We start from the raw sequence: 57,671 nt of genomic DNA, 5'->3' as shown, positions 1-57,671 counted from the left end.
AACTTCCATAGGCATAAAACTTGCGCCATGTCCTTGAGCTTTTACATTATATTTTCCAGCTTTTAAATCCATAAATGTGCCTCACTATTAATTTAATATTTCTAAAATCAAAATAATTAAGCTTTTTATAGCTATCCTGTAAATTCATAATAGTATAAGCTTATTCTTTAAAGCAAATTGTCAAAGCAAACAAAAGAGCTATGGATACCTCAAATTTACCATAGCTCTTTTGCCTTACACTTCTAAATTGAATACATCTTAAATATAATATTTTTAATAATTTTTTACAAGCAAAAAGTTTATTTTATTAACATTTTTTAAACCTTCATTTATTCTACTTAAACCGATGATGATAATGATAGATCACTAACGGTAAAATCGTAACGATAACGCACAAGCCAATCATAGTCCAAACATAGACTCCTTTTAATGAAGATGGTGTTCCTTGGGCTGGAATAAATGAAATAAAGAATGCAACTACTGTTATTACCAGGGCAATAATTGCAATTATAATTCCTAACCCTTTACTCTTTGTCATGTAATAGCTACGCTTTAAGTCTCCATGTTTTACTTTTAAAACTATATAAGAAACTAGCATTAAAATGTAAACCATTAGATATTGCGCCGTAGTAGCAGCTAAAGAAACGTTAAAAGCAAAATCTGAATTTTTTCCACTAGTAAAAGTAATTAAGACTGCTGAAGCAGTTACGATCAAAGTCTGTAAAACAATCAAGCGCATTGGTACATCACGATTAGTAGATTTTGCAAAGAACTTAGGCATATATCCTTCTTTAGCAGCCTCAAACATACCCTGACTAGGACCAGCTAACCAATTACCTAATTCCCCAATAATTCCCGCTGCTAACAAAATGCCAATAAATTTCTTAATTATGTCTCCTGGTAATCCAATTGAATCTAGAATTTTTCCAAAGGTATAAACAAAACCAGTTGAATTTTGAATTTGATCTTTAGGAACTGACATTCCAATAGCCATACTACCAAGTAAATCAAAAGAAATAGCAGTAATTGCTAAAGCGAGCATAACAGTCGAATATTTTTTGGGATTCTCTAAGTATTTTGCATGGGGAGCTGAGGCTTCACCACCACAAAAAGCCAATACAAACGGAACAAATGCTACTAATGTAGTGCCATTCAAATTATGCGGAATAATATTATTCCACGTTAAATGCATATACAAGGGTCTTCCTTGAAACAAATAAACAAAAAACGCAATAATCAATAAAATTACTGGTAAGGCTATTCCAAGAGCAAAAAGCCACTCTGCAATGTGACCGATCCTTTTAACTCCAACCATTTCAACAATCGTAATCGACCAGATAATTATCATCATCAATATAAATCTGACACTGGGCGTGGTATTAAACCAAGGGGTGTTAAAGGTGATGGACAGTGCACCAATAATTACGTACATCATTGTATTCATACCCACAGTAATATGAATCCATTGATAAAACATTGCTGTCCATCCAGTTCGATCTCCTAATGAACCTTTAACCCAGGTAAAAATTCCACCCTTATCCCAGCCATCAATTGAGGCCATCTCTCCAGCCATTTGTGTAATTGGTACAAACCATATTAAGCCTGCTAATAACAAATAAAATACTGCGGTAGGACCTGTCTTTCCAAATGGAGCTAGTTCATTTACAGAAATAACCATCGATGAAGTCATTGCAAACAACTTCAATGCTGTTAACCGATTGTACTTCTCATCTTCTTCTAATTTCGTCAAAGTCTCGCTTTTATCAGACACAATTTTTCCTCCGAAAAAGTTTTTTCGAAATTTAATTATACACTTATTCAAAAAAATTGGTCTATTTTTTTATAGAGTAGAGAAAGATTAACTATTGCTCCTCTCATTGCACCGTACGTACGGTTCCGTATACAGCATTACATTTGTAATTCTTTACGAGTTAGATAGTATTTTAGCGGATCAACCAAACCTGGCCGGTCCACCTCCTTTGTCCCTAATACTTTTGGACTAAGTAAAAAGTTAATGACATGCCCTCTACTTCTTTTGTACAAGCCTAATCGGCTATTGGCTACCTTATGAATATCTTCATCACTGAAATCACATCTTAGTGCCTTGTTAATTCGCATTAAATTGGTATATATTCTTTTAGGTAGTTTCCATTGTTTAATGATTACTACGCGTACTTTGTGGCGTAGCCATTGACTGAACTGCTTAATGAATTTATTCATACTACCTATTTTGAAATAGTTGATCCAACCTCTAACAACTTAGTTTACTTTAGTAAATACTGCTGATAAAGATAGAGCAGCTGCTTTCTTTCGACGTAGTAGGAATCTAATTTTGTCATACAGCTTGACTTTACGATCATTAGCTGCCTTTGCTTGCCAGTGACTGCTTGTTTTCCATGCCTTTCTGGTTTACCGTCTTGGTTTTACGTTTGTCTTTTGGACTTCGACTTGTTATGCAATCTTATCCACCATTTGGACTGACCAGATTTCTGTACGTAAGCTTGGAAAACTCGCTAGTCACTTCCTTCGCCCATAGCGTCACCGCTAACGGCTTGTAGTTCACTACACTTGGCGACAAATACCCGTAGTCTGAACTTTCATCAGACTAGATGAATGTCATGCCCGACACACATAAAAAAGCATCATTTCTATATGTATACAGAAACAATGCTTCAAATTATATTTATATAACAAAAAAATATATGCTTATTTTGGTATATAACTATTTAAGCCAAGAGAATACAGATTTTAAGTTAGTGTCTTTTTTATTTAATTTTTTCTCTTTTGCTTGTAAATTTACTGTTTTTTCTTCCTTTTGCTCATTTTTTTCTTTGATACTTTTATTATCCTTAGGTTGTTTTGTTTTTAAATCCTCCTTCTTTTCACTTTTATCCTGTACTTTCGCACTTAATTCACTCCATTCATTAAATGTATAGTAGGTAATCTCAGTATTCCTATCTGCATCCCTAACTACAATTGCCTCTTGCTCAGGTACATAATTTAGGATTCTCGGTACCCCTTGCTTTTTCATTACCTTTGTTGCATCACTGGGATCAGTTACATAAAATGGTCGCTCAACATTCTCTAAAGCCTTTCCCTTAGAATCTACAGGAATAATTTGTCCATTTCGCTTGTAAGTCACACTCACATCGTAATTAGCCTTTTTAACTTCCATTTCCTCGACTAAATTTTTATCAGCATGATAACCATCAATGACTGGTGTCCTTACCTCTGTATAGTAATCTTTATCTACAGCCCAAGGCGTAGTATATTTCCCATTTTCAATTAATTCACTGTTGTTTTCATTAACCGTCAAGGTTCTTGTCCACTTTGCAGCTTGCACTCTTATATGCGGTGTCTTATCACCAGCACCTTGATACTTAATTACTTCTTTTACTGGCACACTGTATAAAGTAGGATTAATTGGACGATACGGATGTTCACTATCAACAGGGATATAGCGTGGTTTTAAAACATAAGGAACTCGAATATCTTTAAATGGATCATTAACTGTAATAGTTTGCTTAACTGGTGCATAGCCCTCTACTTCTGGTACTTCTTCCGTTATTAAGACGCGAACTGGATCATACGGATCATTAATATATGGGAAATGATGTGCGCCTTGAATTTCATTGTTATGTTCATCTACAGGAATCATCGTTCCAATTGGATAATAAGTAACTGTTGCCAATAAATCAGTTTCAGTTATTGGATGTTCTCCAATTAATCCAATATCTGCACAATATCCTTTAATTACTGGAGTTGGGGTTGCTTCAAATATATCTTTATCAGCTGTCCACTTTGTTGTATACATTCCATCTTCAAGAACCTCCCGACTAACTTCATCATAGGTAACTGTTCTCGTCCAATGAACAATTTGCTTTGCATCCTCAGGAGTCTTATCATCAGCACCTTGATAATGAACCCTGGCAGTAACAATTCGTTTATAGTATGCCGGACTAACCTCGGCTCTAGGATGATCTTCGTCTACTGCGATATATCTATGAACAACAAGGAATGGTACATAATAATCTCGACCTGGATCTGCAATTTTTACATCGTTTACTTGCTTAAATTTTATATTTTTAACTTCTAATTTAGGAAAAATTGCTTCTGTTGGATCAAGTGAATTTGTGATCAACTGTTCTTTTGAGATACCAGCAAGTACATTATTATTCATATCTACAGGAATTAAATAGCCATTTTTGTAGTATTTAATTTCTTCACTTACATCTTGATTATTAACCGGACATGCAACTACTTCTTTAACCTTGGTATGATAAGCAGCAACTACCGGTACAGATATTGGAGGAAAAGTTTCTTCACTTCTCCATTCAGTTGTATATTCACCTGCTGAAATAAGTTTTTTTGTTACTAAATCAAGAGTTAAATTACGTTTTAATTTAGCAGTTTGTACTACATCTTTAGGATTTTTATCAGACGCATCTATAAAACTAATTGTACGATGAACTTCTTTTTCATATAAATTCTGATTAACTTCTGAAGAAGGATGATCAGAATTAACCAGTTGTTTTTTATGCTTCATTAGTATAAAGAAGGTCTGTACAGAATCTCTACTATTTCCAAATACTGGCTTTTTGTCGTTAGAATCAAAATTATTATTTACAAGTTCATAGCCCCTTTGAGTTAGATCTTTCAAGGTATCAGCTATATCATAGTTTATTTCTTTTCCTGGTTTTCCTTTTAATTCGCCAGAAGTAGCTAATTCAGAATTATTATCCTCAACGTCAATAAACTTTATTTCTGCCTTTTGTCGTCTAGCATTTCTTTTATTTGTATTTGGAAGATAAGTAACTACATATTCATGTGTTAAATTTTGGGGAGTTACTGCTTCGCCGCCCATTACTACTTTATCTGGGGTGTAATTTAAAACAAATGGTGTAGCAATTAAGGGCATATTAATTTTTTCAGGTTGCCATGCACCCATTGAAATTTTTTGTTTAGTTACTTTATCATATGTGATTCTTCTATTAAAAGTAACTTCGACTACATTATCAGACGTCGCTTCTTCAATTCCAGTGTAATGAACAACTTGCTTGCCTTTTATTTGAACTTCGTTTTTTTGACAACCATATTTTAAATTATTTGCAGTTATCTCTTCTTGTGCATGCTTAAAAGTAATTTGATATTCTTTAGAACTTTGATCAAAAAAGTGTACGTCATTATTTGGATCAAAAGTATTATTAATTAGTACATAATTCTGATTAGTTAATTTTTCAATTTCATCAGCCGTACTATATTCTATTCTTTCCCCTACTTTTCCAGTTAGTTCACCTGAACTTGCGAGTTCAGCCAAATTATTATCTAAGTCTACATATTGAACAACAACTGACATTGCTTATTTCCTCGTTTATTTTGTATTTTTAATCATTTTTATAACATTTTGCAGTTTTATTTACTATATTTTTCCCTAATCATTATCATAAGGCACCCTATATTGATAAGCAAAAGAAAATATATTTTTTATAACATTAACAGTTTCACATGAAACATTTTTAAAATAAGTTACAAAAAAATCAGATTTTGTGTTTTTATTAACAAAGTCAAGTGTATAATAAGAAACGGTCATACTATTAATTTTGACGGAGGTTTAATTTATGACAAAGATTTTTGCTTACGCTATTCGTAAAGATGAAGAACCTTTCTTAAACGAATGGAAAGATGCACACAAGGATATTGAAGTTGAATACACTGACAAGCTTTTAACCCCTGAAACTGCTAAATTAGCTAAGGGTGCTGACGGTGTTGTTGTTTACCAACAATTAGACTACACTCCTGAAACTCTTCAAGCTTTAGCTGATGCTGGCGTAACTAAGATGTCATTACGTAACGTTGGTGTTGACAACATCGACATGGACAAGGCTAAAGAATTAGGCTTTGAAATCACTAACGTTCCTGTATACTCTCCTGACGCAATTGCTGAACATGCTGCAATCCAAGCTGCTCGTGTACTACGTCAAGATAAGCGTATGGATGAAAAGATGGCTAAGCGCGACTTACGCTGGGCACCTACTATTGGTCGTGAAGTTCGTGACCAAGTTGTTGGTGTTGTAGGTACTGGTCACATTGGTCAAGTATTTATGAAGATTATGGAAGGCTTTGGCGCAAAAGTTATTGCTTACGATATCTTCAAGAACCCAGAACTTGAAAAGAAGGGTTACTACGTTGACTCACTTGATGACTTATACAAGCAAGCCGATGTAATTTCACTTCACGTTCCAGATGTTCCTGCAAATGTTCACATGATCAATGATGATTCAATCGCTAAGATGAAAGATGGCGTCGTAATCGTAAACTGCTCACGTGGTCCACTTGTTGACACTGATGCTGTTATCCGTGGTTTAGACTCAGGTAAGATCTTTGGCTTCGTAATGGACACTTACGAAGACGAAGTCGGCGTATTTAATAAGGATTGGGAAGGTAAAGAATTCCCAGATGCTCGTTTAGCTGACTTAATCGATCGTCCAAATGTTTTAGTAACTCCACATACTGCTTTCTACACTACTCACGCAGTACGTAACATGGTTGTTAAGGCATTTGACAACAACTTGAAGTTAATCAACGGTGAAAAGCCTGACTCACCAGTTGCTTTAGACAAGAACAAGTTCTAAAGATTATATTATTGATAATTAAAAAGATCTTGAGATTTTTCTCAAGGTCTTTTTTCTACCCAAAGGATTCTTATTATGAAACTACTTCTTACTGGCGACAGTATTATTGCTCGCTCCGAGAATCATACAATTCCGGAACTGAATTTTCAACTGCAAAAAATGCTTGCCTGCGACATTCAAAATACTGCAATTTCAGGAATTAACTCTGGCGGACTTGCCCTTTCTCTCCCTAATTTAGTCTTTAATCAGCCTAAATGTGACTACTTAATTATTCTAGTCGGCACTAACGACTTGGCCACGCATAAACAAGTAAGCCTTCATCAATTTGAAAACAACTTAGAATTGATTGCTTCAAGCATTATTTGGCTTTATTATCCAGAGAAAGTTATCTTTATCACGCCACCGACAGTTGATGAAAATAAACAAAGAGTTAGAAACAATAACCTAGTCATGGAATACGGTAATATTGTTAAAAAAGTAGCTAGAGAATACAGGTTTTCAGTTATTGATCTAGCAAATAAAATGCTGGCAGAAGAAAACTTTCCTCAAATTTTTGATGGCAAAAAGAATGATGGACTTCACTTCGGAGTCAACGGCTATAAATTACTAGCTAATCTAATTGTTAAAAAATTAAACCAAATTTCTAATTGACTTTTGGATGAGATTCGAGTAAAGTCTAGCTAATTTAATATTAAACGTTGCTTCATAGAAAGGACTTTACAATGAGTTTGTGGGAAACAAAATTTGCCAAAAAAGGATTAACTTTTGATGATGTACTTTTAATTCCAGCTGAAAGTCACGTGCTGCCTAATGAAGTTAAACTTGACACACAATTAGCGCCTAACCTTCAGCTTCACATTCCACTTATTTCTGCTGGAATGGACACTGTTACCGAAGGAAAGATGGCAATCGCCATCGCAGAAAATGGTGGTCTAGGGGTTATTCATAAGAACCTTTCAATCGATGCCCAGGTTGAAGAGGTTAAAAAGGCTAAAACTAAAGCGGTTGATCCTAAATTACCTCACCCTGCACTTGATGATCAAGGCCGCCTTTTAGTTGCCGCTGCTGTTGGCGTTACAAGTGATACTTTTGAACGTGCTGAAGCTTTGCTTGAGGCAGGTTCTGACGCAATTGTTATTGATACTGCACACGGTCACTCGGCGGGTGTTTTACGTAAAATTAAAGAAATTCGGGAACATTTTCCTAATTCTACATTAATCGCTGGAAATGTTGCTACGGGTGAAGGAACAGCTGCCCTATTTAATGCCGGAGTAGATGTTGTTAAAGTTGGAATTGGACCTGGTTCAATTTGTACTACACGTATTGTTGCTGGTGTCGGAGTTCCACAAATTACAGCTATTTATGACGCTGCTAGTGTCGCACAAAAATATGGCAAAAAGATAATTGCTGATGGTGGTATTAAATATTCTGGAGATGTAGTTAAGGCTTTAGCTGCAGGTGGAAATGCCGTAATGCTTGGTTCAATGTTCTCGGGAACTACTGAAGCTCCAGGAACAATCTTTACTAATGAAGGTAAGCAATTCAAATCCTATCGCGGTATGGGTTCAGTTGGCGCTATGTCTCAGCAACATGGATCATCTGACCGTTACTTCCAAGGTGGAGTTAATGAGGCAAATAAATTAGTTCCTGAAGGTGTTGAGGCCTTAGTTCCTTATAAGGGCGATGTTTCAAATATCATCTATCAAATTGACGGTGGTCTCCGTGCAGGAATGGGATATGTCGGTGCAGGCACAATTGAAGAATTGATTGAAAACAGTCAATTTGTTCAAATTACTAATGCTGGTTTACGTGAATCTCATCCACACGATGTTCAAATGGCAAAGGAAGCTCCAAACTATGGCGGTAGCGACTTATAAAATTTATATTTGTAATGAAAAAGCACCTCATGGTGCTTTTTTTCATCTCAAAATTCCTTCAATTTTATCGGCTAATGCAGGATAAATTGGCAAGACATTTCGATGCCATTCATTTTTATTAATTCTTAGACCAATAATTGGAATAAAGTAATTTATATCATTAATCGCGCTAGTACTTATCTCACTAACTCCAACAATATAATTAGCCTTATCGTACACTACAGTTAATAAACCTTTTTCTTTTTGACCAGCATATAAACTGCTTTGGCTTAATTCATATTCTTTAATTTCAAAATTATCTCCATCTTCAAGAACACTATCAGGATTGATTCCAGCTTGAGCTAGTTGCGGAAAAGCAAATACTCCCGTTCCGATAGCCGGATAGTTAATTGGCTGAGTAAGCCCCTTTTCAAGAGAATTAAAGAGATATTGTGCTTGAAATTCTGCTATAGGAGTTAAGTTTGGTATATCTTGGCTCGTAACATCTCCAATAGCATAAATATTATTAACATTTGTTTGAAGATGACGGTCTACGTCAATGCCTCTAGTTGAATAGTCAATTTGAGCGGCTGATAGATCTAGCTTTTCAATATTTGGGGTACGCCCACTAGCATTTACTACATAGTCCGTTACCATTGGCCCATCTTGATTTAATTCAACAACATACTTATCACTTAATTGAGTAATACGAGTTGGTTCCGTTTCAAATTTAAATTGGATTCCTCGCTCTTTCATTTTTACAACCAATTCACGACTATATTTTTGATAAAAATGCCGTAATACTCGATCTCCTCGCACTAAAATAGTTACTTGACTACCCGCAGCAGCTAAAAAGGTAGCTAATTCCATTGCTACATATCCACCGCCAATAAACGTAACATGCTCTGGAAGCTTATTTAAAGAGAGAACATCGGAACTATCATGTAAGAACTTCGCCCCTGGAATCGAGAGTTCATGGGGTCTCCTTCCAGTTGCAATTATAATTCTATTTCCCTGGAAATATTGTCTATTTACTTCAATTGTTTGTCGATCGATGAAATGCGCACTTCCACTTATGACATCACAAACTTTACTAATGTTCTTTCGTGTTTCATTTGCCCAGCTGGCAAATCTTTCTTTCTTTTCTTTCATTAATTGTGACCAGTTCATCGTCGCAGCCTGTTCAATGCCATGCCCTTCTAATTGCTTGCTAAGAAGCGCAGCTTGAACAGCACCATCCAAGTAGATTTTAGGTTCACAACCAACATTAGGACAAGTTCCACCGAATAAGCCACTTTCAATAGCCAAAATTGATTTATGTTGTGTAGCTAATAGCTTAATTAATTGATATGCTGCAGGACCTGTTCCTAAAATTATATAATCATATTTTTTCATAACATTGCCTCATATCTTTCTTTCATTTCCAGTTTATCAAAAGAATATATGAAGCCGCTATTATTAGCGCTTGAATTTTTATAAAAAATAACAAAAAAACTAACTTTTTTGCGTAATTAATATTGTATTGTGAATAGTAAGATTAAAAACTCCATTCATATCTCGTATTTTTCATATATTCTCATTTGGAACCTACTATCCTATTTACAATACGCAAAAAGCAGCTTTACAGCTGCTTTTATTTTTTGCTTTCAATTTTTAAAATTTGAGGTTTTTTCCTTTTAACTGACTTTACTCCTAAAATATCTAACAAGAAGGTAAAGATCGGTACTCCTACGATTAATCCCCATGTTCCAAGGAAATGTTCCCCTGCAAGTAAAACAACAAACGTATAAAAGATTGGTAGTTCGGTCTTACTCGACATAAATTTGGGATTCAAAATATAGGCTTCGATCGCGTGAATTATCATAATGATAATAAAGATATAAATCACATACCTAATTCCGCCAACGGAATATGCGACGAGGCTTAACGGAATCAAGGAAATAATTACACCGGCAACCGGGATCAAGCTTAGAATGAAGACCATTAGTCCTAGCGCAATAATCTGCGGCATTTTCATAATGATTAGACAAATCATTGTCATTGCTGTATTACATAATGCAATGAAGAATTGAGCTTCTAAGACGACGCCAAAAGTATTAACAAACTTATTGCCAAAATATGCAATATCTTCAAATAGCCATGATAAGTGACGGCTATGCAAAACAGTATGAGAGAATTCAGTCATTGAATTAAGTTCAATTGTGTAGAAAAAACTCATGATTAGCGACATGAAGAACGCTATAGTTAATGTTCCAAAATTAGTTAAAGCATGAACTAAAATAGTTACACCATGTTTTGCTTGTGTTGTAATTTCACTATTGCTAATATAACGACTTAAGTAACGTGATATCCAGTTCATATCATCCGATTGATAGAATTTAATCAGAGAATGACTCATTTTTACAATTTGCTTAATTAAAATTGGCACATAGATTGTAATTGCAAAATAAATAATTGCAATTACTAAGAGATAAGCAAAAACTACAATTATCTGTGCGGGTAGGCTAGGAATTTTCTTTTGCGTAAACCGAATTAAATGCACAATTAAATATGTGAAAATAAACGTTAGCAAGATGGTGTTCATCATCGAACGAGCTGCATATAGAACCAGAATAATTAAGCAGAGTGTCACAACACGATGTGCAGTTGTATTTTCTTTAAATTTATTCCAAGCTTGTCCCATTTAGTTTACTTGCCTCCCTATTTTTTACTTAATTATACACTTATCTTTTTCCTATGAGACTTGCAGTAAACTTTTAATTACCTATAAGAATGCTATAGTAACTATCTCCGGTAAATGAAAGCGGTATCTAAATGAGGAAACTGTGGTGGTTAGCAAACATTTATTGGATGATTTTGATTATGTATGGAGGCGGTTAACTCTTTATATATGGTTTTGATACCTCTGAATTAGGTGAAACCGCTAGTTATGCCTTAATTCTCTTAGTACTCATCTCTGCTAGCGTGTTAATTATCGAATTTCAAGCCGCCTGGAGTATCTGGCTTCACAATTTTGATAAAAAAATCATCATGATAATAAGATTTAAAAAAGAAGATATTTCAATGTAGTGACGCCCAAATTCATATCCAACTTTAGGGGGTTAACTTCAGACATAAATGTTCAAATACGACTTTTTTTAATTTATCAAAACAATCTAAATATACTTAGGACATAAATCAATTAAGAAACGAGGCACTTACATGAGTCCATTAGACGTAGTACTACTTAAAGTTTCACTTTGAAGTGTTTAATTATCCCATATGTATCTGAAAGGAAGTGATAGAAAAGATGAATTTAAATTGTATCTTTAGACCTATTATTCATCGCATATAATTTATGACAAAAAAGAGAAACAAAAGAAAACGATAAAAAAGTTCACATAGCGACTATAGAAAGAAGCCTGAAAGTACTATAGAGAGTATGTTAATAAAGTTTAAGTAGTAGAACCTTTTTAATTTCTTTAAAAATTGTGTGCCAAAAATACAGATATAACAAAATCCAATGAGTAAAAGAGATACCTTAACCCACAGTGGCCATTGCATTGTCACATTTATAATTGAAGTATGGATATTCGTTTTGAAAATAATAGTAGCTTTTTCATAGCTCATCCTCACTTGACTAGATGACTGTAACTAAAATCCAAATAATATTTATAAAAAGTAAAATTAAGGCTACCAGCCCTTTAAACAACGGGCGTCTTGTTGAAGAAAATCTATTAACTAAATATTCCATACTAGCTCCAACAACAATGTTCATTAGAACCATAACCATACGGTAAGAAAAATTTCCCCACGGTGATCCAAGATTTAATAAAGCCAGTAATACAAAAATTGTCGTTACATCATATTTATAAAAAAGAGTTGTGGCAATACGTTTTTTCAGAATATTTTCTCGTATTTTCATAAGATTTCAGTATTCCAAAAAATCCTTAATGGTAGCTAGATTAAATTTGAACTATAAAAATGAAATAAATTTTATAATAAGCAAAAAAATCTACTACTAAGTTAAAAACTTTTCTATTTGCTCAATTTATAAACTACTAAAGTAATTAGTCCTCCGCATATTGCGCTTAATATAATATTCAAAAACCAATTTGAAATATATGGGGCAATTAGGAAATTATAAAGTTCAATTACCAATGTTAAACAAATAAAATATAAAATTAATTGCTTTCTTTTCATAAGATTATTGCCATCCGAATCCAGTTACAGTTCCTGTGAAGAAATTATAATCTACCCAAACTCCACCCTTAATGCCATTTGTAACTAATACACCTACCGATGAGCTAATTGCACCTACTGCAAAAGTAGCGGCACCTCCTGTGACATAGTTCGCAATAAGTGCTCCTACACCCCCAACAGCTCCACCTGCAACGGCTTGGGTTAAATTTTTATTTAGATATACTCTAATATAATTCCAATGATATGTTACCTTGTTAATCCCATAATGATATCTGCTTTGGCTAGTTGCCAATGTACCCTTATTTAAAGAAACAATACTGTTTTCATCAGATAAAGTAAAATCATTAGTTGCTACTTTTGTCTTTCTATTAATTACAGAGCCTGAATTTGCCACTACCACATTACTATGCTCAATCATTTGTTGTGCAACTCTATACTCTTCTGCCGAAACAACATCTTTGCGCTTTCACTTAAAACAGATTGATTATGTTCAACTTTTACATAAGGATCCAACTTCGTTTGAGTAGATAAACTTAATGTGTCCTGTGTTACATTTTCAATAGATGAACCTTGTACAGCAGATGTAAATGTAGGTGTCCCTACTGAGAATAGCGATACAGCTACTGCTGCTTGAGCAGCTAACTTACTAAACTTTTTCATAATAATTTTTCTCCAATTATTCCTATACTTAACAGCCTTGTTAAAGAAAAAACGCCCTACCAGACCAATTATTTTGATCTAATAGGGCGCTTTGGCGCTGTACCACCTATGTTCGCTGAGCATAGCCCCAGCCTCGTTGCACGTGCAGCTCAAAAATAGCGATACGTCCACGCTGTAAAGGGCGTGCCCTGAAACTACTCAATTCGTAATTTCTGCTCAAAGGTGATTTTCAGCTAAACCTTCGTTGTTTCTTCGCACCAACCAGAAACTCTCTGTAGTACTTCAGTAAAACTTACTTTCCTTATCAAAGCCGTTGTTATTTTTTGTTGATCATAATATTATGACGATAAAAATTAAAAGTCAATAAATTTTTGCTTAAAGTATTGTTTTTTATTAAAATTACCTACTAAGATATAAAAATTTTTAGATTAGATATATAATTTTTATTTCATAGCTAAAGTAAAGCTACTTGATTGAGTGTATTCCTTTCCTAATGGTAGATAATGCAATTTATAAAAACATTGCGATAAGGACGACAGGTTTTGTGTCAAGGCAGATTACAAGTGTCTAAGTCCATTGATGAAGTGACTAAACAAGTTAAGTATCATCATACGGTTGTAGTATCCAACACCCATTTTTGCACGATCCTAATGTATCGTCTCAGAATAGCCAAGTCCTACGCTACTGGGAGTTAGAGGTAACTTATATCTTTTAATTATAAATCCAAATTATATTCGTCATAAGTAGCACTACACCGAAAATTGCCAAAAGCTATAGTTTTAGTTATTTATTAATTCTATTTTTAGATTCATAATATAGCTTGCCAATGAAATATCCTGAACCTATTAATACTAAAGTCATAATTAGGGAAGCAAATGGGCGAAAATATCCGCTATCCAGAAAATAATATATAACTACAAGGACATAAGTAATTAGAAAATCTACTACATGTTGCATAAATTAATCCCAATTCATTCCACATTGGACAGCCCATACAGCCAACTGAGCTGCAACGATGGCTGCATTCGTTCTAACACCCGCACCTTTAGCAAAACGAATAACAACTTTAGCTAATTCTTTCCATGCTTTTTTCTTAGCATACTTAACAATTACTCCGATATTAACCATTGCAAAAAATTCATCTTTGATTTTATTGTACATGCATTGTCCTAAATTATTCCAACCGTATACAGAAACAGAATGTAATGAGTTATTATCATTTTTCGATTGTAGAGAAAACGGATTATAATTAACATCTAGTTCTTTTTCCGCAACAGTAAGTTCTTTATTAGAGAAATTTTTTAATACATATCTATTTAGATTTTCCTGACTAACTCCATTTGCAAAAATTTTTTCTAATTCCTGTGCTACTACAGCAACTTCAGGATCATTATCTACATCTGTTTTTTGTTGACTTGCAAATGCTGGTACAGCAGTTGTAGCAAAAAATTCTAAAATCATAACAAAGGTCATCATTAAACAAAAAAACTTCGATTTTTTTGATAATTGTGCATTCATAAAATTATCCTCCTGTTTTACAATTTAACAGCGTTGTTAAAGAAAAAACGCCCTACCAGACCAATTATTTTGATCTAATAGGGCGCTTTGGCGCTGTACCACCTATGTTCGCTGAGCATAGCCCCAGCCTCGTTGCACGTGCGACTCAAAAAAGAGCGATACGTCGACGCTATAAAGGGCGCACCCTGAAACTACTCAATTCGTAATTTCTGCTCAAAGGTGATTTTCAGCTAAACCTTCGTTGTTTCTTCGCACCAACCAGAAACTCTCTGTAGTACTTCAGTAAAACTTACTTTCCTTATCAAAGCTGTTGTTATTTTTTATTGAACATAATATTACAGTGATAAAAATTAAAAGTCAACAATAGTTTTAATTATTTATTAGTTAAATTATAATTTTCGCTATTTTTAATATAATATATTGTGATACGGGAAACCTGAAAATTTTGCAATAAAAAAAGGTGGTTCAACGACCACCCATAAGACATCTTTTGACAAATATATGCGCGCTAGCAACGTAGCCTAATCAAGTTCTCTTTAAGGAATTGTACGTCTTGCTTGACGCATTTACTTTAATTGCTATTGGTTTAATATTATACCAAGTTTCACCACTCGTTGATTCAGTTACTTGATTGATCCACGAAATTAAGCGTTAATGCTTCGTGAGCAAAACAACCAGAAGTCACTTTTCTTAAGTGGCTTTTTCGTACTCTAAATTTGAAAAGTTTTTAATTAAAATGCCTCTTTTAACCAAAAACATTAGCAGTCGCGCATTTCTCTAACCAAAATTGAAGTGTCCAAATTCAGGGGTCACTACATTTCAAACATCTTCTTTTATTTTGTTATTGTAGCCATAAAAAATTAATAATCTGCTTCTCTACCTGCTTATTATAAGTTAATTGTCCATGTTCCGCATTCTTGCCAGTTATTGTGATTACGCGATAGCTTTTAGCCATAGACGCAACTAAATATTCTAATGAAAGAGATGAGGCGTTTTTTACAATTCCATCCGAATCTCCACCAATATTGCCAATAATATTTAAGACATCTATTTCTTTCATTGGGTAAAGAGTTCGTAATTTCGCCATTTCACGGTAGGTGGCATTCATTTTATTTGGCTTTCCTTCATTATTAACTCTAAGGTTATCAGGTTGCCTAATAGCAATTGGTAACTGCTTAAAATCAAGACCATCAAAATGCCCGCCAATTGAAACTTCCTTATTTAATCTCGGTAAATTTGGATTATGAGCTGCTTGAAGGAGATAATACATAATTGAAGTATTTCCCAGGGAATGTCCCACCATATTTACCTTTTTAATTCCATACTCATTTTGTAAAGTCTGAACTACATTTCTGGCGTAACGTCCATTTTCTTTAAAATCAAGTTGAACGTTATTTCGATAGTTTACCTCTACAATTGGATTAACAGCGTTATTTGGAATAGTACCAATCAATTTAACCTTTCCATTGGCATCTACATCAGCTCTAATGACAGAATTAGTCACTCCAGCTTCTTGAGCAGCTTTTACCATATTCTCCTCCCCATGATAATTACTTAATCCTCCATGGAAAAACAATGTTGGAATTACATTGAGGTTATTTTTCGGCGTTTCACGTTTTTCAACATAGTACTTGTGTGCTGCATCAGCTCTATTAGGTTTGTTTTGAAAACTGCATCCTGTCAAAACTAACGCTAATAAAGTAATTAAAGAGACTAGTTTTATTTTCACCCTTATCTCATCCCCTCCATTTTCGCAACTTGAAATTTATCAAATAATTATTATGAATTTCTATAATTTATCCTAAACTATGCTTAATTCTTAACTAAAAAGCAAATCATAGATGGCTTGATTTAACGGATGCTTGAGAATTAGATTCATTCCAACTGTACTCTTTTGTTTTAAACCTATTTTTTCTTCTTTAACAGAATTCTTTTGGATAGCGGCAGTCCCTAAGTAATAAAATTCCTTTCCTGCTGCATCGCTTTGCTTAACAAATAGGTGTAATTTCATATCTTTTGTATTAAGCAGCCGTTTTACCTCATCTGAATCAATGTGACGTGGCGTACGGGTATACCAGCGCAAACTATGTCCATTTTCTAAAGTATTATGATAGCGGGCATTTCTCTTCTTCTTTGAATCTTTTTGGTAAGTGATAAAAATCGGCGTTTCTTTTTCACCAACACGATAACCATACATTGGCGCAGAAACATCCTTAGGCCAGTTTAATAGGCGACAAACGTCCTTACGATCATATTGCTTATACAAAGTAAATTGTTGATCAGAATTATATTCTTTTGAAAGCGCCAAGCCTGTTTTTATAACATCGTTAAATAGGTCTTTAAATTGCTGATTATCACTTAAGGCCTGTAAAAGTTGACTTGAAAATAGATAGTACTTTCCTCTCTTTTCAACTAAGGGAACATTGCCATACTGCTCTTTTTTTGTTGTTTTTCCTTGCTTTACGTCAAAAAATTCTAAGGATAGAACTTTATCAACTGACTCTAATACAGCATCATTTACGTAACAATTTTTTCCTTCAAGTAATTGCAGATAAGATGCTTCACTTGCCTTTTCTTTACCTAAGCAGCTTTCTAGTAGCAATAATTCATGCGGTCTTTTACCAAATAACAACTCCTTCGTTACAAAAGATAAAACAGAACTTTGATAATCTGTTAGCTCGACGTTTTCTCCCATTTTCTTTAAAAAGTCACCATAATGGGCTAAAAGATGATTTTTGGCAAAAGCAGTTGGAGCAGTTGTTCCATATTGATAGAAGTCATATAAAAGAGGTGCGTGACCTAGTTTTGCCTTCAAATCTTCGTAAGACTTTTTTAGTTCCCGCATGCTATCTAGTTTTATTTTTTCAAGTGAATCTAAAATCCTTTGTGAAGCTACTTCAGTAAAGTTAATTGTTGAAACATCGATAACTTGCGGTAATTTACTTTCTCTAACAAGTTGGTCTTTGTCACGGCTCTTATCACCATTTAAGGCAATTGGAATTAGATAGTTATTCTTATAATTACCCAGGAAATCAATTACAGTTACATAGTCTTTTCCAGGAAATTTACGCAGCCCACGACCTAGTTGTTGAATAAAAATAATACTCGATTGGGTATTTCGGAGCATCACAATCTGATTTAGGGATGGAATATCAATTCCTTCGTTAAATAGATCTACGGTAAATATATATTCTAATTCACCATTTTCTAACTTTTTAGTTACTTCTACTCGTTTCTTCTGACTGTCTTCATTAGTCAGAGCCTGTGCAGGGTGTCCTGCTTGGGTAAATAATTCTGCTAACTTTCGTGCTTCTTCTTGCCGACTGCAAAATACTAAGCCTTTAGCTTTTTTACCGCAATAGCCATAGTAATCAAGCTGCTTAAGGACATACTCAACTCGCTTTTCAGCCACTAAGTCTTTTAATTTACTAGTTTCAGTAATTATCTCATCACCTACCGTATAATCTTCTACTCCCACATAATGAAACGGTGTTAACATCTGCTCATTCAAGGCATCCTTTAACCTAATTTCATAAGCTAAGTGATAATCAAATACTTCATAGATGTTTTGCTTATCCATTCTTTCTGGTGTAGCGGTCATCCCTAGTAAAAACTTAGGTGTAAAGTGTTCTAAAATTTTTTGATAAGTTGGAGCGGCCACTCGATGGGCTTCATCAATTAAAATATAATCGAATTCTTTTGGCTCTAATTCTGCTAAAACTTTGTCCTGACTTAAAGTTTGAATAGTTCCAAAAAGATACTTTTTATTAAAATCATGATTATTTCCAGTTAATAAACCATAGTCCTCGCGTTTTCCGCCAATTACCTTATAAAAACTCTCTAAAGATTTTTTCGCAATTTGTTCTCGATGTACTAGATAGAGGAATTTTTTAGGTTGATATTCTCGAACTGCAAATGCTCCTAAATATGTTTTTCCAGTTCCAGTGGCAGAAACGACCAGAGCTCTTTTTGCATTCTCATTTACTAGAGCAGCTAAATTATTTAAAGCTGCTTTTTGCATCTTATTAGGCAAAATATTTTCTTTCTGATTATTTACCAAATGCATAGCAGTCTTTTTGACAGGCTGCCAATTTTTCCCGTATTCTCTAATCCAGGAATTGGTAAGCGGAATACTAGTAGTAAACGTACTCTGAATTTGATTATTAACTTCTTGAACTAATTGGCCATTTTCATGAGAAGTTACTTTTAATCCCCACTCGCAATTTTTCAATAAAGCTGATCTAGTAAAATTTGCGCTCCCAATTAAAATAGTTTGATAATCCTCATGGTTAAAAATATATCCCTTAGCGTGAAAACCAGCTTCTTCACTTATACGAACCTTCAGGTTCGGTATTTTCATTAATTCCTTGAAAACTTTCGGACTATTAAAACCAAGATACGTACCTGTAATTAACGTACCGCTAATTCCTTTTTTAGCTAGTTCCGACATCACTAATTTAAATGGAACAAGCATATTTTCAGAAATAAATGCAACTGCCCAAGTAAAAGAAGTGGTTGACAGCAATTCTTGCCGCAAAGTAAACCAAATTTTATCTTGATCATCATTATTTACTAACTGGGGACCGATAAACTCATTTCCCTTATTTTCATTTTTGTCATACAAGCCATTTAAAATTGCTTCTTTTAAAACGTTATCCACAGTCTTCACTTCCCATCTAAATTAAAAAAGAAGACCCAAACGATCTTCTTCACTTATCCACAAGTGGATAATTATAAATTAATTTCTAGCATAATTGGACAATGATCTTTGCGCTCTCCTGTATCGATCATTTCTGATTTAGTTACCTGATCAGCAATTCTATCAGAAACAATATAATAGTCAATTCTCCAGCCTGAGTTATTAGCCTTGCTGGTTCTCACTCTTTGAGCCCACCAAGAATAGACTCCTTCAATATTGCCATGAACTTTTCTAAATGTATCAGTAAAGCCAAGTTTGAGTAGCTTATCAAAATCTTGTCTTTCTTCATCAGTAAAGCCAGCATTATGATGATTATTTTCAGGGTGTTTCAAATCAATTGGAGTATGTGCAACATTATAATCACCACTAGCGATTACTGGTTTACTTTTATCTAATTTTTGTAAATATTCTGTATACTTTTCATCCCAAATTTGACGATCTTCTAATCGTCTTAATTCGTTTCCAGAATTTGGTGTATAGACTTGAGTAACATAATAATTATCGAATTCTAAGGTTAAAATTCGTCCTTCATAATCCATTGTATCGGGTGCGCCAATAGTCGGCTTAGTTACTTCAGGCATTAAAGTGTTTTTATACAAAAACATAGTTCCTGCATAGCCTTTTCGTGCAGGTTCTTCAGAAGAACGCCATACATAATCATAGTTAGGAAACATTTCAGCTAAAATTTCTTGATGCTTCTTAGTCGGACCAGTAGACCGTAATTTAGTTTCTTGAATGGCAATAATATCAGGATCTTTTTCTTTAATTATATTTAAAACGCCACGTGTAAGTTGAGCACGCGGTGAATCACTGGTTAAAGCGGCATTAAGGGAGTCAATATTCCATGAAATTAAACGCATTATTATCTCTTTTCTTACCTAAATTTTTATATCACGTTCATTATACTATGAAAAGCCAGAACGCCGCCCATAGAAAAAAGCAGCCTGCTAAGACTGCTCTTTTGTGAGATATTATTAAATTGTGTTGAATATGATTTATTCGCTAGCCTTAGGACCAAATAACATTGTCATAATCCATGATACTAAGATAACTAAAATAATAGCTCCTAGTAATGATGGAACAATTGCCATTCCCGCTATTTGCGGACCCCAGGCACCAAGCAAAGCTTCGCCTAGAGATGAACCTACTAGCCCAGCAATAATATTAGCAATCCAGTTCATTGAGCCACCTTTATGAGTGATGGCTCCTGCAATTAACCCGATTACACCTCCGACAATCAAAACCCAAATCCAATGGAGCATGGGGATCGCCTCCTATTCCTAAAATATACAATAAGTAGACTATTCTAAGTCTTCTTTTACTTCAGTAGCCTTAGATTTCACCTTTCCTTTAGCCTGTTGAGCTTTTCCTTCGACCTCACGAGCTTTATCACCAGTGATTTTCCCTTCTACTTCTTTAAGCTTTCCAGCTACTTTATCCTTAATACCATGTTTGTCTTTCATCATAATCTAGTTCTCCTTTCGTTAGGACACATTAAAAGATCGTCTAGCTAGCTATTTTCAATCTTTGTTAAGTGATTAACCTAATCATATCAAGGACTAATTTATAAAGATAATATGGTGCCTTAAGACGGTTAAGCTTAAGATTTACTTAATAACTTGTTATGTACACTAATTAAAAATTAATTTTTACTATACATATATTGAAATTAATTAGCACATGTCCATCTTTCTTACTACTAAGCATTAAATCTCTATCTACTTTCCGTATATGATATATTTAGCCTAAAAAACTAGTTAGGAGAACCTTTTATGATTAGCGTATATGATAAAAATGGACAAATGAAACACAATAACTTTTTAATGGCTAAACTCATAATTTTAGTTCGTCCCACTTCTAACGAACTAAATGAGATAGAAAAAGCAATCGGTTGCGATCATGACATTTTTGCTAAGGAATTCTCTGCTACCGAAGTGTCGCATTTTAATTCTTTGCCCAACTGTAAATTAAAAAACGCACAGATTTTTGTCTCTTTTAATTTTGATCCTAGCCAAAGCCAAGTAGAAGATGCAATTTACCCCACAATTGCAGTTTTTAATTCTCAACAATTAATCTTAATTTTACAAAAAACACCGACTCCTACTTTAGAAGATCCAAAATCAATTGTTAACTTATCGATTGAAGATCTTTTAATTAAGCAATTACTCTATCAAAATCAGTGCTTTAATAAAGAACTTAACAAAATAAAACAACAACTTGATCATTTAGATCGGGCAGCAAGAACGACTACTAAAACTAAATCTTTAAAGGAAGCAACTGATTTAACTAGAACTTTGGTTTACTTTAATCACACAATGGATGATCAGGCTTCTTCTATTGAATCTATAATTGACTTTTTTAAAGAGAAAAAGTCTGTCAACTCAAACTTGGTTATTGATTTGCTTCTTTCTCAACGTCGACTTACTAAGAAAATTAAAGTTTATCGCGATCTTTTAGAATCAATTAATGGCCTCTTCTCGGCAATGATGGATAATCATTTAAACAACTTAATGAAATATTTAGATTCCCTTGCCTTAATTATTTCAATTCCAGCTTTAATTAGCGGTATCTGGGGTATGAACGTTGGCGGATTGCCTGGTAAGGAGAATGAACTTGGATTTTTATGGGTAACTTTATTTGGGGCTACCTTAGCCATTATTTCAGCTTTACTTTTGCGCAAAAAGAATTATCTAAAATAATTCTGCCTATGCTTTTAACTTACAACAATCAATTTTTAGATTTTAAATACGGATATTGAGCACGATCGGGTATCTCATCCCATACGACGGTATGCCCTGCACCATGAGAACAAAAAACAGAATTAGGCGTATTGTTAATATCAGAAACGGGATCGTAATTTGCATCCGCAATAACTTCACCACTATTTTTACATTCTTGATATCCTGTAAATAAACATTCTAATTGACCCCTGCCGTGTGAATAATTCCTAACTTCAGTCGCATAGTCTTGCATCTGTGCCACTGGCGCTTGACCAGTAATTGTTACGATATTGGCACTACTTTCCCCAATTTCAAACTTTCCGCCCATTTTCTCAATATCATTAATTGCCCGACCAACCTGTTCTTGATTAATCCTTAAAGTAAATTGATACCAAGGCTCAAGTAAAGATACTTGATTTTGCACTTTTAATTCCATTAAACCTTGTCGCACTGCACGATAGGTCGCCTCTCTAAAGTCGCCACCTACTGTGTGTACATTGCTGCCGCGACCACCAATCAGGATAATTTCAACATCAGTTAGAGGAGAGCCGATTAAAACACCCAGATGCTCTTTATTAGCTAGACTCTCCATCACCTGGTCTTGCCATTTCTTAGGCAATACTTCTAGGCTGCACTCATTTTTAAAAACTAAGCCGCTGCCTAGTTTACCAGGCTTTAGCAATAAGTGAACTTCTGCATAGTGCCGTAAAGGTTCAAAGTGACCTACCCCTTCAACTGAAGACTTAATACTTTCTTGGTAAAGAATCTTGCCCTGAGTAAATTCAACCTCTAAGTTAAAGCGATCATACAAAATCTGCTGAAGAATTTCTAACTGGATCTTCCCCATTACATCAATGCTAATCTCTTCTGCCTGCTTGTCCCACTTAACGTGCAATTGCGGATTTTCATCTTCTAGCTGTCTTAGAGCTGTTAGCGTCGCATGTGTCTTATCTGGTGCAGTCTGAACTGCATAAGTTAGAACTGGCTGCATTGCAAAGTTCGTTTGATCTCTTTCAAAGCCTAAGCCTTGACCAGGATAGGTAGTTCTAAGTCCACTTACAGCAACGATTTCGCCAGCTTGAGCCCTAGGAACTACCTGATATTTAGTACCGTTATAGAGACGAATTTCGTTTACCTTTTCATCAGGCATTAGCTCAGTCTTGGCCTTTAATTCCCCACCAGTAACTTTAAGCCAAGTTAACCGCTCGCCCTTCTCATCGTGAGAAATCTTAAAAATACGGCTAGCAAATTTCTCAGGATACTCTATTTTCTTAGTCCACTTATCTAGTCCCTGTAAAAATTCAGCTACGCCTTTTAATTTTAAAGCTGCACCAAAATACACTGGGAAAATTCTTCTTTGAAAGATCAAATCTTTGATTTCTTCATCTTTTATCTGACCAGATTCTAGATATTCTTCTAAAATTGACTCATCTGTTGTAGCAATTTTTTCATAAAAATCGGAATCTTCATTCTCAAACTCAACACAGTTGTCATCGAATGTACTTAAGTTGTGAAGAACCTTCTCCTTATCAGCCTTTAAAGTGTCCATCTTATTAACAAAAATAAAAATTGGAATCTTGTGATTTTTCAATAAGTTCCAAAGCGTCTGTGTATAAGCAGTTACGCCTTCACCAGCCGACACAACTAAAATTGCGTAATCTAATACGCTAAGTGTCTCTTCCATTTCTTGAGCAAAATCAATGTGGCCAGGAGTATCTAAGAGAAGTAATTCGCTATTTTCATTTTGAATGCGCGCCATGTGAGAAAAGATCGTAATTCCGCGTTTCTTTTCTAAATTATCATTGTCTAAATATGCAGTTCCTTTATCAACTGCACCTAATTTTCTTAACGTACCACTTTTGTAGAGCATCGCTTCTGATAAGGTAGTTTTTCCCGCATCTACATGAGCTAAAATTCCTATTGTTAGTTTTTTCATTAGTTTATTTTCGCTGATTGTAAAATTAAATTGAACACTTGATAAAAAATAAAAAGTCCATTCGGACCTGTTTGATAGAATGTTAATAACCACAAAAACTTTCTATTGGAGGTCAAAATGGACTCTTTACATTCTACCATGAACCAGCACGTTAAAGGCAAGCATTTATCATTTGAAGAGCGAGTTATTATTCAATTGCGTTTGAAAGATGGCTATTCTTTGCGTGCAATTGCCCGTGAACTTAACTGTTCTCCTTCTACTATCAGCTATGAGGTTAAGCGTGGCACTGTAAAACTGTATCATGGTAAAGTCAAAAAATATAAGGCTACTCAAGGGCATGATGCATATAAAGCTCATCGTAAAAATTGTGGGCGCAAATCAGACTTTCTCAGGAAAGCTCAATTCATGCGCTATGTCCACAAGCATTTTTTTAAAGATGGCTGGTCGCTTGATGTGTGCAGTAATCGTGCTACTGCTGTTGGCGAATTCGCTAGCAGCGATGTTGTCTGCACCAAAACTCTTTATAATTACGTTGATCAAGGCTTATTAGGAATTTATAATTACGACTTGCCAGAGAAGCTTAAACGCAATACTAAGCTTCATCGTATTCGCAAAAATAAGAAAAAACTTGGCAGAAGCATTGAAGAACGTCCTAAAGAGATCAATAAACGTAATGAATTCGGTCATTGGGAATGCGATTTAGTTCTCGGACATAAGAGCAAAGATGATGAGGTACTGCTAACCTTATCTGAGCGTATGAGTCGTGAGTTTTTAATTCTTCGTATTCCTGACAAGACTTCTGTCAGTGTCATGCAGGCCTTTAAAGAACTCCAAAGGCAATACAGCGAACATTGGAATGATATTTTTAAAACCATTACCACTGATAATGGCTCAGAGTTTGCAGATCTTTCCAACCTAGAAAAAGTATCCAATACACTGGTTTACTATGCCCATCCTTACACTTCTTGTGATAAGGGAACAGTTGAAAGACACAATGGTCTTATTCGCAGATTCATTCCTAAGGGAGAAGCAATAGCTAACTATTCTTTACAAGACATCATTAATATTGAAACCTGGTGCAATTCTTTGCCAAGAAAGATACTGGCCTATCATACACCAGATGAAATCTTTGAAAGAGAATTAGATCTAATCTATCAAGCAGCTTAACTAAAAGTGTTCAATTTATTATTGCAATTTGCGATTAGTTTATTTTTCCAAAAAATATAGATAGTACTTTTATTATAGCCTATTAAAAATTACTTTGATTTATTGTCATGAATTTCAAAAGATTAATTAAATATTTTGTCTATATTGACGCCTTAATCTTCATGGATATAATATAAGTATTTATAAAAAAGCGATTAAATATATATTAAAACTAATATACACAATAATCTGTATTCAATTTTATAACGAACAAAGGTATTCACCATGACTATCCCTTCATTCTTTAAAAAAATACTATCTAAAAATAAACTGTTATTTCTAGCTCTGATACTGACTAGTGCATTCGCATCCCTAGATGGAGTTATTTCACCCTACATAATTGGAAAAATAACTAACACACTTTCTCAAAGGAAATTCAATGATATTCCCAAAATTCTCTTATTATATCTTGGTTTAATGCTTTTTTTGAATATAAGTTTTTATCTTTGGCAACTTTGCTAGGGAAAACTTACCAAATATAGCAACCAATTTTTACGTTCAAGAGCTTTTAATAATTTCAATGATTCCCCTAGTGAAAATAAAATGACTAATACGTTAAACTTCATTAACGTCAATGTGAAGCAAATTGAAAGTCAATGTATTGATTCTACTATTATGTTGATTTACTGTATTGAACAAACTATTGTCTCGCTTATTTATATTCTAAGTATAAACGGTATTGCAGCTTTAGTTTTTCTAATTTGCGGTTTATTACCTGCAACGATCCCTCGTTTAACACGAAACTGGATTCAAAATGGAACTAAAAGCTGGAATCAGAGTTATGAGACCTATAACTTAAAAGTTAGTGATGCTATACATGGATTTAATACTATTAGACATGCTAATGCCGACGCAAAATTTAAATTATTCATTAAAAAAGCTCTATTGATAGAAGAAAAAAAGTATTTCTTTATGAATTTTCGTCGTAATACCTCTAACTTTTTTGCTCAAGTCTCATATACTATTTCTATGGTTATTTCTCTAGCCGTTGGATCTTTTTTCGTAGTTAATGGTCAAATACTTGTTGGAGGGTTAATTTCACTTTTTCTTGCTTCCGATCGCTTGACGAGTCCCATTATTTCAATAGTAAACATTACTAACCAATTGAATTCAGTTAGCCCACTATTAAAAAATAAAGCACTACAAAAACCGATATCTAAGCAATTCAATAACTTGTCATTTGTAAATCTTCCTGACCAACAAAAGATTGTTTTTGATAATTGTACTCTTGGATATGATAATTTTGCTATATTAAAAAATATTAATTTTAAAATTTTTAAAGGAGATAAAATATTAATAACTGGCAAATCGGGAATTGGTAAATCAACCTTATTTAAAAGTTTATTAAATGAATTACCTTTAATTAAAGGAAAAATCCTAGTTGATAATCAATTAAATAAAAGTAATTTTCTTTCTAATTTTGGAATTGTAGGTCAAGATACATATATTTTTGCGGAATCATTACGTTTCAATCTAACTCTAGGTAAAGATATTCCTTCTTCTCAGCTAATTAAAGTTTTGAAAAAAGTTAAGTTAGAATATTTAGCAAATAAAAAGCATTTAGACACACCAATTGGAGAAAAGGGATTATCTTTATCTGGCGGAGAGAAACGAAAAGTAGAGATTGCTCGAGTATTATTAAATAAAAAGGAATTTTTACTTGTTGATGAGGGTTTATCAGGTCTTGATGATGACAGTCGTAAGCAGGTTTTTTCTCTCTTACAAAGTCTTCCCCAAACAATTATTGAGATTGAACATACTATGAGTATTGAGGATAAACAAAAATTTAATCAAGTTGTTAATTTAGTCGCTAAATAATAGCTAATAAACTAATAAAAAGGAAGTTCAAAATAGAACTTCCTTTTACTTATGAATTATATTTATGAATTGCAATAGCTAGAGTATCGTCTACTTAATTAATAAAAAATATAACTTCTAACAATCTTAATCATGGCTTCTACTAGAGCTATTTCACACCATTAATATAGCACGGTTTTGCAAATTATGAAAGCGATTTACTTTAAAAGTATTTAGTTTAATCTACCATAATCGTGCAGCAATTTATCCTAAATATGGATACTGAACATGACTTGGTACCTTGACCCGCGCCATGGGAGCAAAAAACGGAGTTAGGAGTATTGTTAATGTCAGATAGTGGATCATAAGCCATTTCTTCAATAATAGCAGCACTATCTTTGAATTCTCGATAGCCCAAGAATAAACATTCTAGCTGTCTGCTACCATGAGTGTAGTTTCTAACTTCAGTAGCATAATCTTGCATCTGCGCTACCGGTGCTTGACCGCTAATCGTAGTAACACTCCCACTACTTTCTCCAAGTTCAAAGTGTCCACCCATTCTCTCAATATCATTAATTGCTCGGCCAACTTGACCCTGACTAATACTTAAAGTGAATTGGTACCAAGGTTCAAGTAAATAAACCTGTTTTTTAGCTTTTAACTCCATTAATCCTCGCTGCACTGCACGATAAGTTGCCTCACGAAAATCTCCGCCAACCGTATGAACATTGCTTTCCCGGCCTCCAACTAGAGTAATTTCAAGATCTGTAATAGCTGAACTAGTCAAAATGCTTAAGTGTTCCTTATTAGATAAACTTCCCATCACTTGATCTTGCCATTTTTAGGCAAAACTTCTAAACTACACTTATTTTTGAAAACTAAGCCCCTTCCATTCTTGCCCTGAGGAAATTCAACTTCTAAGTTAAAGCGATCGAGTAATAGTTGCTGGAGAATCTCTAATTGAATCTTACCCAAAACCTCAATACTTATCTCTTCTGTCTGCTTGTTCCACTTAACATGGAGTTGGGGGTTCTCATCTTCAAGCTGTCTTAGTGCTGCCTGCAAGCAAGCATTTGTGTTAGTGGAGTCGACTTTTACTGCATAAGTTAGAACCGGCTGAACGGTAAAATTAGTCTGATTATTTTCAAAGCCTAATCCTTGTCCGAGATATGTACTTTTCAAGCCACTGACAGCAACAATTTCGCTAGCTTCTGCCTGCGGAATAACTTGATACTTAGTGCCGTTATAGCAACGAATTTCATTCACCTTTTCATCGGGAAATATTTCGGTCTTGGCTTTTAAACTACCACCAGTAATTTTTACTCAAGGTAATCGTTCACCCTTTTCATCATAAGAAATCTTGAAAATCCTAGCTCCAAAGTCATTTGTATACTTTCTTTCATCAGTCCACTTATCTAAGCTCACTAGAAATTCATCTATTCCAATTAATTTTAAAGCTGCTCCAAAATATACTGGAAAAATTTTTCTTTGATTAATTAATTTTTTGACTGCATTATCTTCTATTTTTCCAAGTTCTAGATATTGATCTAAAGTAGTTTCATCTGCAGTAGCTACTTTTTCATAAAAATCTTCATCTTGATTGCCAAACTCAATAAAATTGTCATCCAGCTCATTAAGTTGCTTAAGAATATTTTCCTTATCAGCCTTCAAGGTATCCATTTTATTGACGAAGACAAAAACTGGAATTTGATGCTTTTTTAGTAAGCTCCAAAGAGTGCGAGTATATCCAGTTATCCCCTCACTGGCTGATACAACTAAGATGGCATAATCTAAAACACTTAACGTCTCTTCCATTTCTTGAGCGAAATCAATATGGCCTGGCGTATCTAAAATTTGTAATTCACTATTACGGGTTTGAATGCGCGCCATGTGAGAAAAGATCGTAATTTCGCGTTTCTTTTCTAAATTATCATTGTCTAAATATGCAGTTCCTTTATCAACTGCACCTAATTTTCTTAACGTACCACTTTTGTAGAGCATCCCCTCTGACAAGGTAGTTTTTCCGGCATCTACATGGGCTAAAATTCCTGTTGTTATTTTTTCATTTTTCTAGTTTTCTAAATGCAATCGTAGTAAATTGTGGTAATTTCTCTTTATTATAACTTAATAATGTAATTGAAATTATTATCATCCTATAGCATGATAGAATAAATGCTAAATAAAATTATTATTAAAAAATTAAATTTGAGGTACACAGAATGACAATTGGTGAAGCATTACTAAATCTCAGAAAACAACTAGGATTAAATCAAACAGAAATGGCTGCAAATGTAGTCTCAACCTCTTTTTATTCAAAAGTTGAAAGAAATATTCATGATATTGGGACTAACGATCTCCTTCAAATTCTTAATAAACATCAAATAAACGCTACCTATTTTTTTGAAAATCTAAATGATAAAGAAAATATCTCAGAAGATATTATGGATAGAATTTCTGTAGCTTTTGAGCAAAAAAGCAGAGATAAATTATTAAAAATAAAACAGGAGATAGATTTACTTCCTAATAATCGCCAAACTGAATATTATAAATTGCAATTGCAACTTACTTTAGAGGTCTATCTCCTTAAAGCTAAAGAAATTCCAATTGAATTAAAAAATAAACTGAAACAATACATTCTCGTCAACAACAATTGGAATATTCATTCCCTTCAAATTTTTAGAGAAACAATGCGTATCTACGATATAGATGAGCTGAACTTTTTAGTAGGTACTATCTTAGCGAAATATTCTAATCCAAATATTCTACAAAGTTCTTTGCAAGAATGCATTGGCGCAATCTGTATTAATTACCTAGATAATTGCTACGAGAAAAACTCCACAAAGTTAATCCAAGAGGTATTATCATATATCTCAACCATTAATAGCAAAGGCTCCGTTCTATTTATAAAGCTACTTGGAAAATATTATGCGTCTGTTTTTCAAAAGGATCCTGCTACTTGTCAGGAAATAACTAACGTTTTAAAGCTTGCAGGATATAGTGATTTTGTAAGTATGTTACCGAAAGTATAGTATATTCATCTATCTGGCTCTTTTATATCTTAACGATCCTATCAAATTTCTGTTTGTTTTCATCATGTAGCTGGTGGCTAACAAAAATAACTGTAATATCTGGCTGACTCAAAAAGATATTTTCAACATTCAGAGCACTTTTCTTATCTAAACTACTTGTACTTTCATCTAATAAAAATAGTTTTCTATTTCGTAGTAGACCACGAGCTAAAGCTAATCTCTGCTTCTGTCCTCCAGACATTTTTGTACCATTTTCGCCAACTTTTGCATTTAATCCTGCTGGTAACTCTTTAACATAATCAAGCAAATTAGCTTTTCTTAAGGCATCGAATATTTCTTGATCGCTAAAGTGCTCTCCTAACTCTAAGTTATAACGAATTGTCCCGTTAAATAAATATGGAATCTGATCCACATAAATCAAGGTTTCTCTAATGGCATCATAACTGAGAGTTTTTTCATCTTGATTATTAATTTTAACTGACCCCTGATAATTTTTTATTTGACCTGAAATTATTTTTAAAAGTGTACTTTTACCACTACCAGAATCGCCATCAAGAGCAATCTTTTGATTTTTACTTATATGTAAATTTAATGGTTGCTTAAAAACTGGTTTATCTCCAAAATAAATTTGTAGATTCTCAACATCTAAACATTGAAAATCATTATTTTCAAGTGTTCTACCAATTTGCTTAGGCTTACTTTTATCATCAAGACGATATTTTTCAAAAATTGGTGTCAATGCAGTCATTTCTGCCCACATTGGTGCAATCGCAGCTAATGAATTAAAAACATTGTAGGACAAATTTCCTGAAGATCCGATTACACCAATTGAGATACTTTTTTGAAGAGCTAGAAAACCAGTCCAAGCTTCAATACCAGTTTGTCCTAAAATATTTGAAAAACCAGCAATATTATTAGCTACTGCTTGATATTTCGCTTGTCGTACTTTCTTACCAATTAAGGTCATCGTGGCACCAGTAATTCTATTTTCAAGTTGTCTCTCAACGCCAAAAATAGAATATGTTGTAAAACCTCTCAAGCCATCATTAATAGTACTAAGTAAATTTTCATTAGCTTGAGTAGTTGATAAACTCGCACTAGCTAATCTATCATGAACAATTTGTGGTAAAAAAACTGTTAAAAATGAGACTAGTAAAATTAAAGGTATAAATGTCCAAGAAAATTGTAGTAAGGCAATAATTGAAAATAATGGGTCGGTAATAATTTGAATAGATTGTAAAATATTATAAAAACCATTATTTTCGATTGTATTTATATCATTAGTTAGCCAGGAAGCATAGACTCCTGTATCTTTTTCCTGGTATTTCATAATTGGCTTATTAGCAATTTGGCGAACAATATCCTTTCTTAAATCCAAGCATAAAAATTCAATTGTTTTAGCTGTTTGAATTTGAAGCAAAATTAGAAAAATGGATAGGATTGCAAACACTCCAATATCAATCATTACCCAGTTAAAAAAGTTATACATCTGTAATTTGATCAAAGAATTTAGAATATTTACATTGATTAGTGCATGAGTAACACGCAAAGCAGAAGTAATAATTGTTAGGATAATTACAACTCCAACCTTTAATGGTTCCTTTTTTAAATATCTCAATAAGTATTTCATTTTCTTCACCTCTATCATCATTTTTAGATAAAGAGGTTAAAATGTTCTTAGTTTATCGTATTTGAACACAACTTTCGTTAACGAAAATTATCCTAAATATTCTTAATAAAAACTTATCTACACTTTATCTCAATTTCGTAATATGATTAATATCAAAATATAGTTTAATTTTTATAAGAAGGTTCGAAATATGTTTTCACTTTTATTAGCCTTATTAATCATTTGGCTTTTCTGGAAACTAGGAATTGGCATTTTGAAGATCGTCGGTTTCTTAATCGTGATCGGATTGCTATTTGCCTTCGTTTCTTATCTAGTATTGCCTCTTCTGGCTTTAGTTGCCTTAGGCGGCTTATTAGGACTAGTGTTTTCGCATTAACAATGGGTCAGCTCTCGCGCTGACCTTTTTTGTACTGATAGCATTTTCTTTGACTTTACTATCTATCTTCTCTAGACTGAAAGAAAATAGGTTAATATATTTAATTCGAGGTAATCTATATGCCAATAAAAATTATTACAGATTCAACTGCAAATATTACAGCTGATCAAATTGACGGAATTGATCACGTTACCGTTCCTTTATCACTTCACGTTGATGGCAAGCTTTGGATGGATACACCGGATATTGATTTAGATAAGTTTCTTTATACTCTAAAGCATACTAAAAATAAATCAACTTCTGCCTGTCCAAATGTAAATGACTGGCTTAAGGCCTTCGAAGGTAGTGATGAAATCTTCGTAATCACTTTAACTAGTGCACTTTCTGGTAGCTACAATTCAGCTACACAAGCCGCAAAGATATATCATGAAAAGAATCCAAAGGCTAAAATTTTAGTATTTGATTCTCGTTCAGCCGGTCCTCAATTAAGACTACTTGCTGAAAAAATTGCTAGTTTAGCAAGTGCTGGTAAGTCCTTTGAAGACATCGTTAAAGAAACAGAAGAATATCAACACAAACTTGATTTAATGTTTGCGTTGCAGGATTTAACCAATCTAGGTAACAATGGACGGATTACTCCAGCTGTCGCTAAAATTGCTGGTTTGTTAAAGCTTTTCGTTATCGGAACTGCCAACAATAAAGGCGAATTTGAACTTTTGGGTAAGGCACGCGGGGCTAAGAAAGCTAGAAGAAAACTTTTAGATGAAATGGTCAAAGCCGGCTACAGAGGTGGTCGCGTTCAAATCGATCATGTTCAAAATGAAGGTTCTGCTTTAAGTATGAAAGAAATTATCTTAGATAACTTCCCAGATGCTAAAGTTACTCTCGGCGAATGCGGTGCCCTTTGCAGCTTCTATGCTGAAGAAGGCGGCTTAATGGTTGGTTTTGAAAAAGAATAAATAGTAACACAAAAGGAGTGCTTAAGCACTCCTTTTAATATGCCTTTTTAAAATCGTTTTGCATTAATTTAACAAATTCTGGATATGTTTCAACTTCAAATAAGGGATGAAGTCCAATATTATCCTTACGATGCCGGTGATTATACCAGATACTATCAAATCCATATTTTTCAGCACCTAAAATATCTGACTGTAAACCATCCCCAAAGAATAAAGTTTCATTTGGGCCAATCTCAGTCCTACTAAAGAAATAATCAAAAGCATGTGGATTTGGCTTAGAATAATGAGCTTCCTCAGACGTTACAATCAGATCAAAATAGTCCTTAATTCCAGCCAACTCTAAACGATGACGTTGCATAAATTTTTCACCGTTACTTAATACAGTTAACTTATATCCCTGCTTTTTAGCAAATTTAAGCATGTCTTCCACACCAGGCAACAACTGATGAGCCTCTCCAAAATAAGAGCGATATTCATTCATCCATTCATTTCCATCTACATCTAAATTAAAATGCTCTTTAATAAAATCATGAAATGTCATCTCACTTAATTTCTCATAAGTGATTTCGCCAAGCTCAAGTCTGCGCCATAATCCTTGATTATAGGTATGATATTGCTTCTGCAAATCAGAAGAAAGGGGCAACTTATGCGATTTAAACAATGCATGCAAAGATGAATCTTCCGTAGCAGCAAAGTCAATCAAAGTATCGTCAACGTCAAAAATTAATTGTTTATATTTCAAGTAGCAACCCTTCTTCTATTTAAATTGGTAATTTTGATTATAGCAGAAGATAGTAGAATTTAGTTTTTCAAATTACTTAAAGATTAGTGGTAAGATTATAATTGAATAAAAGTTAATATATTGTTAGAGGGAAGCAATACTATGACACGTGCACAAATGAAACAAGCTGCTAAGGATCAGCTACGTGGCATTGAACAAAGCATGTCTAGGAAAGGCTGTTCTCCAGACGATGGGCTTATGGAAGGCTTCTTTGGCATACTTAAAAGAGAGATGTTTTATGGCAAAGAATCAAACTATGCCAATCTGAATGAATTAGAACAAGCGATTAAAGATTATATTCACTTCTATAATTACGAAAGGACAAAGAGTAAACTAAAAGGACTGACTCCGATTCAATATCGAAATCAATCCTTAGTTGCATACTATTAATAAAGTGTCCAATTTTTGTGGGTCACTACAGTCACTACATTGTAGCGGTTATTTTTTATTCATCAACTAAAGTAATTCTTTCTTTATGGTGTTCTGGGTGAACAATTTCATTTACAACTAAGCGTGCCATCGTGCCTGAAGTTACTTTAGATTCATTATCATCGTTGTAGAGCAAAGTATTGTTACCTAACCTGTAGCCAGCTGCTTCTGGACCTGCTTCAAAAGTTAAGGCTGGTGAAATTCCAAGCCAATCTACATCTTCAACTTGCTTTAAGTAATTTAACTCATTCAATTGCTCTTTTGGCGTATTAATCCAGTTTTCAGAGCCAGTTAACTTCTTAATATCTTCAACAACTAGGTGGTTATCAATTCCAGTTCTAAGACTACCAGCACCTAAAATGAAGATTACCCTAATATCTTTATTCTTAGCTAAATCACATAATTTAGTAGCAAGTTTTACCTGATCTCTTGCCTTTTCTGGAATAGTTCCAAAAGCATCAACAATCACATTAAATTCTTGAAGTAAGCTGTCATCCATTGTTAGTACGTCACCAATTAAAAGCTTAGCATCCTTACCTAAGACTCTCTTAGCTTTATCTTCATCTCTAACAATACCAGTTACTTCTAAATCTTTATTTTGACTAGCTAATTTATAAATTGCACTTCCTGCCATACCAGAAGCTCCAATAATACCGACTTTCATTATTGTTTTCTCCTCTCTGTATTTTATCTGTTACCTTAGCTTAGCATGAAAAACAATAAATGGGATAATATTTGGTTTTAAAAAGCAAAATAAATAAAATAGAACCTATAACTACCATATAAAATCTTGGAGAGTACAAATGATTATTGGAAAAAATCGGCGACAAGTTATTTTAAACATCAAAAAAAGCGTCAAAGAGAAAAATTTTAATGCAAAGGTTGAGCCAAATGATCCAATTTTAAGTAAAAAAGAACGCTTGAACTTAGTCAAAAACTTTTGGACTAATCACGATAAATTGTTTTCTAGAATAATTAATTTAATTGCCCGGGGAATTCTGAATGTTGGAACTCCTATATTAACTTTTAATACTAAAATTGATAATCCTACTTCACTTAAAAATCTTTCTTCAGCTATTGTTACTTGTAACCACTACAACCAATTCGATTGCTTACCGCTCAAGCGACTAGCAATGAACTACCATAAGAGACTGTACTTTGTCATTGAAGATGCCAACCTTAAGCTTCCTAACTGGATTGGATTCCTAATGAGAAATATTGATAGTATTCCTGTTACTGCTAGCATAGAGTACTTGGGGCGAGACTTACCAAGACATTTAGAACGAATTTTGCTTAGAAATAATTGGATTGTAATCTACCCAGAGCAAGAATTATGGCAAAATTATCGCAAACCTCGCCCCTTGCAAAAAGGTGCCTATTATTATGCAGCTAAAATGAACGTTCCCATTATTTCTTGTTTTGTCGAAATTAGAGACACAAAGAAGCGAGAAAAATTGCATCCTGAATTCAATAAAACACGCTGGATTCTTCATGTTTTGCCAACCATTTATCCTAATCCCAAGCTTTCAATTGTTGAAAACGCACAAAAAATGCAAGAAATTGACTACCAACAAAAGAAACAAGCTTATGAGAAGGCTTATCATAAAAAATTAGACTACAAATTCACAGACTGGGACATTGCTGGTTATAACAAAAAATAGTTTTTCCGCCCTAGAACAACAGAAAAACTATTTTTAATTAAAAGTAATCATAGAATGAAACTCCGCTCTTAACAAAATCATTGTCAACTGGGTGATTTTCTTTAATAAAACCTAATTGAACTGCCTGTTTCAAAGTCAAATGGCCTAAAAGTACCTTGGTCCAGTTAGTTAGAGAAGCGGTATAGTCTGGCGATGTTTTTACTTTTTTTACCTTATTTTGGTCAATCATCCAGACACCGTTATTTTCATCAATAATATCATCGTCAGTGATTTCAATAGCTAATTGGTTTTTATTTACTACAGGTACAGCCTCTAGGATCTGCTTCACATTGATTATTCTAGTCATCATATAAGGCAGCGTATTTACAGTAAAGTCCTTCGTGCTCTGGGAAAAATTCTCCTAATAAGCTTTCTTCAGGCATTTTTACATAGTATTTCAAGTCACTTGAGCTGCGGCTTGCAATAATACTTAATAGAGCTTGAGCTGCTTGCGGAGTTTGATAATACATTTCCTCTACTTGAAAGTTACGCTCAACAATCCGATAAAACATATACCCCTGCGGCTGGTTGTTTTTATCAAAATAAACACAAACTGATCTTCCTGGATAATAAGTATCTAACCTATCCCACCACTCTGAACGTTCAACCGTATTTCTTTGATCAGCTTGATTGAGTTTAGCCTGATAAAGCTTAATTACTGCTTCTTTTAAGGTTGAGTCGCTCCATTTCCGCGTATCACTTTTCCTTCTTTGACAGGTTTAAAGAAGCGTAAGTAGGCAGGATCAATTTGATACATTTCTTCATAAATAGCATTTTCATAACCATAACGCCAATAAAAAGTTTCTGAAAATGGTGCTAGGTTCGAAATTGCATAATTTGACCATGTAATTCTAAAATAATATCCTTCATCAGGCCACGGTTTTCGGGATAGGAAGCAACATAGCCGACGCCTCCCATTTTAACTTTTTTAGCAAAAATTCTACTCTTAAATTCATTTACCATAATATAGCTAGCAAGATCGTCATCTTTATATTCACCAAATCCCATACTGTGGTTATAACGACTTAAAAAATTAACATCTTCCCGTACATCATTTGCTTTTACCTTTTCTAACACTTCGCAATATATTTCTATATCTTATTATACTAAGATAAAAGAGCAAACAAAAAAGTCCTAACCATCAGGCTAGGACTTTTAACATGTGCTGACTAAAGGATTCGAACCTTCGACCTCATCATTACTAATGACGTGCTCTGCCAACTGAGCTAAGTCAGCATTCTCACAACGTCTATTAGTATAGCAGATGTTACTAGTGAAAGTAAAGCACTTTTTTTCTTTAATCTTCGTCTTTTACTACTTTTATTCTATGAACTGCAATTAGTGACATAAAGATACCGAAGAAAACACCCGAAATCAAGTATGTGGGAAGCATTATCCATGTCCACGAACCATCAGTATAACTAGTTAAGAATTCTAAAATTAACATCAGTATGCCAAAGATTGCACCTGATATCATTCCTCTTACCCATGCAGCTTTTTTAGCCTCAGGTACTTCATCTTTCTCTACTTCATTATCTGTTAATTGAGCCTTTCTAGATTGCCCCATTATATATGAGCTAACTACCATTAGCATTACAACAAAGCTACCAGAAAGGAAAAGATATGCCACATTAGCTTTATACATTGAAAACAAAACCATCGAAATTAAGAACGCTACATCCATACTTAAGAAAAATATAAAGAATGCACGATTACCAATTTGATTCATAACCTGTCGTTTTTGTTCATCAAGTGGACCAGAAATTCCGTACCAAAACTTCATGTACTTCTCAAACTTAGTTTCCTTTGCTTCCATCTTTAGCATCTCCATCCCAAAATAACGTATTTAAATCTGTATTTAACTCATGCGCTAGCTTTAAACATAAGTCTAATGAAGGATTATATTTATCATTTTCAATTAAACTTATTGTTTGCCTAGCAACATCTATTTTTTTAGCTAAAGCCATCTGTGATAGGCTCTTTCGCTTTCGATATTCTTTAACTCTGTTCACGGTAATTCTTTCTTTTATCTCAACAAGTCATATATATGTGACTTTTTATACTTTAAGTATAATATATTTTTTGAAATTGTCAATTATATATGACATATTTTACTAACAAAAAAGTCCCAACCGCTTGGTTAGGACTTAAACATGTGCTGACTAAAGGATTCGAACCTTCGACCTCATCATTACTAGTGACGTGCTCTGCCAACTGAGCTAAGTCAGCATATCCATATGACAGTTAATTATTTAACCATATTATCTGTTTCTACACAAGAGTTTTTTTACTTTTTACTTAAATGAATATCTGACTAAATCTAGGCTACAATAAAAACATATCTGTTAAATAGAAAGGTTTTATTATGGTAAGTTTAACATCACTTTCAACTGAATTAGATTGGTTACTAAGAATTTTAGTTGCTGCTCTTTGCGGGACAGCAATTGGTTATGAACGTGCAACTCAAAGAAAAAGCGCAGGCATTAGAACTCACATGGTTGTTGCTGTAGCTTCTGCTCTATTTATGCTAGTTTCAAAATATGGTTTCTTTGACCTACTATCGCTACATGATATTTCCCTTGATCCATCAAGAATTGCAGCTCAGATTGTAACTGGTATTTCATTTATTGGTGCGGGTACAATCCTAGTTAGACGAGAACAGATTTCTGGTTTAACTACTGCAGCTGGTGTTTGGGCAACTGCTGCAATTGGTATGGCAGTTGGTGCTGGAATGTATGTCATTGGGATTGTCAGCACAGTCTTTTTATTTATCATCCAAATTATTTTTCACGATGATACATTTATTAACTTTATTATTCTTCATGTTCGATTCAATGTTCAAATTGAAGCTAATAATCATCCAGACATTCTTAATGAACTGAAAAAAGAGCTTTCCTTAAATGAAGTTGAACAAATTTCTATCAAAATTATTGACGTAACTTCTGCACATATCGTCGTTAATGTTGACGGAGTAATCAGAAACAGAAAAGATGAGAATGATATTATCCTAGCCCTTGAGAAAAACCAAAATATTCATCGAATTAATTCTACTCATGGAGCTAAATAAAAGTATAATAACCGCTTTCAAAATATGCTAAGATATGCATGTAGCTTAATATAATAAGTTACATGCTTTTTTAAATATTAATTGATTAGAAATACTGAGGACTTTATTATGAGCGATATTTACACTTTATGGTATGTCTTCGATCCACGGACAACTATTATGCACTCTGATCGAGGCTTTAGTGTTAATCCAGAAATTGGCTTTAACACTTTCGTCGATATTAATGGTAACAAGGCTAAAGATATGGCTTGTCCTGCGGATCCTACCCGCGCAAATATTTAGCTGATCGATACGCGCAATATGCTTCAATACATCCTCGTCGTTTGTGGATGGAGGATGGCTTTAGTAAAACACCAGAAGAATTTCTTCCACATGAAAAGAATTGGGCCAGTCTTTTATCGAGTTTTGGTTTTGCGACAACTATTATTCCTGTTCAAGCTGATCTAACAATCGAAAATCAAATTATTGCAATCGCCAGTCAACTATTGCGAAACCTCATAAACGAACAAATCACAAACCTAATCACTAAAAACCGGGTTCTTCTTGATGGTGAAAGTATCCAAGTTTTACTAGATAGAAATTTAGGCAATTTACTTCATATTCAAGATGCACAATAGCATCTAGCCAAGAGTAGCTATCAACCATTTGAACAAGCTGATGGCGTTACTGTTCAAAGTGTGAAGAATCCTCGCATTACTATACTTCAACATACAGGTAACTATTTACAACTTACTTATCAAGCAGATACTAATGTTAAAATCTGGAGTTCAGCTTATACTTTTATTGATCAAAAACTTGGTAATTTCATGGCAGTTATCGATGATCATATAATTGTCTTTCCTATGGATCAAGATCCAAAACACGGTTGGGAATCACAATTTTCATCTTATAAATAAGGTCTAATGCAACAAATGTTAACGAGCATTACACCTATTGATTATTTAATTAACATGCCTCATGTGAAACTAAACATTCAAGAAAATGGCAAAGCCGTGTGGCTTGCGAATTTCAATTTAGATAGTTACACAGAAATCAAATGGCATTTAAGTCGTGATTTGCCATCTGATACTGCAACATTAATTCGAAAACATAATAATAGTGTTGACAAAGAAGTAATTAAAATCAAAGTAGAAAACGGAATCGCTACTATTAAAGCTCCCCTTTCTTCTCTTGAAACTATTCAATTGATATTCTAATTATTGATAAGAGCTAAATGGCTCTTATTTTTTGTTGAAAGAACAAAAAGCTTCCTCTTTTATCTTTAACTAAAAAAGCATTAAAATGAAAGTACTACAACCGTTAACGAAAGGATTTTTATCTTGGGTAAAATACTTGACTACGTTCGCTGGCGGGGTGACTTAACATTAGATCGAGAACCATTTAATAGTTTAGATGCTGGTTTGTTTGCCGCTTTTGCTTATCTTCCATTCGATCCCAGTGTTAAGGATCATACGCTCGAAGTAGCTACAAAACGTTTAATACAAAAAAAGACACTTATTCCTTCAGATAAACTTGAAGCTCAATTAATAAATCTAAGTGATCGATATAAAAATATGCGATTTTTAGACTGGTCGCATCTTTCTCAAAAAAAGCCACCTGTACAATTTACAGCGATGACAATTGAATTAGATCCTGAAACCATTCTAGTCGCCTATCGTGGAACTGATGGATCGATGGTTGGTCTCAACGAAGATGTAGATATGAGTTATCAGCCAGAAATTTTTGGTCAAAGTGTTGCTGCAGATTATTTAGATAGAATTGCACAAACTTATCCCGATAAAAAAATATACACCACCGGTCACTCAAAAGGCGGAAATTTTGCAGCTTATGCATTATACGCAGTATCACCGAATATTCAGGATCGAGTAATCAAAGCTTACAGTTTTGACGGTCCTGGTTTCATGAAAGAAATGTATGACCGGATAGAATTTCAACGCGTTATTCCAAAAATGATTACTTACGTACCTGAAGGCTCAATTTTTGGTATGATGCTTGATCATCCAGAACGTGTAATAGTTGTTAAAAGTAGAATGAAACACTTAATGAAACAACATAATCCTTTACACTGGGAAGTAGCGCGAAGTAGTTTCGTTATGGCACCAGCTTTAAGTAATGCAAGCAGAATTATTAGAAGTACATTTATTTCCTGGAATACCAAAATTCCACGTGAAAAACGTGAAGCATTTTGGTTGGCATTCTTTACTGCATTAGAATCTCATAAAATCACTGAAGCTAGTCAATTAACAACTAACAAAATTCGTGGTGCCATTCAATTTAGCCATGCTTATCTTTCGCTTGATCCAGACGCACGTTTAATTGCTAATGAGATTATCTCTGATATTACTGCAACTGCTCGCCAATACATCAATCTTCCCTTCCTTAGTCATAGTGAACATTTAGAACCACTGGGTAATGATTCAAGTAAGGGGCCCATCGTTGACGATTCTTATGATGGTAGTTAGTTATTTGTTTCATGTGAAACAACAAAAAAGTCAACTTCAAAATTGAAGTTGACTTTTTTACTAATCGTACAATGATTATTTATTTTTTAATGCTTCTTTAGCTAATTCAAAATCACCTAAAGTTGCGGAGCCATTATCTGCAACTGCTGGGCGCACAATCAATTCGTCAACGTCTGGAGTTGCAACATAATTATTGTTAAATTCCTTGAAGAAGCCACGAACTTGGACCAAGTCTTGATCATTTAAAACTGATCCACCAACAACCATTACATCAGGGCGCATAGTCATGTAAGCATTAAATAATAACTGCGCTACATAATAGGACACATAGGTGAACACTTTATGGTCTCTAGGTAATTTTTCACCTGGAATACCCGTTCTTCCTTCTAGCGAAGGACCCGCTGCCATTCCTTCAACACACTTATTGCCATGGAATGGACATTTTCCAGTATAGTTATCGCCTGGATAAGGAGTTACTAACATATGCCCCATTTCTGGATGGTTATTTAAGCCAATGAATTTACCTGCTTGAACAGCACCTGCACCAACACCAGTACCAATTGTTACATAAAAGTAAGTTTTAGAATCATCTTTGCCACGAGCAATATATTCGCCATAACAAGAAGCATTAACGTCAGTAGTCATTACAACAGGAATACCAAGTTCTTTTTCAAAAGTACCTTTAACATTAGTTCCAGACCAACCGCGTTTAGGTGTATCCAAAATGTATCCAAAAGTTCTTGAATTCGGATTAATATCAATTGGACCAAATGTTCCAATTCCCAAAGCAGATACCGGATGTTCCTTAAAGAATTCTACACTCTTAGCTAAAGTTTCTTTTGCATCTGTTGTTGGAATTCTTTTTCTTGCTACAATTTCACCATTTTTAGTATCTTGTACTGCCAAAATAAATTTGGTTCCACCAGCTTCAATACTACCTACATATTTATTTTCTACCATTCAACTTACACCTTCTCATTTGATTGTTTCTTAAAAAGATAGACTTTTAACTCTTATAGTATAGCTAATTAATGAAACGCTTACAAATCATTTTCTTAAGATTCACTATGAGTATAATCTAGATTTGAAAAACGATTATATGGTTTCGAGAACATCAATTTAACTGTTCCACGTGTACCAGAACGATTTTTTTCGATAATTACTTCTACTTCGCCATTATCTTCTTCTGCTTCAACTTCGCCTTCATCATCTTCATCACGCTCATCACGGTAATAATCATCACGATATAAGAAAGCTACAATATCCGCATCCTGCTCAATAGACCCAGATTCACGAATATCTGATAATACAGGACGCTTATCTTGACGCTGCTCAACAGAACGAGAAAGCTGTGATAAAGCAATAACGGGAATATGCAATTCTTTAGCTAGTTTTTTAAGCTGTCTAGAAATTGCAGAAACTTCTTGCTGACGTGATTCACTACGTGGTCCTTCAATCAACTGTAAATAGTCAATTACAATTAATCCTAAATTGCCTTTTTCTTTAGCTAATCTACGTGCTTTAGCACGAATTTCGCTCATTTTAATTCCAGGAGTGTCATCAATATAAATACTTGTATTATCTAATGATCCAGCTGCAACAACTAGTTTACGCCATTCTTCATCAGTTAACTGACCAGTTCTAAGATGCTGTGAGTCAATCAAACCTTCTGAAGCTAGCATTCTTTGAACCAATTGCTCAGCTCCCATTTCTAGTGAAAACATTGCAACCGTCTTATCGGTTTTAAGTCCAACAAATTGTGCAACATTCAGCGCAAAGGCAGTTTTACCAACCCCAGGACGAGCAGCTAAAATGATTAACTCATCATCATGAAAACCAGTAGTCATCTTATCTAATTCAGAAAATCCCGATGGAAGTCCTGTAACTGTATTCCCATCATCTGGAATAGAGTTAATTTCCTCCATAGTCGTGTTTAATACATCATGAATAGACTTAAACCCACCACTTGCATTATCCTGTGAGACGCCCATTATTTGACTTTCAGCGTCATCTAGAATGTCTGTTACATCATCAGAACCTTCAATCGCATTTTGAATAATTCTCTGACTAGTAGCAATCAAATTTCTAAGAATTGCCTTACGTTTTACAATTTTAGCGTAATAAGTAACGTGTACTGCCGTCGGCGTTGCCATTGACAATTCCGTAACATAAGCAATTCCGCCAATATCATCTACCTGATTATTTTTCTTTAACTCATCTTGCAGAGTAATAGGGTCAATTACTTCCTCACGATCTGAAATATTAAGCATGGCCTGAAATACAATACGATTTGCATGTTCATAAAAATCATCAGGCTGCAATACATCCGATGCATCAATAATTGCTTCGGGATCTAAAAAGACGGCCCCTAGGACCGCCTTCTCTGCTTCACTATCATGGGGAATTTGTTGAGAAACAACATTATCCATTATTAGTCTTGCTCCGTAATGTGAACGCGAATTACCGCTTCTACGCCTTTAAATAGTTTAACAGGTACATTTGTGTATCCTAAAGATTTAATTGGCTCTGGAAGCTCCAATTTACGCTTGTCGACTTTAATACCGTATTGCTTTTCAAGTCCTTCAACAATCTTCTTACTTGAAATAGAACCGAATAAACGAGAGTCGGTGCCAGCTTTAGACTTAAAGTTTATGATTGTCTTGTCATCTTCAAGTTTTTTCTTAATATCTTCAGCTGCTGCTTTTTCTGCTTCGTAAGCATCTTTTTCTGCCTTTTGAACACGTTTTAGGGTGTTTAAGTTAGAACTAGTTGCTTCCTTAGCATAGCCATTTTTAATCAAGAAGTTTTGAGCGTAGCCATCAGGTACATTCTTAACTTCTCCGCGTTTACCTTTACCCTTCATGTCTTTAATAAAAATAACTTTCATGAATTTCACTCCTACTCATTTTCTTTCAAATACTCATTAATTGCTGCCAGTAACTTATCTTTAGCTTCGTCAACTGTTACGCCTTTAATTTGAGTTGCCGCATTAGATAAGTGCCCACCACCACCTAGTTTTTCCATAATGACTTGGACATTAATATTTCCCATTGAACGAGCCGAAATTCCAACTGTATCTTTGCTTCGTCTCGTCAAGGCAAAACTAGCATCAACATGTTCAAGTGACAAAGCAGTATCTGCTGCTTGAGCGGTAATGATAGGATCATAAATCTTATTATCTTCTCCCATCAAAAGCGCCATGTCTGGTTCAATCATGTCAATAGTAGAAACTAAGTGACTTCTTTGCAAATAATTATCAATGTTTTCCTTCAGAAGTTCAGATACAACTTGAGTATCAGCCCCAATTGATCGTAAATAACTTGCTGCATCAAACGTTCTAGTACCAGTTCTTAAGGAGAATTCTTTAGAATCCACCGTAATACCTGCAAGCATTGCTGAGGCTTCTAAGTCAGTAAGAACTCCTTCACCGCCTTGTGGCTGGTATTCAATCATTTCTGTTACCAACTCACAAGTCGAAGAAGCATAAGGTTCAATATATACTAACATTGGATTTTCTGGGAATTCTTCTCCGCGGCGGTGGTGATCGATAATAATTAATCGATTCTTCAACCGATCATACAATTCAGGATCATAGGTAATACTGTGCTTAGAGTGATCAGTAAGAACTAAAAGTGATTCATCCGTTGCTTCTTCAAGTGCGTCTTTAGGAGAAATAAAAATATCCTTATCAATCCCAGCAGCCTGCATCTTAGCAATTAAACGCCCCACATCATAGTTGACATGATCAACATCTAATACAACATTCGCCTTTACACCATGTATTTTAGCAATCTTAACAATTCCAATTGCTGAGCCGATTGCATCTAAATCCGGATTTCTGTGACCTTGAACATAGACATGATCAACGCCTTTAAATAATTCTACCAAAGCTTGCGAAACCATTCGAGCTCTTACACGAGTTCTCTTCTCCATTGGATTAGATTTCCCACCATAGAAACGTGCTTCATGACCTGATTGTTTTACAACTACTTGGTCCCCACCACGACCTAAGGCTAAATCTAAATTCGATTGTGCTTGATCCGCAATTTCGTTTAAACTTTCAGAACCAAAAGCAATACCAATCGATAATGTTAATGGCATATTTTTTCGACTCGATTCGGTTCTAACCTTATCCAAAATAGAAAACTTATCATCTTCCATTTTAGCCAAATCGTGCATATGCGTTAACAAAATAAAATGATCTTCATCAATTCGTTTTAGATATGAATTAAATTGGCCTGCATAATTGCTAAGTGCATTTTGAACGTATGAGCTCATATTTGTTAGATTTTGATCACTCATTGATTGACTTAGTTCATCATAATTATCAATAAATATTAATCCAATTGCCAATCGCTCTTGCTTATACTTCTCTTCAATATTTGCATAGCGCGTAATATCAAGTAAATAAACAACTCCTAAGTCGTCTTGAACCACCATTTCAAATTTTTGGTCGCCCCACTTGATAATTTTATTTTGATTACTATTAGATTTAATAGCATCATCAACATATTTTGCTAATTCTTTATCTACAGACGATATTGAGGAGCCAATAACGTCTTCACCATGTAAATACATCTGCAGATAAGGATTTATCCATTGAATCTGCCGATCTTTATCATAAAGCATAATCCCAAGAGGCATCTTTATCATTGCCTCTTGTTCCCCACGCTTTATTCGATATGAAAGATTAGCAGCATAGTTATTTGTATTTCCCGCCAGAACATAAATTCCATATACTACAAAAATAACTGTCAAGATGAATAACAATACCATTGCTAGTCCAAAAAGTGGACTAATTAGCATCCCAATAATAGCTCCTAATAAAGAAAGAACTAAAACAATGACTAATGATGCTGTTAATCTAGTATCTTTAACAAATTCAGGCAATTCTAATTTGCGTAAAAAGCCTTTCATTGAAATTCCTTCCTGTATAGCATTAATATCATAAAATAATACACTACATCAGTTTATATTATACATCAAAAAATGCTTGCTTATCATCTAAGCTAAGCAAGCATTATAGCATATTATGCCGACGTAAATACCAGAGTAAAATTGCCATTACTATAATTGACCCAACGGTAATTATTATCCAATCAAAAGGATTATGAAAAATAGGTAAATCTACGTTCATTCCAAAAAAACCTGTTACAATTGTTGGAATAGTTAATAATAAAGACCACACAGTCAAAAATTGCATGGTATTGTTCAGGTTATTATTCAAAATGTTATTAGACGTTTTAGAAATTTCTTCAGTCACTTCACTATAAATTTTGATCATTTGTGAGGACTGCTGAACTTCGATGATAATGTCATCACACATTTCCTCTTCAGAAGCATTCATATGAAGACCAGATTTTTTATTCTTCAAACTCTCAAGCATCATTAAATTAGTTCTAATTGAACTAGACAAATAAACTAAACTTTTTTCAACTTGAGATAATTCTTGTAAATCTTTATTATGAATTCTTTCGCTCAAATGGTTATCCAAAACTAAACGTTGGCTATTTAGCTGGCTTAATGCCCTTTGAAAGTATTTGGTAACAGCAAAAAGAATAGCAAAAATTAATTCTTTTTCACTGTGAATATATTCGTCAGGCTTTTGTCTAAATTCTTCGATCATATAAGTTGTATCAGGAGAGTGAACTGTAAAAAGCGTATGATCTACCATTAAAAACTTAATTGGCAATGTAGTAAAATGGTCTGCATCCGCAGTTGGCCAAACTGGAACATCATACACAAGCAAGTCACTATTAGTAATATAGTCATGATCAAAGTGCGGCCGTTCGTGAAGGTCGGTGATATAAGATATAATCTCTGAGGTTAGATCAAATTCATCCTTTAATAATCTTATATCGTGATCATCACAGTTATAAATGTCATACCATTTGTAGTCAAAAGATATCTTTCCGGCTAGTTTTTGTTTAATAATCATGACAATCCCTCCGTTTGCTTCTTTTATGATACCGCAAAAAATAAAATAAAAAGAGTAGCTAGTGCTACTCTTTTTATTATTTCTTGATCTGTTATTAGTCTTCTGCGACGAATGGCAATAAGCCCATAACACGAGCTCTCTTGATAGCAACAGTCAACTTACGTTGATTCTTTGCGCTAGTGCCAGTGACACGACGTGGTAAGATCTTACCTCTTTCAGAGATAAAACGTTTCAACAAATCAACATCTTTGTAGTCGATGTAGTCAATGTGGTTAGCTGCAATAAAGTCAACCTTACGACGACGACGGCCACCTCTTCTTTGTTGAGCCATATCAAAGATCCTTTCTAATTAAAAGTTAAAATGGGAGATCATCATCTGAGATGTCAATAGTGCTACCTGAATCTGCAAATGGATCTTGCGGTTTATTGCTTTCTCCACCAGCAGGGACATTATTAGTGCTCGGTGCACTTGATCCACCAAAGTTATTGGTACTTGGTGCGTTTCCTCCTTGTGGAGCAAAATTACCACCATTAGTCTGGCGATTCTCACGATCACGACGCGATTCGAGTAAAGAGAAGTTATCAACGATGACCTCAGTCACGTACACTCTCTTACCATCCTTATCATCATACGTTCTAGTTTGAATCCGACCTTGAATACCAACTAGTGAACCTTTTGAGGTAAAGTTAGCAAAATTTTCTGCAGCTTTACGCCAAATTACACAGCTGATGAAATCAGCACCACGTTCACCTTGACTATTGGTATATTGACGGTCAACAGCTAGAGTAAACGTAGCAACTGAGATTCCACTCCCGGTTGTACGTAAATCAGGATCACGTGTTAAACGGCCAACAAGTACAACATTATTAATCATACTTTTGTCCCCTTCCTAATTCACGAAAACAAATTACTTGTCTAATTTTACAGTCATTGAACGTAAAATTTGGTTATCAATACGAGAAAGACGACCAAATTCATCAACTGGTTCAGAGTTTTCTGCAACGAAAGTCATAATGTGATAAGTACCTTCACGGTATTTTTCAATTTCGTATGCGAAACGTCTCTTACCCCAATCTTTAGATTCAAGTTCTTCAGCACCGTTGTCTGTAACAACCTTGTCGAAACGATCGATCAATGCTTTCTTTGAATCTTCGTCAATATCAGGCTTGATGATGTAAGTAACTTCGTACTTAGTTTTTGCCATAATAATTGCACCTCCTCTTGGACTAAATGGTTCTTGTAAAATCAAGAACAAGGAGTAATGAATAATATTACTCACAATGCTTGATTTTATCACAAAAACAAAAAATTACCAAATGTTTTTTCACGTGATCCTGAGTTTCATTACTCAATTACTATTACGCAAAAACTTTGGTAATTTTTTTATTTATTAATTTTCTTCTACTGAGTCTTTTTCATCAGATGATTCTTCATCCTCTTCACTAGCCTTAGGCACTGCCGTAATGCTTGCAACCTGTGCCCCGTCATCAACCTTAATTAAACGTACACCTAAAGTAGCACGACCAGTTTGAGAAACATCATCTACATCAAAACGAATCATAACACCTGCACTAGTAATTAGCATAATATCTTCATCGCCATTTACTACAGTTACACCAGCTAAAGGTCCATTCTTCTCAGTTATATTGGCAGTTTTAATTCCTTTACCACCACGTCCCTTAACTGGATATTCAGATGCTGCAGTTCGTTTTCCGTATCCCTTTTCAGAAATTACTAATACTTCTGAATCAGGTTTCAAAATATCAGATCCAACAACATAGTCATGGTCTCTTAAATTGATTCCACGTACACCAGCTGCTGTTCTTCCCATCGAACGAACATCTTTTTCATTGAAAGTTACTGCATAGCCTAAGTGCGTACCAATCAAAATATTTTGCTTACCATCAGTAGTCAAAACATTGTTCAATTCATCCTGATCGCGAAGAGTAAGGGCAATTAAGCCACTACGACGAATGTTTTGGAATTCACTAACTTTAGTACGTTTCACTGTTCCCATCTTAGTTACAAAGAAGAGATAATTATCATCTGCACCTTCAGGAACATTAATTACAGCCTGGATCTTTTCACCCTTATCAAGCTCTAATAAGTTAACGATTGGTAAGCCTTTAGCATTTCTACCAAATTCTGGAATTTCATAGGCCTTCTTTGAGTATACTTTTCCTAAATTGGTAAAGAATAACAAAAAGTCATGAGTACTTGAGAAGATCAAATGATTAATAAAGTCATCATCTTGAACTCCCATACCCTTTATTCCGCGTCCACCACGGTTTTGTACTTTAAATTCATCAGCTGGCATACGTTTAATATAACCGTTATGAGTTAAAGTTAAGAGTACGTCCTTTTGTTCGATCAAATCTTCGTCTTCAATTGAAACTGCTTCGCCTTCGGCAATCTTAGTACGACGATCATCACCAAAGCGCTTCTGAATATCAAGCAATTCATTATAAATAATCTGATCAATTCGTTCAGGTTTAGCAAGAATATCTCTGTAGTCTGCAATTTTAGCTTGTAGATCTTGATATTCAGCTTCAATCTTGTCTCGCTCCAAGCCAGTTAAACGAACTAAACGCATATCCAGAATAGCTTGAGATTGACGATCGTCTAAACCAAAGTTTTGGATCAATTGTGCTTTAGCTATATCACTATTTTGTGAACCACGAATAATCTTAATGATTTCATCAATGTGGTCTAAGGCAATTCTTAATCCAGCTAAAATATGCGCTCTAGCTTCTGCCTTCTTCAAATCAAACTTAGTTCTGCGAGTAATAACATCTTCTTGGTGGTGAAGATAGTATTCAAGCATTTGTTTCAAAGTTAGGAAATGAGGAGCTCCATTGACAATAGCAACCATATTCATTCCAAAGTTTGCTTGCATTTGGGTTTCTTTAAATAAATTATTCAAAACCACACTTGCACTTGCATCCCTACGAATATCAATAGTAATTCTCATACCTGTCTGGTCAGATTCATCACGAACCCCAGTAATGCCATCAATAACTTTTTCACGAGCTAGGTCAGCGATTTTCTTAACCAATTCAGCCTTATTTACTAAGTAAGGTAACTCACTTACTACAATTCGTTCACGGCCACTTTTTTCAGTTTCAATATTGGTTTTAGCACGAACAACAATATTTCCTTTTCCAGTCTCGTAAGCACGATAAATTCCGCCGCGTCCCATTACAATACCACCAGTTGGAAAATCAGGGCCAGGTATTACCTTCATCAAATCCTTAGTTGTAACGTCAGGGTTATCCATTAACATGTGAATACCGCGAATTACTTCAGACAAGTTATGCGGTGGGATATTAGTAGTCATACCAACAGCAATACCACTAGCACCATTTACTAATAAATTAGGAATTCTAGCTGGTAAAACTGCAGGTTCATTTTCAGTATCGTCATAGTTACGTTGCCAATCAATAGTTTCTTTATTGATATCACGAAGCATTTCAACCGCAATTTTACTCATTTTTGCCTCAGTATAACGCATTGCGGCTGGCTCATCCCCATCGACAGAACCAAAATTTCCGTGTCCATCAACTAACATATAGCGATATGAGAAATCTTGAGCCATGTGAGCCATAGCTAGATAAATTGAAGAGTCACCATGTGGGTGGAATTTACCCATAACTTCACCGACAATTCTGGCACTCTTTTTATATTGCTTGTCTGGCGTAACACCTAATTCATGCATTCCGTAAAGAATACGACGCTGTACAGGCTTTAGACCATCACGAACGTCAGGTAGGGCACGAGCCACAATAACTGACATTGCATAGTCTAAGAATGAGCTACGCATCGTATGGGTTAAATCAACATTACGTATTCTATGATCTTGGGGTTGATTTTCGTTAGCCATCTAAAGCCTCCTAAGCATCTAAATTCTCAACGTATTTAGCGTTCTTTTCAATAAATTCTCGTCTTGGACCTACTTCATTACCCATTAACAAGTCAAAGACCTTATCTGCGTCTTCGGCATATTCAGGACTTACTCGATCTAAACGACGATTTTCTGGATTCATAGTAGTTTCCCATAACTGTTCTGGATCCATTTCACCAAGTCCCTTGTAACGTTGAACCACTGGTTTAGGACTTGGTTGCAAAGTACCTAAATAATCATGTAATTCTTCATCTGTATCTAAGTACTTTTCTACTTTACCCTGACGAACTTGATATAGAGGCGGACGAGCAATGTAAACATATCCCTTCTCAATCATTGGTCGCATGTAGTTGTAGAAGAGAGTTAAAAGTAAAGTTCTGATGTGAGCTCCATCGACATCGGCATCTGTCATGATGATCAACTTATGATATCTTGCTTTTGAAACATCAAAATCAGCCCCAAATCCAGTACCTAAAGCAGTAAATAATGATCTAATTTCTTGGTTAGCAAGAATTCGATCCATTGATGCTTTTTCAACATTCAAAATCTTACCTCTAATTGGTAAGATAGCTTGCGTCAACCGAGAACGTCCTTGTTTTGCGGATCCACCGGCAGAATTTCCCTCGACAATAAATAGTTCAGAAATACTTGGATCATTACTGGTATTGTCAGCTAATTTACCTGGTAAGTTTGCAATTTCAAGACCAGACTTTTTACGCGTAACTTCACGTGCACGTTTAGCAGCAGTTCTAGCTCTTTCTGCAAGCTGTCCCTTTTCAACGATCTTACGACCTACAGACGGATTTTCCATTAAGAAACGACTAAAGGTTTCTGAAAATGCGCGGTCTACCGCAGTTCTAGCATCTGAGTTTCCAAGCTTAGTCTTGGTCTGTCCTTCAAATTGAGGATTAGGGTGTTTAACAGATACAACGGCGGTAATACCTTCACGAATATCTTCACCAGAAAGATTATCGTCTTTATCCTTGAGAATTTTGGCTTTGTGAGCATAGTCATTAACTACACGAGTTAAAGCGGTCTTAAATCCAGCTTCATGCATTCCACCTTCATAAGTGTGAATGTTGTTTGCGAAGGTCATGAGTGTTGTCTTATATCCGTTGGTGTATTGAAGAGCAACTTCAACGTCAATTCCCTCATAATTTCCTTCGACATAAATTGGCTCATCAAATAATACATCTTGACCCTTATTCAAAAAGGCAACGTATTCCTTAATTCCACCTTCAAAGTGGTAAACATCAGTTTCAGCACTTTCTTTACGCTTATCGGTAAAGGTTAACTTTAAGCCCTTGTTCAAGAAAGCAAGTTCACGAATTCTATTTTTTAAAATCTTATCGTCAAAGGTAGTAGTTTCGGTGAAAATATCTGGATCAGGATAAAAATGAACAATAGTACCATGTTCTTCAAGTGGAACCGTACCAATTTGTTTCATTTCACCTACTACTCGGCCATGATCAAAAGAAATTGCATACTTCTTTCCGTCTCTCATAACTGTAACATCAAGTTTAGTTGAAAGAGCGTTTACTACAGAAGCACCAACACCGTGAAGTCCACCAGATACTTTGTATCCGCCACCGCCGAATTTACCACCAGCGTGTAAAACAGTAAATACAGTTTCTAGAGCTGGACGACCAGTTTTTGATTGAATATCTACTGGAATACCACGTCCATCATCTTGGACTGTAACACTACCGTCTTCGTTGACAGTAATCTCAATCTTAGTAGCAAAACCTGCTAAGCGTTCGTCGATACTATTATCAATAATTTCCCAAACAAGGTGGTGTAAACCTTGGCTACTAGTTGAGCCAATGTACATACCTGGACGTTTTCTAACTGCTTCAAGTCCACCAAGAACTTGAATTTGACTTGCGTTATAAGTATCGGCACGTTTTTCAAAGTCTTTAGCTTTATTTAATGCTGCCTTACTCTTATCTTCTGCCATTTAACTCTCCTTTGCACTGATCGTTCCAGCAGAAATGTGATAAATCTTAGGTTCCTTCACAATTTCCCAAGAAATACCTTCTAAATCTGTTGTTGTTATAAAAGTTTGTGTCTTTCCATGAATATAATCTAGTAACCTACTTTGTCTTCGATGGTCTAATTCGCTCATCACATCATCTAGAAGTAAAATTGGATATTCTTGTGTTAATTCATGAACTAGTTGAATCTCTGCTAATTTTACACTTAAAGAAATCGTTCTTTGTTGTCCTTGAGATGCAAAATTATGAGCATTTTTATCATTAATCACAAAATCCAAATCATCCCTATGAGGTCCACTCAAAGTGGTTCCTTTTCGAATTTCATTAGGCCGATTTCTTTTATAGCTAGCAATTACTTTTTTATAAATGGTCTCTACATCATCATTCGATGCAATTTCTTTCACTGATGGGCGATAAAAAATCTGCAAATTTTCAGCTTGACCACTAATTTCACTATGAGCAACTTGAGCATATGAATTAAGTTTTTTGACGTATTTAATTCGACGAGATATTATCTCCGCCGCAACTCCTGCGAGTTGATCAGATAAGACATCTAAAAAGATTTGATCATGTGCCTTTTTTTGACTTAGCTGCTTCAAATAGTTGTTTCTTTGCTGCAGTACCTGTCGATACTGACTAGAATAATATAGATACTCTGAATTAATTTGCCCAAACTCTAAGTCCATAAATCTTCGTCTAACAGATGGTGCCCCTTTAACAAGAGCGAGGTCTTCAGGAGAAAATAAAATTGCATTCATTTGTCCTACATAAGCTGAAAGCTTTTTTTGTTCCAGTCGGTTTACCCAAGCTTTTTTGCCATTGGGCGTTAAACGAAGCTTAAGTTCAACCTCTAGTTGGCTTTTATGAACTTTCCCCTGCAATCCAGCGAACTTACTTCCAAAACGAATTAATTCTTTGTCGCTATTAGTACGATGAGACCGAGTTAGTGCTAAAAAATAAATTGCCTCAAGTAAATTAGTTTTTCCTTGAGCATTTGGCCCAATAAAAATATTTACATGAGGATCAAAATTTATTTTTAATTCTTCAAAATTCCTAAAGTCCTTCAATTCAAAGTTTGCAAGATACATTGGCTACTCTGAAATAAATTCATACTCTTCTCCAGCCAATTTCAATACATCACCTGAATGTAGCTTCTTTCCTCGGCGATCTTCAAGTTCGCCATTTAATTGAACTGGATTTTCTTTTAGATACCATTTAGCCTGACCACCAGAAGATATTACACTTTTTTCTTTTAAAAATTGAGCAAGCGTAATATATTCTCCCTTAATTGTGAATTTTTTGATAATATCACCCCGTTTACCTTGTCATACCTAGCTATTATACCGTTTTTTTATGTGAAATTCAATTTTGTGACGCATTATAGTCTTTTTTAAGCCATTTTTTCACAAATTAATATGGTTATACTTAACCAGTTAAAAATTCGCTTATTCGGCCTAAATTTAGCTTTTAAGTGTGAAAAGCAAAAAAAGAGCTGCTAAAGCAGCTCTTTTTAGTTTTTTAACTAAAAGGTTCTAACTGGAGTAATTAATTGAGTAAAGTTGACGTCTTGTTTTGCTGGAACAACAGTGAATGGTCTCAATGGTTGAGTAAAGTTCATGATAATAGAATCCGTAATGGATGCACGTAATGCTTCTCTTAAATAATCAGGGTTAAAAGAAATTGTCAATCCATCACCTTCAAGATTCTTAAATCCAATCTCTTCTTCAACATTACCGATTTCTGGTGAATCACCCTGTAGTTTAACCAACTGATTTTGAACATCTAAGGTCATTTTAACTACATTATTACGACTTTCATGAGTAAGCAAACTAGCACGTTCTAATGATCGAGCTAGAACTGGTAGTTCAAATTCAACTGAAGTTGTAGATTCAGTTGGAATTAAGCGATCAGTATCTGGATATTGACCATCAAGTAACCGGGAATAAAATGCAATGTTTCCTACTTCAAATAGTACCTGATTTTCTCCCGGATTTACTGTAATTTCAGGATCGTTTTCTCCAATAATTCTAGCTAATTCTACCAAGCTCTTTCCTGGAATAATTAAATCAGTACTAGTTTGAGGACCATTTTCTAAAGAAATTTGACGTTGTGACAAACGGTGACTGTCAGTAGCTACTGCTTTAATTGATGAATTATTAAAAATAAAGTTAACACCAGTTAAAGTTGGACGGCTTTCTTGAGTAGCAACAGCAAAGACAGTTTCATTAATAATTTCTCTAAAAGTTTTTCCAGAAATTTTAAATGAAGCATCCGTAGAAATTTCTGGTAGGTGTGGATAGTTATTGGCGTCTAATCCGTTAATCATAAATTCTGTATTTTCAGAAACGATCTTTGTTTGAAAGCTTTCTTTTACTTCAAATGAAAAATCTTTACCTGGTAATTTTTTAACAATTTCGCTGAAGAAACGTGCTGGCAAAACAATTGAACCAGTTGACTGAACAACTAAATCATCATTTACCGGTATTTGAATCTCAATAGAAATGTCAGTATCACTACCAGTTAAAGTAAGCATTTCGTCGGTAAGATTAAGTTTAATACCACTTAAGATCGGAATACTTGCACGTGAAGAAATTGCACGCATTGCATTGTTTAGGTTTTCGAGGAATAAATTACGATTAATTGTAAACTGCATCGTTTACCTCCTGTGAAGTTTTATGTACTTTGTTTTATTTAATTATATATTTAAATACTTAGAAGTAGTAGTAGGGCCAGTGGAATCTGTGGGAAAGTAGACAAACACCTGAATAAAACGGACTTTTGTCTGTTCAACAAATGTGGACAAAAGCAAAAGTTATCCACATGTTATTAACTTTTAGTGTTCTAGCATAGCTTTCAAATCATAGACAGCTGCTTTAATTTCAGCATCTGTTTTTAGAGCACGAGAAATTTTATCGCAGGCATGCATAACTGTTGTATGATCTTTGCCACCAAATTCTTGACCAATTTTTGGCAAACTAGAATCTGTTAACTCACGTGAAAGATACATTGCAATTTGACGGGGAACGACAATTTGCTTAACTCGCTTTTTTCCTTTTAACTCAGTGGTTGAAGTTTGGAAATAGTTTGCAACAACCTCTTGAATTTTCGAAATCTGAAGTCCTCTATTTTTTTGTACAAGTTTTAAATCGGCCAAAGCTTCTTTAGCTAGATCAACGTTAATATCTTCTCGTTCAATAGTGGCATGAGCTTGGACCTTAACTAAGGCTCCCTCAAGTTCTCGAATGTTGGTATCAACTTGTGAAGCAATGTAGTCAAGCGTACTGTCATCGATTGACAACCCATCAGTTTCGGCTTTTTTACGTAAAATTGCGATTCTAGTTTCTAAATCAGGCGGTGTAATTTCTACTTGTAGTCCCCATGCAAACCGAGAGACTAAACGTTCTGATAATTCAGGAATTTCAGTTGGTAGACGATCACTAGTCATTACAATTTGTTTTTGATCATTATAAAGAGTTTCAAAGGTATGGAAGAACTCTTCTTGAATTCCCTCTTTTTTAGAAAAGAATTGAATATCATCTACTAGTAAGAGATCACAGTTCCTATATTTATTACGAAATTCAGCTTGAGTTTTATTTTTTATTGAATTAATAAAGTCATTTACAAAGGTCTCGCTTTGAATATAGACCACTTTTGCATGTGGCTTTTCAGCGAGCATTTGGTGCCCAATAGCTTGCATTAGGTGAGTTTTACCTAAACCAACTCCACCAAAAATAAATAAAGGATTATAGAAACTACCTGGATTATCTGCTACGGCTAAAGCTGCCCCGGCAGCAAGTTTATTTCCCTCACCTTGAACAAATGTGTCAAAGGTATACTTACTATTTAATTGAAGATCTTGAGCAAATTCATTACGACGATCTTCTAATATTTCTTGATTAGTTTTAATTCTTGGTTTTGGTGTAACTAAACGTTCAGGACCTTCTTTGCCAGCAACTTCGAACTTAGGTTGAATTTCCATATCCGCATAAGCGTAAGCTTCCTGGATTAATTGTGATGCTAAATTCTTTTCCCAATATCCTTTTGCAACAGGAGATTCAACAGCAATTATCATTTCTTTTGTCTTTTTATTAAAGGAAATAGGTTTAGTATTTTTAAACCAAGCATTATAGGCAACTGTGCTGTAGCTTTTTTTCATCTCAGCATTAAAAAATTGCCAAAATTTATCTAGATCAAACAA

54 protein-coding genes, 2 tRNA genes, 2 pseudogenes and 2 other annotated features (1 of these 60 running past the window's edge) are annotated in these 57,671 nt (G+C 34.5%); of the genes and pseudogenes, 17 read left to right on the top strand and 41 right to left on the bottom strand.

The features are described 5' to 3' along the window. The 4 genes from H1A07_RS00270 to H1A07_RS00255 all read right to left on the bottom strand — a co-directional run. A protein-coding gene (locus H1A07_RS00270; protein WP_210145036.1) for a flavocytochrome c crosses the window boundary here: on the bottom strand, positions 1-72 show its 5' end (the start). 1,785 nt of this gene lie to the left of the window's left edge; the window shows 72 of its 1,857 coding nt (coding positions 1-72); the start codon lies at positions 70-72; its stop codon lies beyond the left edge, outside the window. 262 nt (positions 73-334) lie between these two features. Beyond that, complete coding sequence (locus H1A07_RS00265) at positions 335-1,771, bottom strand: APC family permease (RefSeq protein WP_210145035.1); 1,437 nt, start codon at positions 1,769-1,771, stop codon at positions 335-337. Between the two features lie 137 nt (positions 1,772-1,908). After that, complete coding sequence (locus H1A07_RS10055; RefSeq protein ID WP_244974196.1) at positions 1,909-2,118, bottom strand: hypothetical protein; 210 nt, start codon at positions 2,116-2,118, stop codon at positions 1,909-1,911. Between the two features lie 604 nt (positions 2,119-2,722). Then, positions 2,723-5,356, bottom strand: a complete 2,634-nt coding sequence (locus tag H1A07_RS00255; RefSeq protein ID WP_210145034.1) for a mucin-binding protein — start codon at positions 5,354-5,356, stop codon at positions 2,723-2,725. A 262-nt stretch (positions 5,357-5,618) separates the two neighbouring features. Between H1A07_RS00255 and H1A07_RS00250 the strand changes: the two genes are divergently transcribed. The 3 genes from H1A07_RS00250 (at position 5,619) to guaB (ending at position 8,509) form a co-directional block, all read left to right on the top strand. Next, positions 5,619-6,632 carry a D-2-hydroxyacid dehydrogenase gene (locus tag H1A07_RS00250; protein WP_094498802.1) on the top strand — a complete coding sequence of 338 codons (1,014 nt, stop codon included), beginning with the start codon at positions 5,619-5,621 and terminating at the stop codon, positions 6,630-6,632. Between the two features lie 75 nt (positions 6,633-6,707). Next, complete coding sequence (locus H1A07_RS00245) at positions 6,708-7,283, top strand: SGNH/GDSL hydrolase family protein (protein WP_210145033.1); 576 nt, start codon at positions 6,708-6,710, stop codon at positions 7,281-7,283. 71 nt (positions 7,284-7,354) lie between these two features. After that, entirely contained in the window at positions 7,355-8,509 is a 1,155-nt protein-coding gene (gene guaB / locus H1A07_RS00240) for an IMP dehydrogenase (protein WP_210145032.1), read from the top strand. A gap of 42 nt (positions 8,510-8,551) precedes the next feature. Here the strand turns inward: guaB and H1A07_RS00235 are convergent, their stop codons facing one another. The 11 genes from H1A07_RS00235 to H1A07_RS00180 all read right to left on the bottom strand — a co-directional run bounded on the left by H1A07_RS00235 (position 8,552) and on the right by H1A07_RS00180 (position 21,010). Continuing rightward, the gene (locus H1A07_RS00235) at positions 8,552-9,883 is read right to left on the bottom strand and encodes a dihydrolipoyl dehydrogenase family protein (RefSeq protein WP_210145031.1); all 1,332 of its coding nucleotides are present in this window, start codon (positions 9,881-9,883) and stop codon (positions 8,552-8,554) included. 238 nt (positions 9,884-10,121) lie between these two features. Then, positions 10,122-11,171, bottom strand: a complete 1,050-nt coding sequence (locus H1A07_RS00230) for an AI-2E family transporter (protein WP_210145030.1) — start codon at positions 11,169-11,171, stop codon at positions 10,122-10,124. A 936-nt stretch (positions 11,172-12,107) separates the two neighbouring features. After that, on the bottom strand, positions 12,108-12,392 hold the full coding sequence (locus tag H1A07_RS00220; RefSeq protein ID WP_094496411.1) for a hypothetical protein: 285 nt from the start codon (positions 12,390-12,392) through the stop codon (positions 12,108-12,110). A 282-nt stretch (positions 12,393-12,674) separates the two neighbouring features. Beyond that, complete coding sequence (locus H1A07_RS10040; protein ID WP_244974141.1) at positions 12,675-13,088, bottom strand: hypothetical protein; 414 nt, start codon at positions 13,086-13,088, stop codon at positions 12,675-12,677. Next, positions 13,085-13,330: a hypothetical protein gene (locus H1A07_RS00210; RefSeq protein WP_210145029.1), complete on the bottom strand. Its 246-nt coding sequence runs from the start codon at positions 13,328-13,330 to the stop codon at positions 13,085-13,087. The genes H1A07_RS10040 and H1A07_RS00210 overlap by 4 nt, the downstream gene beginning before the upstream one ends. A 79-nt stretch (positions 13,331-13,409) precedes the next feature. Then, positions 13,410-13,647, bottom strand: a binding site (T-box leader). Between the two features lie 643 nt (positions 13,648-14,290). Next, on the bottom strand, positions 14,291-14,848 hold the full coding sequence (locus H1A07_RS00205) for a streptococcin A-M57 (RefSeq protein ID WP_094496409.1): 558 nt from the start codon (positions 14,846-14,848) through the stop codon (positions 14,291-14,293). 75 nt (positions 14,849-14,923) lie between these two features. Beyond that, positions 14,924-15,162 (bottom strand) — a binding site (T-box leader). Between the two features lie 527 nt (positions 15,163-15,689). Continuing rightward, positions 15,690-16,577 carry an alpha/beta hydrolase gene (locus tag H1A07_RS00200; RefSeq protein WP_210145028.1) on the bottom strand — a complete coding sequence of 296 codons (888 nt, stop codon included), beginning with the start codon at positions 16,575-16,577 and terminating at the stop codon, positions 15,690-15,692. Positions 16,578-16,667: 90 nt separating this feature from the next. Continuing rightward, positions 16,668-19,508, bottom strand: coding sequence for a DUF3427 domain-containing protein (locus H1A07_RS00195; RefSeq protein ID WP_478219574.1), 2,841 nt, complete (start codon positions 19,506-19,508; stop codon positions 16,668-16,670). Between the two features lie 71 nt (positions 19,509-19,579). Continuing rightward, on the bottom strand, positions 19,580-20,407 hold the full coding sequence (locus tag H1A07_RS00190) for an exodeoxyribonuclease III (protein WP_094523666.1): 828 nt from the start codon (positions 20,405-20,407) through the stop codon (positions 19,580-19,582). A 135-nt stretch (positions 20,408-20,542) separates the two neighbouring features. Beyond that, positions 20,543-20,809, bottom strand: a complete 267-nt coding sequence (locus H1A07_RS00185; protein ID WP_094496405.1) for a GlsB/YeaQ/YmgE family stress response membrane protein — start codon at positions 20,807-20,809, stop codon at positions 20,543-20,545. Between the two features lie 39 nt (positions 20,810-20,848). Next, the gene (locus H1A07_RS00180) at positions 20,849-21,010 is read right to left on the bottom strand and encodes a CsbD family protein (protein WP_172972192.1); all 162 of its coding nucleotides are present in this window, start codon (positions 21,008-21,010) and stop codon (positions 20,849-20,851) included. Positions 21,011-21,319: 309 nt separating this feature from the next. On the opposite strand from H1A07_RS00180, the gene H1A07_RS00175 reads away from it, so the two are divergent. After that, positions 21,320-22,246, top strand: coding sequence for a magnesium transporter CorA family protein (locus H1A07_RS00175; protein WP_210145026.1), 927 nt, complete (start codon positions 21,320-21,322; stop codon positions 22,244-22,246). Positions 22,247-22,274: 28 nt separating this feature from the next. Here H1A07_RS00175 and H1A07_RS00170 read toward each other — a convergent pair whose 3' ends face one another. Continuing rightward, on the bottom strand, positions 22,275-24,203 hold the full coding sequence (locus H1A07_RS00170) for a GTP-binding protein (protein ID WP_210145025.1): 1,929 nt from the start codon (positions 24,201-24,203) through the stop codon (positions 22,275-22,277). A gap of 117 nt (positions 24,204-24,320) precedes the next feature. Here H1A07_RS00170 and H1A07_RS00165 point away from each other — a divergent pair, with 117 nt between their 5' ends. Further along, entirely contained in the window at positions 24,321-25,370 is a 1,050-nt protein-coding gene (locus H1A07_RS00165; protein ID WP_011161461.1) for an IS30-like element ISLjo1 family transposase, read from the top strand. A 582-nt stretch (positions 25,371-25,952) separates the two neighbouring features. Next, positions 25,953-27,227, top strand: coding sequence for an ABC transporter ATP-binding protein (locus tag H1A07_RS00160; RefSeq protein ID WP_244974140.1), 1,275 nt, complete (start codon positions 25,953-25,955; stop codon positions 27,225-27,227). Positions 27,228-27,470: 243 nt separating this feature from the next. Here the strand turns inward: H1A07_RS00160 and H1A07_RS10440 are convergent. Continuing rightward, positions 27,471-29,264 (bottom strand): annotated as a pseudogene (locus tag H1A07_RS10440) (GTP-binding protein). A gap of 161 nt (positions 29,265-29,425) precedes the next feature. On the opposite strand from H1A07_RS10440, the gene H1A07_RS00150 reads away from it, so the two are divergent. Continuing rightward, positions 29,426-30,235 (top strand): helix-turn-helix domain-containing protein, encoded by an 810-nt coding sequence (locus H1A07_RS00150; RefSeq protein WP_210145024.1) that lies wholly within the window; start codon positions 29,426-29,428, stop codon positions 30,233-30,235. Between the two features lie 22 nt (positions 30,236-30,257). Here the strand turns inward: H1A07_RS00150 and H1A07_RS00145 are convergent, their stop codons facing one another. After that, entirely contained in the window at positions 30,258-31,865 is a 1,608-nt protein-coding gene (locus H1A07_RS00145) for an ABC transporter ATP-binding protein (protein WP_210145023.1), read from the bottom strand. Between the two features lie 190 nt (positions 31,866-32,055). On the opposite strand from H1A07_RS00145, the gene H1A07_RS00140 reads away from it, so the two are divergent. Further along, positions 32,056-32,241 carry a hypothetical protein gene (locus tag H1A07_RS00140; protein WP_004896308.1) on the top strand — a complete coding sequence of 62 codons (186 nt, stop codon included), beginning with the start codon at positions 32,056-32,058 and terminating at the stop codon, positions 32,239-32,241. Between the two features lie 119 nt (positions 32,242-32,360). Beyond that, a complete protein-coding gene (locus H1A07_RS00135; protein ID WP_210145022.1) occupies positions 32,361-33,200 on the top strand; it encodes a DegV family protein in 840 nt (279 codons plus the stop codon). Positions 33,201-33,234: 34 nt separating this feature from the next. Here H1A07_RS00135 and H1A07_RS00130 read toward each other — a convergent pair whose 3' ends face one another. Next, entirely contained in the window at positions 33,235-33,942 is a 708-nt protein-coding gene (locus H1A07_RS00130; protein WP_057718187.1) for a YjjG family noncanonical pyrimidine nucleotidase, read from the bottom strand. Positions 33,943-34,125: 183 nt separating this feature from the next. Between H1A07_RS00130 and H1A07_RS00125 the strand changes: the two are divergent. Further along, positions 34,126-34,371, top strand: a pseudogene (locus H1A07_RS00125) (transposase); the annotation flags it as partial. A gap of 55 nt (positions 34,372-34,426) precedes the next feature. Here the strand turns inward: H1A07_RS00125 and H1A07_RS00120 are convergent. Next, positions 34,427-35,074, bottom strand: coding sequence for an NAD(P)-dependent oxidoreductase (locus H1A07_RS00120; RefSeq protein ID WP_057718189.1), 648 nt, complete (start codon positions 35,072-35,074; stop codon positions 34,427-34,429). Positions 35,075-35,213: 139 nt separating this feature from the next. On the opposite strand from H1A07_RS00120, the gene H1A07_RS00115 reads away from it, so the two are divergent. Next, a complete protein-coding gene (locus tag H1A07_RS00115; RefSeq protein ID WP_057718190.1) occupies positions 35,214-36,071 on the top strand; it encodes a 1-acyl-sn-glycerol-3-phosphate acyltransferase in 858 nt (285 codons plus the stop codon). Between the two features lie 37 nt (positions 36,072-36,108). Here H1A07_RS00115 and H1A07_RS10020 read toward each other — a convergent pair whose 3' ends face one another. From H1A07_RS10020 to H1A07_RS00090, 7 genes are all read right to left on the bottom strand, one after another. Continuing rightward, positions 36,109-36,420 (bottom strand): sterol carrier protein domain-containing protein, encoded by a 312-nt coding sequence (locus H1A07_RS10020; protein WP_244974136.1) that lies wholly within the window; start codon positions 36,418-36,420, stop codon positions 36,109-36,111. Then, positions 36,410-36,766, bottom strand: coding sequence for a GNAT family N-acetyltransferase (locus H1A07_RS10505; protein WP_420889514.1), 357 nt, complete (start codon positions 36,764-36,766; stop codon positions 36,410-36,412). The genes H1A07_RS10020 and H1A07_RS10505 overlap by 11 nt, the downstream gene beginning before the upstream one ends. A 160-nt stretch (positions 36,767-36,926) precedes the next feature. Beyond that, positions 36,927-37,187, bottom strand: coding sequence for a GNAT family N-acetyltransferase (locus H1A07_RS10005; RefSeq protein WP_244974134.1), 261 nt, complete (start codon positions 37,185-37,187; stop codon positions 36,927-36,929). 86 nt (positions 37,188-37,273) lie between these two features. After that, positions 37,274-37,346 (bottom strand) — tRNA-Thr (locus H1A07_RS00105). 61 nt (positions 37,347-37,407) lie between these two features. Beyond that, positions 37,408-37,926, bottom strand: coding sequence for a DUF3278 domain-containing protein (locus tag H1A07_RS00100; protein ID WP_210145021.1), 519 nt, complete (start codon positions 37,924-37,926; stop codon positions 37,408-37,410). Continuing rightward, on the bottom strand, positions 37,907-38,122 hold the full coding sequence (locus H1A07_RS00095) for a helix-turn-helix transcriptional regulator (protein WP_094503099.1): 216 nt from the start codon (positions 38,120-38,122) through the stop codon (positions 37,907-37,909). The genes H1A07_RS00100 and H1A07_RS00095 overlap by 20 nt, the downstream gene beginning before the upstream one ends. A 144-nt stretch (positions 38,123-38,266) precedes the next feature. Continuing rightward, positions 38,267-38,339: transfer RNA gene (locus tag H1A07_RS00090), tRNA-Thr, on the bottom strand. A 136-nt stretch (positions 38,340-38,475) separates the two neighbouring features. Between H1A07_RS00090 and H1A07_RS00085 the strand changes: the two genes are divergently transcribed. The 6 genes from H1A07_RS00085 to H1A07_RS00075 all read left to right on the top strand — a co-directional run bounded on the left by H1A07_RS00085 (position 38,476) and on the right by H1A07_RS00075 (position 41,639). Continuing rightward, positions 38,476-39,177: an MgtC/SapB family protein gene (locus H1A07_RS00085; protein ID WP_094499261.1), complete on the top strand. Its 702-nt coding sequence runs from the start codon at positions 38,476-38,478 to the stop codon at positions 39,175-39,177. 108 nt (positions 39,178-39,285) lie between these two features. Then, positions 39,286-39,459, top strand: a complete 174-nt coding sequence (locus tag H1A07_RS10000; protein ID WP_244974133.1) for a hypothetical protein — start codon at positions 39,286-39,288, stop codon at positions 39,457-39,459. A 47-nt stretch (positions 39,460-39,506) separates the two neighbouring features. Then, positions 39,507-39,794 (top strand): hypothetical protein, encoded by a 288-nt coding sequence (locus H1A07_RS09995; RefSeq protein WP_244974132.1) that lies wholly within the window; start codon positions 39,507-39,509, stop codon positions 39,792-39,794. A 60-nt stretch (positions 39,795-39,854) separates the two neighbouring features. Beyond that, on the top strand, positions 39,855-40,073 hold the full coding sequence (locus H1A07_RS09990) for a hypothetical protein (RefSeq protein WP_244974131.1): 219 nt from the start codon (positions 39,855-39,857) through the stop codon (positions 40,071-40,073). Between the two features lie 6 nt (positions 40,074-40,079). Further along, positions 40,080-40,373, top strand: coding sequence for a hypothetical protein (locus H1A07_RS09985; RefSeq protein WP_244974130.1), 294 nt, complete (start codon positions 40,080-40,082; stop codon positions 40,371-40,373). Positions 40,374-40,496: 123 nt separating this feature from the next. Next, on the top strand, positions 40,497-41,639 hold the full coding sequence (locus tag H1A07_RS00075; RefSeq protein ID WP_153938883.1) for an Mbeg1-like protein: 1,143 nt from the start codon (positions 40,497-40,499) through the stop codon (positions 41,637-41,639). A 75-nt stretch (positions 41,640-41,714) separates the two neighbouring features. On the opposite strand, the gene H1A07_RS00070 is transcribed toward H1A07_RS00075, so the two are convergent. The 14 genes from H1A07_RS00070 to dnaA form a co-directional block, all read right to left on the bottom strand. Continuing rightward, a complete protein-coding gene (locus H1A07_RS00070; RefSeq protein ID WP_210145020.1) occupies positions 41,715-42,599 on the bottom strand; it encodes an ROK family protein in 885 nt (294 codons plus the stop codon). Positions 42,600-42,694: 95 nt separating this feature from the next. Further along, entirely contained in the window at positions 42,695-44,068 is a 1,374-nt protein-coding gene (gene dnaB / locus H1A07_RS00065; protein WP_057718498.1) for a replicative DNA helicase, read from the bottom strand. A 2-nt stretch (positions 44,069-44,070) separates the two neighbouring features. Beyond that, a complete protein-coding gene (gene rplI, locus H1A07_RS00060; protein ID WP_094503103.1) occupies positions 44,071-44,526 on the bottom strand; it encodes a 50S ribosomal protein L9 in 456 nt (151 codons plus the stop codon). An 11-nt stretch (positions 44,527-44,537) separates the two neighbouring features. Next, positions 44,538-46,556, bottom strand: a complete 2,019-nt coding sequence (locus tag H1A07_RS00055; protein ID WP_210145019.1) for a DHH family phosphoesterase — start codon at positions 46,554-46,556, stop codon at positions 44,538-44,540. 103 nt (positions 46,557-46,659) lie between these two features. Beyond that, positions 46,660-47,577 carry a magnesium transporter CorA family protein gene (locus H1A07_RS00050; protein ID WP_057718500.1) on the bottom strand — a complete coding sequence of 306 codons (918 nt, stop codon included), beginning with the start codon at positions 47,575-47,577 and terminating at the stop codon, positions 46,660-46,662. Between the two features lie 94 nt (positions 47,578-47,671). Then, positions 47,672-47,908 (bottom strand): 30S ribosomal protein S18, encoded by a 237-nt coding sequence (gene rpsR, locus H1A07_RS00045; RefSeq protein WP_003649728.1) that lies wholly within the window; start codon positions 47,906-47,908, stop codon positions 47,672-47,674. 25 nt (positions 47,909-47,933) lie between these two features. Beyond that, positions 47,934-48,452, bottom strand: a complete 519-nt coding sequence (gene ssb / locus H1A07_RS00040) for a single-stranded DNA-binding protein (RefSeq protein ID WP_210145018.1) — start codon at positions 48,450-48,452, stop codon at positions 47,934-47,936. Positions 48,453-48,485: 33 nt separating this feature from the next. Then, complete coding sequence (rpsF, locus tag H1A07_RS00035) at positions 48,486-48,782, bottom strand: 30S ribosomal protein S6 (protein WP_004896331.1); 297 nt, start codon at positions 48,780-48,782, stop codon at positions 48,486-48,488. A gap of 186 nt (positions 48,783-48,968) precedes the next feature. Continuing rightward, entirely contained in the window at positions 48,969-51,458 is a 2,490-nt protein-coding gene (gene gyrA, locus H1A07_RS00030) for a DNA gyrase subunit A (RefSeq protein ID WP_057718502.1), read from the bottom strand. 10 nt (positions 51,459-51,468) lie between these two features. Beyond that, complete coding sequence (gyrB, locus tag H1A07_RS00025) at positions 51,469-53,436, bottom strand: DNA topoisomerase (ATP-hydrolyzing) subunit B (protein WP_094499257.1); 1,968 nt, start codon at positions 53,434-53,436, stop codon at positions 51,469-51,471. Then, complete coding sequence (gene recF, locus H1A07_RS00020) at positions 53,437-54,561, bottom strand: DNA replication/repair protein RecF (protein ID WP_210145017.1); 1,125 nt, start codon at positions 54,559-54,561, stop codon at positions 53,437-53,439. A 3-nt stretch (positions 54,562-54,564) separates the two neighbouring features. Further along, positions 54,565-54,780: a S4 domain-containing protein YaaA gene (gene yaaA, locus H1A07_RS00015; RefSeq protein WP_210145474.1), complete on the bottom strand. Its 216-nt coding sequence runs from the start codon at positions 54,778-54,780 to the stop codon at positions 54,565-54,567. A gap of 215 nt (positions 54,781-54,995) precedes the next feature. Beyond that, positions 54,996-56,126, bottom strand: coding sequence for a DNA polymerase III subunit beta (gene dnaN, locus H1A07_RS00010; RefSeq protein WP_057718506.1), 1,131 nt, complete (start codon positions 56,124-56,126; stop codon positions 54,996-54,998). Positions 56,127-56,306: 180 nt separating this feature from the next. Next, on the bottom strand, positions 56,307-57,671 hold the full coding sequence (dnaA, locus tag H1A07_RS00005) for a chromosomal replication initiator protein DnaA (RefSeq protein ID WP_094499255.1): 1,365 nt from the start codon (positions 57,669-57,671) through the stop codon (positions 56,307-56,309).

The sequence above is a fragment of the Lactobacillus taiwanensis genome, assembly GCF_017894345.1.
In the GTDB taxonomy this organism is placed as follows: Bacteria; Bacillota; Bacilli; order Lactobacillales; family Lactobacillaceae; genus Lactobacillus; species Lactobacillus taiwanensis.
This window is presented reverse-complemented; position numbering and strand designations above follow the sequence as displayed.

Excerpts from the sequence above, each read along its gene's own strand:
- H1A07_RS10000 (WP_244974133.1), top strand. The coding sequence starts at position 39,286 with ATGAGCGATATTTACACTTTATGGTATGTCTTCGATCCACGGACAACT.
- H1A07_RS00070 (WP_210145020.1), bottom strand. The coding sequence starts at position 42,599 with ATGGTAGAAAATAAATATGTAGGTAGTATTGAAGCTGGTGGAACCAAA.
- H1A07_RS00160 (WP_244974140.1), top strand. The coding sequence starts at position 25,953 with ATGACTAATACGTTAAACTTCATTAACGTCAATGTGAAGCAAATTGAA.
- H1A07_RS00050 (WP_057718500.1), bottom strand. The coding sequence starts at position 47,577 with ATGATTATTAAACAAAAACTAGCCGGAAAGATATCTTTTGACTACAAA.
- H1A07_RS10040 (WP_244974141.1), bottom strand. The coding sequence starts at position 13,088 with ATGATTGAGCATAGTAATGTGGTAGTGGCAAATTCAGGCTCTGTAATT.
- H1A07_RS00255 (WP_210145034.1), bottom strand. The coding sequence starts at position 5,356 with ATGTCAGTTGTTGTTCAATATGTAGACTTAGATAATAATTTGGCTGAA.
- gyrA (WP_057718502.1), bottom strand. The coding sequence starts at position 51,458 with ATGGCTAACGAAAATCAACCCCAAGATCATAGAATACGTAATGTTGAT.
- H1A07_RS09985 (WP_244974130.1), top strand. The coding sequence starts at position 40,080 with ATGCAACAAATGTTAACGAGCATTACACCTATTGATTATTTAATTAAC.
- H1A07_RS00220 (WP_094496411.1), bottom strand. The coding sequence starts at position 12,392 with ATGAAAATACGAGAAAATATTCTGAAAAAACGTATTGCCACAACTCTT.
- H1A07_RS09995 (WP_244974132.1), top strand. The coding sequence starts at position 39,507 with ATGGAGGATGGCTTTAGTAAAACACCAGAAGAATTTCTTCCACATGAA.
- H1A07_RS00100 (WP_210145021.1), bottom strand. The coding sequence starts at position 37,926 with ATGGAAGCAAAGGAAACTAAGTTTGAGAAGTACATGAAGTTTTGGTAC.
- H1A07_RS00190 (WP_094523666.1), bottom strand. The coding sequence starts at position 20,407 with ATGCGTTTAATTTCATGGAATATTGACTCCCTTAATGCCGCTTTAACC.
- H1A07_RS00175 (WP_210145026.1), top strand. The coding sequence starts at position 21,320 with ATGATTAGCGTATATGATAAAAATGGACAAATGAAACACAATAACTTT.
- H1A07_RS00165 (WP_011161461.1), top strand. The coding sequence starts at position 24,321 with ATGGACTCTTTACATTCTACCATGAACCAGCACGTTAAAGGCAAGCAT.
- H1A07_RS00150 (WP_210145024.1), top strand. The coding sequence starts at position 29,426 with ATGACAATTGGTGAAGCATTACTAAATCTCAGAAAACAACTAGGATTA.
- dnaB (WP_057718498.1), bottom strand. The coding sequence starts at position 44,068 with ATGGATAATGTTGTTTCTCAACAAATTCCCCATGATAGTGAAGCAGAG.
- rplI (WP_094503103.1), bottom strand. The coding sequence starts at position 44,526 with ATGAAAGTTATTTTTATTAAAGACATGAAGGGTAAAGGTAAACGCGGA.
- H1A07_RS00120 (WP_057718189.1), bottom strand. The coding sequence starts at position 35,074 with ATGAAAGTCGGTATTATTGGAGCTTCTGGTATGGCAGGAAGTGCAATT.
- H1A07_RS00135 (WP_210145022.1), top strand. The coding sequence starts at position 32,361 with ATGCCAATAAAAATTATTACAGATTCAACTGCAAATATTACAGCTGAT.
- recF (WP_210145017.1), bottom strand. The coding sequence starts at position 54,561 with ATGTATCTTGCAAACTTTGAATTGAAGGACTTTAGGAATTTTGAAGAA.
- H1A07_RS10055 (WP_244974196.1), bottom strand. The coding sequence starts at position 2,118 with ATGCGAATTAACAAGGCACTAAGATGTGATTTCAGTGATGAAGATATT.
- rpsR (WP_003649728.1), bottom strand. The coding sequence starts at position 47,908 with ATGGCTCAACAAAGAAGAGGTGGCCGTCGTCGTCGTAAGGTTGACTTT.
- H1A07_RS00170 (WP_210145025.1), bottom strand. The coding sequence starts at position 24,203 with ATGAAAAAACTAACAATAGGAATTTTAGCTCATGTAGATGCGGGAAAA.
- guaB (WP_210145032.1), top strand. The coding sequence starts at position 7,355 with ATGAGTTTGTGGGAAACAAAATTTGCCAAAAAAGGATTAACTTTTGAT.
- H1A07_RS00140 (WP_004896308.1), top strand. The coding sequence starts at position 32,056 with ATGTTTTCACTTTTATTAGCCTTATTAATCATTTGGCTTTTCTGGAAA.
- H1A07_RS00115 (WP_057718190.1), top strand. The coding sequence starts at position 35,214 with ATGATTATTGGAAAAAATCGGCGACAAGTTATTTTAAACATCAAAAAA.
- H1A07_RS00235 (WP_210145031.1), bottom strand. The coding sequence starts at position 9,883 with ATGAAAAAATATGATTATATAATTTTAGGAACAGGTCCTGCAGCATAT.
- H1A07_RS00055 (WP_210145019.1), bottom strand. The coding sequence starts at position 46,556 with ATGAAAGGCTTTTTACGCAAATTAGAATTGCCTGAATTTGTTAAAGAT.
- H1A07_RS00185 (WP_094496405.1), bottom strand. The coding sequence starts at position 20,809 with ATGCTCCATTGGATTTGGGTTTTGATTGTCGGAGGTGTAATCGGGTTA.
- H1A07_RS00085 (WP_094499261.1), top strand. The coding sequence starts at position 38,476 with ATGGTAAGTTTAACATCACTTTCAACTGAATTAGATTGGTTACTAAGA.
- H1A07_RS00210 (WP_210145029.1), bottom strand. The coding sequence starts at position 13,330 with ATGAAAAAGTTTAGTAAGTTAGCTGCTCAAGCAGCAGTAGCTGTATCG.
- H1A07_RS00145 (WP_210145023.1), bottom strand. The coding sequence starts at position 31,865 with ATGAAATACTTATTGAGATATTTAAAAAAGGAACCATTAAAGGTTGGA.
- H1A07_RS00180 (WP_172972192.1), bottom strand. The coding sequence starts at position 21,010 with ATGAAAGACAAACATGGTATTAAGGATAAAGTAGCTGGAAAGCTTAAA.
- gyrB (WP_094499257.1), bottom strand. The coding sequence starts at position 53,436 with ATGGCAGAAGATAAGAGTAAGGCAGCATTAAATAAAGCTAAAGACTTT.
- H1A07_RS00230 (WP_210145030.1), bottom strand. The coding sequence starts at position 11,171 with ATGGGACAAGCTTGGAATAAATTTAAAGAAAATACAACTGCACATCGT.
- ssb (WP_210145018.1), bottom strand. The coding sequence starts at position 48,452 with ATGATTAATAATGTTGTACTTGTTGGCCGTTTAACACGTGATCCTGAT.
- H1A07_RS00250 (WP_094498802.1), top strand. The coding sequence starts at position 5,619 with ATGACAAAGATTTTTGCTTACGCTATTCGTAAAGATGAAGAACCTTTC.
- H1A07_RS00205 (WP_094496409.1), bottom strand. The coding sequence starts at position 14,848 with ATGAATGCACAATTATCAAAAAAATCGAAGTTTTTTTGTTTAATGATG.
- H1A07_RS10020 (WP_244974136.1), bottom strand. The coding sequence starts at position 36,420 with ATGATGACTAGAATAATCAATGTGAAGCAGATCCTAGAGGCTGTACCT.
- H1A07_RS00245 (WP_210145033.1), top strand. The coding sequence starts at position 6,708 with ATGAAACTACTTCTTACTGGCGACAGTATTATTGCTCGCTCCGAGAAT.
- rpsF (WP_004896331.1), bottom strand. The coding sequence starts at position 48,782 with ATGGCAAAAACTAAGTACGAAGTTACTTACATCATCAAGCCTGATATT.
- dnaN (WP_057718506.1), bottom strand. The coding sequence starts at position 56,126 with ATGCAGTTTACAATTAATCGTAATTTATTCCTCGAAAACCTAAACAAT.